This window comes from Rhodococcus sp. 1163, from assembly GCF_002091985.1.
In the GTDB taxonomy this organism is placed as follows: domain Bacteria; phylum Actinomycetota; class Actinomycetes; order Mycobacteriales; family Mycobacteriaceae; genus Rhodococcoides.
In genome coordinates this window covers 345,575-403,245 of the sequence record NZ_MKKX01000038.1, presented here as the reverse complement: position 1 = coordinate 403,245, position 57,671 = coordinate 345,575, and the positions used below count along the sequence as shown (strand labels likewise).

Genomic DNA, 57,671 nt, shown 5'->3' with positions numbered 1-57,671 from the left:
AAGCGCACAGGCCGAGTCGCCGGAGTGGATACCGGCTTCCTCTATGTGTTCCATCACCCCACCGAGGTACACCTCGGTGCCGTCGCACAGCGCATCGACATCGATTTCGACGGCATCTTCGAGGAAGCGATCGACGAGAACGGGCCTGTCGTGCGAGATCTCGGTCGCTCGGTCGATGTACCCGGCCAGTGACGGCTCGTCGTACACGATTTCCATCCCGCGCCCTCCGAGAACGTACGAGGGACGTACGAGCACGGGGTATCCGATGCGTGCCGCGATGTCGCGCGCGCCGTCGAAGGTCGTTGCAGTTCCGAATTTCGGTGCAGGCAACCCGGCTTCGTTCAGGACTCGGCCGAATTCACCGCGGTCCTCCGCGAGGTCGATCGCTTCGGGGCTGGTACCGACGATCGGAACGCCCGCTGCTTTCAGCCGTTTCGCCAGGCCGAGTGGAGTCTGGCCACCGAGCTGAACGATGACGCCCGCTACCGTGCCCGATTGTGCCTCGGCTCGGTAGACCTCGAGCACGTCCTCGAAGGTGAGCGGTTCGAAGTACAGGCGGTCGGCCGTGTCGTAGTCGGTGGAGACGGTTTCGGGGTTGCAGTTGATCATGACCGTCTCGTACCCGGCTTCGGACAATGTCTGCGCCGCGTGGACACACGAGTAGTCGAATTCGATGCCCTGGCCGATGCGGTTCGGTCCCGATCCGAGGATGAGGACTTTGTCGCGTTCGCGTTGCTCGGTGACCTCGGACTCGGCTTCGGGATCGAGTTCGTAGGTGCCGTAGTGATACGGCGTTTTCGCTTCGAATTCAGCGGCACAGGTGTCGACCGTCTTGTAGACCGGGTGGACTCCGAGTTCGCCTCGTAGAGCCCGGACACCGTCTTCGTCGCCGAGTTCGGGTCGGAGCGCGGCGATCTGACGATCGGAGAGTCCGTGGTACTTCGCCTGACGCAGAAGGGCTTCGTCGAACTCTGCCGCACCGCGGATGTCGTTGCCGAGCTCGTGGATCAGCTGGAATTGATCGAGGAACCACGGATCGATCTTGGTGGACTCGAACAATTGCTCGACCGTTGCGCCGAGAGCAAATGCCTTCTCGATGCCGTACATGCGGCCGTCCTGCGGAACGGCCAGATCAGCGAGCAGTCCCTCCAGATCCTCGGCAGGATCGCCTTCGGCATCGCTCGGCCAGGTCACTTCCGGGCCTGTCCAGTAACCCGCGCGCTTGGTTTCGAGCGAACGCATGACCTTGCCGAACGCCTCGGTGAAGTTGCGTCCGATCGACATCGCCTCACCGACGGACTTCATCGTGGTGGTGAGGGTGCCGTCCGCGCCCGGGAACTTCTCGAATGCGAACCTCGGCGCCTTGACCACGACGTAGTCGAGAGTGGGCTCGAAGCACGCAGGCGTTTCCCTGGTGATGTCGTTGACGATCTCGTCGAGCGTGTAACCGATGGCGAGCTTGGCAGCCATCTTGGCGATCGGATACCCCGTCGCCTTCGATGCGAGTGCCGAAGACCGCGACACCCGCGGATTCATTTCGATGACCACGAGCCGGCCATCGGCAGGGTCCATCGCGAACTGAATGTTGCAGCCGCCGGTATCGACGCCCACCTCACGCAGAATGTCGATCGAGAGGTCGCGCATGGCCTGGTATTCGCGGTCGGTGAGTGTCATCGCCGGGGCTACGGTCACCGAGTCACCGGTGTGCACACCGACTGGATCGACGTTCTCGATGGAGCAGACGATCACGACGTTGTCGCGACTGTCCCGCATGAGTTCGAGTTCGTACTCTTTCCAGCCGAGGATCGACTCCTCGATGAGGACGTTCGCGGTCGGCGAGGCGGACAGACCGCCACCGGCGATACGCGTCAAATCGGTGTCGTTGTATGCCATTCCGGAACCGAGCCCGCCCATGGTGAACGACGGGCGGACGACGACAGGAAAACCGAGTTCTTCGACGGCAGCTCGTGCCTCGTCCATCGTGTAGCAGACAGCCGACTTCGCGGACTCGCCGCCGACTTTGGCGACGATGTCCTTGAACTTCTGTCGATCTTCGCCGCGCTGGATGGCGTCGAAATCGGCGCCGATCAGCTCGACACCGTACTTGGTCAGAATTCCCTGCTCGTGCAACGCGACGGCCGCGTTGAGGGCGGTCTGACCGCCGAGAGTCGCGAGAACAGCTTCGATCGGGTGACCCTGTTCGGCCTCACGGGCGAAGATCTTTTCGATGAACTCGGCAGTGATCGGCTCGACGTAGGTCGCGTCGGCGAATTCCGGGTCGGTCATGATCGTCGCCGGGTTGGAGTTGACCAGGCTGACACGCAGGCCCTCTTCGCGCAGTACGCGACAAGCCTGGGTTCCCGAATAGTCGAACTCGCAGGCCTGACCGATCACGATCGGCCCCGATCCGATGACCAGTACATGGCTCAGGTCTGTGCGGCGTGGCATTACTTCTTCTCCTGAAGGACGCTGGTGAAACGATCGAAGAGGTATGCGGCGTCATGTGGACCGGCCGCGGCCTCGGGGTGGTACTGGACGGAGAACGCCCGCCCGCTCAACAGTTCGACGCCTTCGACGGTGCCGTCGTTGGCGCACGTGTGACTGACACGCGCTCGGCCGAAGTCGGTGTCGAATTCTTCGCCCGCCTCGCCTTCGAGTGCGAAACCGTGGTTCTGCGCAGTGATAGCGATCCGGCCCGTGGTGTGTTCGATAACCGGGATGTTCATTCCGCGATGGCCGAATTTCATCTTGTAGGTAGAGCGCCCGAGAGCACGTCCGAGGATCTGGTTGCCGAAGCAGATGCCGAAGAGTGGCAGATCCCGCTCGAGAACGCTAAGGGTGAGCGCAACACTGGAGTCCGCAGTCGCTGGGTCCCCGGGTCCGTTCGATAGAAAGACGCCGTCCGGATTCAATTCCAGAATCTGCTCGATGCTCGTCGTCGAGGGCACTACGTGCACTCGGACACCGCGCTCGGCAAACATGCGAGGAGTGTTCGTCTTGATCCCGAGATCGACTGCGACGACGGTGAATCGAGTCTCGCCTGCAGGCTCGATCGTGTAGTTCGAAGTCGTTGTCACTTCGCCGGCGAGGTCGGCTCCGAGCATCGACGGCTGACCGAGTACTTGCTCGAGCATCTCGTCTGTACTTCCGAGCGCATCTCCGGAGAACACGCCTGCGCGCATGGATCCGCGGGTGCGGAGGTGACGTACCAGCGCGCGGGTGTCGATGCCCGCTATGCCGACGACATTCTGTTTCTCGAGCTCGTCCTGAAGCGTGCCGGTCGAACGCCAGCTCGACGGACGGCGCGCTGGATCGCGAACGACGTAGCCTGCCACCCAGATTTTGTTGGGGTCGCTTGCGCTGGAGGCTTCACCGTCCTCTTGGTTCCAGCCCGTGTTGCCGATTTGGGGCGCGGTGGCCACCACGATCTGGCGGTGGTAACTGGGATCGGTGAGGGTTTCCTGATAGCCGGTCATTCCGGTGCAGAACACTGCCTCGCCGAGAGTTCTACCTTCGGCTCCGAAAGCTGTGCCGCGAAACGTCCGGCCGTCCTCCAGAACAAGAACTGCGCTGCTCACGCGGGTGTCTCCTTCGAATCATCTGTACCGGCACTCGAGCCGGAATCAGTATTTGTGTCTGCCTCGACCCACGCCGGGTAGACAAATTTGTCGTCGGCGCGAAATCCGGTGTCTATTTCGGTGCCCGTGGGCAATTCCCAACGGATCACCAGAAGCCCGTCCTTGCTCATGACCTTGCCTGCGAGTCCGCGCTCGGTTCGGATTGCGCGAATCGACTCCTCGGGAATCCAGATAGTGGATTCGCCGGTTCGTACCAACAAGATGCCGTGCTGGTGCCGGGAGAGTTCGGCGGTGGCCCGATGGCCGATGTCGCCGACCGCGATTCGGTCCTGCCAGCTCGGCGCTATGGTGCTGCCGACATAGAGACCCGTCGACGGCTCGAGCACCGTGCTACCGACATCCGACGGCACCTCCGGGAAAGTGCCGATTCGATCTGCCTGTCGTTTCTGCCGTCCGCGCCAGCCCCAGAAGATCAACGCGATCATCAGGACCCAGAACACGACGAACGCGACGACGATGAGAACTCTGTCCATGTCCCTTACGCTCCTGTCGGCGTTCGGATCACACCGTCGCGTGCGGTGATTCGCCCGCGTAGCAGCGTGGTGGTCACTTTTGCCGAGAACGTCATCGATTCGAACGGTGTGTTGTCGGCGACACTCGCCAAGTTCTTTCCCGTGACGGTCCAGCTTGCTTTCGGATCCACGACGGTGAGATTTGCGATCTCACCGACCTCGATAGGCCGGCCCTGATCCGGCAATCCCACGATCTCCGCCGGCCGCTCGCTCATGACTCGGGCAACTCCGCGCCAGTCGAGTAGTCCCGGCTCGACCATCGTCTGCACGACAATGGACAGTGCGGTCTCCAACCCGAGCATCCCAGGCTTTGCCTGCGCGAACTCGCAGCACTTGTCCTGTTCGGCGTGAGGCGCGTGGTCGGTCGCCACGCAGTCGATTGTGCCGTCGGCCAGACCGCGCCGTAGGGCCTCGACATCGGATGTCTCACGCAAAGGCGGATTCACCCGGTTGATCGCGTCGTACGTTTCGAGCCGAGAGTCGTCGAGAAGCAAGTGATGCGGGGTCACCTCGGCGGTGATGGAAATGCCCTGACTGCGTGCCCACGCGAGCAGGGCGACGGTTCCCGCAGTGGATGCGTGGCAAATGTGGACCCTCGCACCGGCGTCCCGCGCGAGAAGAGCGTCGCGGGCGACGATCGACTCTTCCGCTGCTCGCGGCCAGCCTGCCAGTCCCAGTCGCGCGGCCGTCGGGCCTTCGTGCGCGATGGACCCGACCGTCAGCCGCGGCTCCTCCGCGTGTTGTGCAATCAGCACTCCGAGCGAACTCGAATACTCGAGCGCGCGCCGCATGATCAAAGGATCGTCGACGCAATGCCCGTCGTCGGAGAACATGCGTACCTTGCCTACGCCCGCGGCCATGATCGCCATCTCGGCGAGTTGCTTTCCTTCGAGTCCGACGGTGACGGCACCTACCGGATGCACGTCCACGAGGCCGACCTCTTGACCGCGCCGCCACACGTAATCGGTCACCACCACCGAGTCGGCGACCGGGGACGTGTTCGCCATCGCGAACACAGCGGTGTAGCCGCCGAGCGCGGCAGCAGCCGAACCGGTTTCGATGGTCTCGGTGTCTTCGCGGCCGGGTTCACGCAGGTGCGTGTGCAGGTCGACGAAACCGGGCAGAACGATCTGTCCGCGCGCATCGACGACCTCGGCGTCACCGGCATCGAGATCTGTCCCGATCGCCACGATCTGACCGTCTTCGATCAGTATGTCTGTTTCCGGACCCTCGCCGTAGACGAGCACACCGGTGAGTACAACGCTCATTCCGCTCCTCCGTCCGAGCCGACGAGCAACCGAAACAGCACAGCCATGCGCACGTGAACTCCATTCGTAACCTGTTGCAGCACAGCAGTTCTCGGAGAATCAGCCACCGAGGACGCGATCTCCATGCCGCGAAGCATCGGACCTGGATGCAATACGATCGCGTGCTCGGGCAGCAGATCCATACGCTTCTGCGACAACCCGTACGTGATCGAGTATTCGCGAGCCGAGGGAAAGAACCCCCCGTTCATTCGTTCAGCCTGCACTCGAAGCATCAGTACGGCGTCGAGGCCTGGCAATTCGGCATCGATATTGTGCGATATCCGAACCGGCCAGCTCGAAGCTCCTACCGGCATGAGCGTCGGAGGTGCGATCAGCACCACTTCGGCTCCGAGCATCGACAGCAGGAGCGCGTTGGACCGTGCGACTCGGCTGTGCAGAATGTCACCGACGATGGCGACTCGTTTTCCTGCGATGGTCCCGAGACGCTGTCTCAGGGTCAACGCGTCGAGAAGCGCCTGGGTGGGATGCTCGTGCGTTCCATCTCCCGCGTTGATCACCGCCGGACCAGTGCCTTCACCCTGCCCCGCCGTCCACGACGCGATCTGGTGTGCGGCGCCCGATGCCGGGTGCCGCACTATCAGTGCGTCGGCTCCTGCGGCACGCAGCGTCATCGCCGTATCGCGGAGTGATTCACCTTTGGAAACCGATGAGCTGCTTGCACTGACGTTGATGACATCGGCGCTCATCCACTTTCCAGCGACCTCGAACGAGACGCGGGTCCTGGTCGAGTTCTCGAAGAACACCGTCATGATGGTGCGGCCGCGGAGGGTCGGAAGCTTCTTGACCTCACGGCCGAGCAACGCCTGCTCGAAACGATCGGCCTCGTCCAACAGCTGTGTTGCAGACTCGACGGTCAGGTCGGCCACGGAGAGAAGATGCTTCATGAGACCGCGCTCCCGTCGGACAAGCTGACCCCATCTCGACCATCACGTTCGGTGAACAGGACTTTCACGTCCTCCGATCGCGCCGTCGGGACGTTCTTTCCTACATAGTCGGCGCGCAGCGGCAACTCGCGGTGTCCGCGGTCGATCAGGACTGCGAGTTGGACGGCACGTGGGCGTCCGAGGTCGCGAAGAGCATCCAACGCCGATCGGACCGTGCGACCGGAGAACAGTACGTCGTCGACGAGGACCACCAGGGCACCGTCGACGCCGCCGGCGGGAACGGAGGTGCGTTCGAGTGGCCGGTGCGGCTTGTTTCGGAGATCGTCGCGATACAGGGTGATGTCGAGCGAACCCAGCGGCGGACGGACACCCGAGAACGCCTCGATACGTTCGGCGAGCCGATCCGCGAGGATGGTGCCCCGGGTCGGGATCCCGAGCAACACGACCCGCGGAGCATCGACGGAGTCGAGTGCTGTCTTCTCGATGATCTGATGTGCAATTCGCGCGATGGTCCGGCCGACATCGGCAGCGGACAACAGTTCTCGCGCGGACTCCGACTCTTCGGGCGGAGGTAACGGGCTTTCGGGCGCAGGCAAACTACGACCTCCTTCTCCGCCTCTCTGGACGGATCGTTAAAGGATGTCTGACAATTGGACAGCCTAGCAATGCATCATGCCCTCGAGCACTGCCGGGGCAGCCTGGCGTGACGGACATTACTCGTCGGAAGCGCGCTCTCGGTTTTCGACCGATGAGGTGTCTTCGCCAGTGCCATCCGGCTGAGAACTGGGTGTTGCAACACGCGAAGACACCGCCGCTGCTGCCGCGCGAACCTGCGGCGCGACGAGTACGATTTGGCCTAGCACACCGTTGACGAACGACGGTGAATCGTCGGTGGACAACTGCTTGGCGAGTTCGACCGCTTCGTCCACAGCGACGACGGGGGGAACGTCGACAGCGTGGAACAACTCCCATACCGCAACGCGCAGAATCGCACGATCCACCGCGGGCAGCCGCTTGAGTGTCCAGTCGTTGAGATGATCCGAGATCACACCATCGAGTCGATCCAAGTTCTCGGCCACACCGACCACCAAGGTCTCGGTGTACTCACTCACGGGGGCGATCGAATCGTCCGCGCGAGCAAGCTCGATGCGTTCTTTGGCGAGGTCCACCGGATCGGTGTCCCGTGCCTCTGCCTCGAACAGGAAATCTACAGCGCGCTTGCGGGCCTTGTGGCGCGCACCGAGCTTCTTCACAGGCTCGGTGCGCGCTGCTGCCTTCTTGGACGACACGTTAGGAATTCACACGCCCAAGGTAGTTTCCGTCGCGCGAATCGACCTTCAGCTTGTCACCGGTGTTGATGAACAGCGGAACCGAGATCTCGGCGCCGGTCTCCAAAGTGGCCGGCTTCGTGCCTCCGGTCGACCGGTCGCCCTGCAGGCCCGGATCGGTGTGCTTGACCTCGAGTTCGACCGTCACAGGTAGCTCCACGTAAAGCGGTGCCCCCTCGTGCATCGCGATCTGAACCCGAAGGTTCTCGAGCAGGAAACGAGCGCCGTCGCCGACCGTTGCCTCCGGGATGGCGAGCTGGTCGAAGGTGTCACCGTCCATGAAGACGTAATCGGTGCCGTCGTGGTACAGGTACGTCATGTCACGACGATCGACCGTGGCCGTCTCGACCTTGACGCCGGCATTGAAGGTCTTGTCGACAACTTTGCCGGACAGGACGTTCTTGAGTTTGGTGCGCACGAACGCGGGGCCCTTACCCGGCTTCACATGCTGAAATTCGGTGATCGTCCACAACTGGTTATCGATGCTGAGGACGAGACCATTCTTGAAATCGCTGGTGGAAGCCACTGGCTTTTATGTCTCCTCGTGTTCGCGTGTTCTTATCTCGCAGTGACCGTGATGTCACACGAGAGTGAGTTGCTTGCTGGTCATGGTGAGAAGCTCAGGACCGCCGGGGCGGACGATGAGTGTGTCTTCGATCCGAACGCCTCCGCGCCCTGAGAAGTACACACCCGGTTCTACAGTCACAGCAGCACCGCACTGCAGTGTACCGGTGCTCGTGCGTGCGATTCCCGGCGCTTCGTGGATCTCCAATCCGACGCCGTGGCCGAGTCCGTGCAGAAACAGTTCGCCATACCCGGCTTCTTCGATGACCGATCGCGCGGCAGCGTCCACAGATGCAGTGCTCACACCAGGGACGAGCGCATTCCTTCCAGCCGTCTGAGCGCGCAGAACCAAGTCGTACACATCTCGCTGCCAATCCGCTGGGCTCCCGATGGCCACCGTTCGGGTCATATCCGAGTGATATCCACCGACGAGCGCGCCGAAATCGAACTTCACGAAGTCGCCCGATTCCAGGATTGCTGCAGTGGGTCGGTGATGCGGCACCGCGGAATGCGCACCCGTCGCCACGATCGTCTCGAAGGAAATCCCGTCCGCGCCGTGTTCGACCATCAGCGACTCCAGTTCACGTGCCACGGCAAGTTCGGTACGGCCAGGCCGAATCGAACCACGCTCGACGAGCACGGCAAAAGCGTCGTCGGCCGCGCGGCAGGCCTCGCGTAGCAAGCCGATTTCGTACTCGTCCTTCACCATTCGAAGTTCTTCGACGAGACCGGGACTGCACACCAGATCGAGCGAGGCATTTCCCTCACTCCATCCTCGATGCTGATCGACGGTCACGACATGGCTCTCGAATCCGATGGCAGCGCCCCGCGGCGCATATTCGCTCGCCAGCAGATGTGCCGCCGAAGACCGGTCGATCACTGCACGAAGATCGGGGACTTGCTCGGCGACTTGACTGAGATATCGGCCGTCCGTGCAGATGACGGTTCTGGTTTCATTCGGTGAAGAATCACCGGTTCCGACGATCAACGCTGCGTTCGATCCAGTGAACCCGGTGAGATACCGAATGTTCAGCAGATCTGTGACCAGAAGAGAGTCGAGTTCCTTCGCGATCAAGGACTGTCGAAGAGCCGAGCGACGGGCAGCGAAATCTGCAGGCATTCCTACAACGTACCGCCGTCGCACGTTCGACCTTTGGGCGACGCGAAGACGCAGTTTGTGTGGGGCGCGCCACAGTGCCGCCCCGAAGCGGATACGCTGTCCCCCATGACAGGGTGGGTGGTACGCGGAATCGGAATGGGACTGATCAACGTCGGAGTGCGAATTCTGCTGGGTTTGGCAGTTGCGCAGTGGCCGTTGCATGGTTCGCAGCTTCGATGGTTGGGCTTGGCTGTGGTCTTGCTCGCAGTCATCGTGTGGGCTGGTATCGACGGTATTCGTGACCGTCGCGCAAACCCGGACCCGGATTACGGCGCCGATCTGACGATGCTGTGGCTCAAGGCAGCAATTGTCGGCGGTCTGCTCGCTGGACTGCTCGCATGGCTGATCGGGCTGATAGTGGACTTCAGTCTCGGCCAGAACTCACTGTTCTTCGAGATGACCTCGGGTGCAGCGTTCACCATTCTTCTGATCTTCATCCCGGCGACCATCTCGGTGTTCCTGGGCCGCCTGCTCGTCGGACGCGAGGCAAAGAAGAAGCTCGCGACATCCGATGCCGAACACGAACAGGAACGCCACGATCGTCATCTGGTCGGCGCAGGGACTACCGCCTCGAACCAGAGTTCGGCGGCAGACCAGAGTTCGGTAGCGGACCAGAATCGATGGGCCGACGACAACGCGGACACCGAGGTGTTCCAGGCTGTGCAGCCCGACGCCGAGGACCCGAAGGGCACTTCACACGGCGAGCATCCTTCCGAACACTGACTCTCGAACACAAGGAATCCCCCCTGTATTTTCGACCCATGGGCCGAAAATACAGGGGGGATTTTCCATTCGGATCGCGCCTCGATCAGAGCAAAATGCCCGAACTACCCGGTCCCGGGTCTTCCTTGGCGACTACCGAATATGCAGCGACGAGAAGAGCCGGATCAGGCCCTTCGAGCCTCCCCGGTTTCGCCAATCCGTCGAGCACGACAAATCTGAGCATCCCGGCGCGATTCTTCTTGTCGGTTTGCATTCCCTTGAGAAGATCACCGAATGCGTCGCCGTCGTATCCGACGGGAAGACCGACCGACTGGAGAATGCTGCGGTGGCGGTCGGCAGTGGCATCGTCGAGGCGGCCCGCAAGCCGTCCCAACTCTGCCGCGAACACCAGACCTACCGACACGGCTGCGCCGTGACGCCAGCGGTACCGCTCGCGTCGCTCGATGGCATGGGCGAGAGTGTGGCCGTAGTTGAGTATCTCCCGAAGGTCGGACTCACGTAGATCAGCAGCAACGACTCGGGCCTTGACTTCGACGGACCGGCGAATGAGCTCGGGTAGAACCGACCCAGTCGGGTCCATTGCTGCTTCGGGATCGGCTTCGATCAAGTCGAGAATGACCGGGTCCTCGATGAAACCGGTCTTGATGACCTCTGCCAGGCCGGAGACGATCTCGTACTTCGGGACCGTCTCCAACGTCGCGAGATCGATCAACACTGCCGAAGGCTCGTGGAACGAGCCCACAAGGTTCTTTCCCGCCTCGGTATTGATGCCAGTCTTGCCACCGACTGCCGCGTCGACCATCGCCAACAGCGTCGTCGGCACGTGGACCACTTTGACGCCACGCATCCACGTCGCGGCAACGAAGCCTGCGAGGTCGGTAGCCGCTCCCCCACCGATACTCACCACGGCATCGCTTCGGGTCAGTCCGATTCTGCCGAGAACCTCCCAGCAAAAACCGGCGACCGCGAGTTCTTTGCCGTCCTCTGCATCCGGGATCTCGATGCGGTGTGCATCGATTCCCTTCGCCGCCAACACCTCTCGGACGGCCTCGGCCGTCTCGGCAAGCGGCGGCTGATGGAAGATCGCAACAGTCTTCGTACCGAGGAGTTGATCGACCAGGTCGGTCAACAATCCTCTGCCGATGATCACCGGATACGGCGCTGCAGTATTGACCATTACGCGTACGGGGTCGGTCATCCGTTCACCTTCATCCACTCGACGTCTCGTTGTGCACTGTTGATGGCGTAGTGCCTTCCTGGGCATGATGTTGCTTCAGCTTCGCCACGACCTGTCCGACCACTCGGGCCGGGCTTCGCCCGTCCGTGCGAACGCGAATGGTGGCAACCGATCGATAGAGCGGACGCCGTGTGCGCATCAAAGCCTGGTATGTGGCGCGTGCATCCGGACCCGCCAGCAGCGGGCGGGATGTATTGGCCCCGGTTCGACGCAACCCCTCCGCCACACTGATTTCGAGGTAGACCACTGTCTGCGACGCCAGCGATGTGCGCGTGCGATCGGAGAGAATCGATCCGCCTCCGAGCGAGAGGATACCCTCATGGGTGGCAAGCGCGTCGGCAACGACCTGCTCCTCGATCACTCGAAACGCCTGCTCACCGTCCTGCGCGAAGATCTCTGGAATTGTACGACCGGTGCGGCGCTCGATCGCTGCGTCCGTGTCGAGCAACTCCAACTCGAGCGCCTGAGACACGCGCCTACCGATGGTGGACTTCCCTGCGCCGGGAGGCCCCACCAGCACCGCATAAGGAGTCATCGTGGTGGTCGGGCGGCGTTGCCCTTCAGGTAATGCGCTACGTTGCTCGTCGTCTCCGCCAACGAATCGCCACCGAACTTCTCGAGCACTGCCTGCGCCACGACGAGAGCTACCATCGTCTCGGCTACGACACCCGCAGCGGGTACCGCACATACATCGGAGCGTTGATGGATCGCGACCGCTTCTTCGCCGGTCGACATGTCTACCGTTGCGAGCGCGCGAGGAACAGTAGAGATCGGTTTCATCGCTGCCCGGACACGAAGAGGCTCCCCGTTGGTCATGCCACCTTCGATACCACCTGCACGGTTGGTCGATCGCAGGATCCCGTCCGGGCCCGGGGTGATCTCGTCGTGCGCGGCGCTGCCACGACGACGGGCCGTTTCGAAACCGTCACCTACCTCGACGCCCTTGATCGCCTGAATTCCCATGAGCGCTGCAGCAAGTCGCGCATCGAGCTTGCGATCTCCGCTGACGAACGATCCGAGCCCGACAGGAAGGCCATGTACAACGACCTCGACGACGCCGCCGAGGGTGTCGCCGTCTCGCTTCGCAGCCTCGATCTCGGCGATCATCGACTCACCGGAAGCTGCATCGAAGGCTCGCACCGGGCTCGCATCGATCGCGTCGAGATCGTTACCGGACGGCGGTGGACCGACGTAGGGGTCCGATGCGCCGATGGAAATGACGTGGGAGACGACATCGACGCCGAGTGCCTGTTTCAAGAAGCTGCGCGCAACAGTGCCGATCGCAACCCGCGCGGCAGTTTCACGGGCACTCGCCCGTTCGAGAACCGGCCTGGCGTCGCCGAACCCGTATTTCAACATTCCCGAGTAATCGGCATGCCCGGGACGGGGCCTGGTCAACGGAGCGTTCCGCGCCAACGCGTCGAGAACCGAAGGGTCCACCGGGTCCGCGGACATGACCTGTTCCCATTTGGGCCACTCGGTGTTGCCTACTTCGATGGCAATCGGGCCACCGATGGTCCGACCATGACGCACACCACCGGTGATCGTCACCTTGTCGGCCTCGAACTTCATCCGGGCACCGCGTCCGTAGCCCAGTCGGCGGCGAGCCAACTGATCGGCAATGTCGTCCGAGGTCACTTCGACACCCGCGACCATTCCTTCGAGGATGGACACGAGGGCAGGGCCGTGAGATTCTCCGGCAGTTATCCAGCGCAGCACGGCCTCATCTTTTCACGTCGGTGCAGCCGCGAGTGCCAGCAGGGTAGACACGCACATGGATGGGCCATGGGGAACGGTGCAATCTCTGCGGCCGAGTGCCGTCATCGTCACCCCCACCAGCCCGGTCAGCAGCGGCGGAAGAATCGCAACCAACGCCCACGTGTCGAGACCTGCCATCGCCGCAACACCGCCGAGTGGCCACGCCAGTTTGACGTCACCAGCACCGAACGCCATGGGCAGGCACACATGAACGAGGAGATAACTGCCGAACAGCGCCGCCGCACCGACAAGCATCGGCGCGATGTCACCGGAGAAAGCTCCGAGCAACAGGACAACGAACGCTCCAGCGCCTGTCAGCGGATTCGGTAATCGCCTGCACCCGACGTCGATGCACGCCAGCACCGAACACCACCAACTCAACAGCCCGAGCGTGATACCGCAACCGAGGAGCGATCCCGCCGACCACACCGCACCGAGCGCCAACGGAAGTCCGACGGCCTTCCACGACGGTGCCAGCTCTGTCACTGTTCGCTCGGTGACGAGTCCTACGCCCCATCCGATCGAACCGAACGCGAGTGCCCATCCCAGAGATGATGTGGTCATTGGGCAAGTGTGGAACTACTCCCGACCCACTCCGCGTCGGATTCCCAGGTGGACAACCGCCCTGTGTATCGGCGAGCCACCTGTGGATGAAACCGTCAGTAGGCTTCGATCACTGCCGTCATCGCCGCGCGCGGAGCGGATAGACCCGTGAATTGCTCGACCTGCCCGAAGGCTTGATTGAGCAACATCGACAGGCCCGAGACGATGATGCCACCGGCCGACTCCACCGCGGTCGCCAACGGCGTCGGCCATGGATCGTAAATCGCGTCGAGGACGATCGGCGCATGCGCAAGGGCCGCTGACACCGGTGAAGCGCCCTCTGCAGGCACGGTACTGACAACAACGGCCGCCGCGGCGGCTGCGCCGGGCAACGATCCGTCGGACATACCAAGGAACGCGGTCCTCAAGCCCGCCGCTTCGCCGCATGCGAGGGTCTCGCGGGCTCGATCTGCCGATCGTGCGACAACTGTCGCCGATCGTGCCCCCATTTCGGCGAGCGCGACGAGAGCCGGCCTCGATGTTCCGCCGGCTCCGACGACCATGACTGCCCGACCGGCGAGGTCGACGACACCGGCCTCGCGCAGCGCCCCCTTCACCCCATCGACATCTGTGCAGTCGGCTCGCCATCCGGTCTTGGTGCGCAGCAGGGTGTTCGCCGAGCCTGCGAGAACCGCGCGATCGGTTCTCGTGTCGGCGAACTCCAACGCCGCAACCTTGTTCGGCATCGTCACCGACAGGCCGACCCAGTCCGGACCCAGACAGCCCACGAGCCCGGGCAGTTGATCGGCAGAACACTCGATTCGTTCGTAGGTCCAATCGCTCAGGCCCAACGCACGGTAGGCAGCGAGATGCAACTGGGGCGATTTCGAATGGATGACCGGATTACCCAGAACGGCGGCGCGCATCGGTTTCTACCGTCCGCTGTCGAGGAATCCGTCCTCGACCTTTCCGATATTTGCGAGGTGCTCGTCGTAGTCGCGCGTGAACAACGTCTCACCAACCTGGTTGATGGTCACGAAGTACAACCAATCGCCATCTGCGGGTGCCTCGACCGCTTCCACTGCACCGATGCTCGGCGCCGCGATCGGGGTCGCCGGGAGTCCCTCCATGGCGTAGGTGTTCCACGGCGTCACTGTCGCTCGGTCCTCGTCGGTCGTGGCGACCTCGGTTGTGTCGAGGGAGTAATTCACCGTCGAGTCGAATTCGAGCTTCTGCGGTGCGGCCAGCCGATTGATGATGACGCGCGCTACCTTGCTGAAATCCGACGGAAGCGATTCACGCTCGACGAGAGACGCTGCCACCAACGTCTGATACGGGCTGAGCCCCGAGCTGGTGCCTGCGGTCAGTATCCCGGTGTTCTCGTAGGTTGCCGCACTTTCTTCCACGAGCTGTCGGAGAATCTCACCCGGTGCTGCGGTCGGATCGAAGTCCCACGTGCCGGCAGCAATGAGTCCTTCCAGCTGACGGTCTCGATCGGGGACCACACTCACCTCGGCCCGCGCCCATTCCGGAACACCCAACGCCATCGGCTCGGCGAGCCCACCTGCGGTGTTGAAGTCGGCGTAGGAAATACACGTCGGCGTGCCTGCACCTGTCGTGTCGATGCAGCTTGCTTCCGACAAGAGCGTGTAGATGCCCCTTTTGACAGCATCGGTATTGACGTCACGTGAATCGTGAAGTTGACGGCCCTCGGAAATCACGACGTTGCCGACTCGAGCGGACGGATCGACGAGTGCTGTCACTGCATCCTGAGCAGGTACGTGACTTTCGAGCAGGTAGTAGCCGGGCTGCACCGACGACATTGCCGGGTTGACGACGGCAGCTTCCATGAAGGCACCCGAACTCGCCACGATGCCTTTCTCGGTCGCCTCGACACCGATCTGATCTGCAGTGTCACCCGGCTGCACTCGCAGCACCACCGACGGCCCCGAACTACCAGCCGTGAAGTCCTCAGGGGCCACCGGGCCACCGACAAACCGGTCGTACACGAGGAAACCTCCCACTGCGATCACGATGACGAGGATCATCCCCAGCGCCAGCCCGACCTTGCGGCCGCGTCGCTTGCGCTTTCGGGCCGACCGGTCCTGCCGAACCTCCGCTCGTGAACGTCCCACCTCCTGCGGACCGCCACGAGTCACAGCGTGATGAAATTCGCTGCCTTCGTCGACCTGATACCCGATCGGATCCGTCAGCGCTTCGTCGTCGTACTCGTACTTCCCCCGGTCCGTGGACCTTTGGTTGTTCACTCGACCTCCGGCGTTGGATCGGTCTCTGCCGATTTCAGCCGCGCGGACCGCTCATCCAGCCACCCCTGCAGGATTGCGACCGCAGCAGCTTGATCGATGACCGAGCGCTGTGATTTCCCCCGCACACCACTGTCTCGAAGTGCACGCGTCGCAGTTACCGTAGTCAATCGCTCGTCCGACATCCGAATCGGCACGCCGGGCAGTCGCCGCGACAATACTCGTGCAAAACCCTCAGCTGCCTTAACCGCGGATCCACTCTCTCCTCGCAGAGTGCGTGGGAGTCCGATAACCACCTCGACCGCCTCGTACTCGGTGACGATCTCGACGACACGCGCGACGTCGGATGCGTCCGATCCTTTGGGCTTGGACCGCACGACAGTCTCCACCGGGGTCGCGAGTACGCACCGTGGGTCGCTGACTGCAACACCGACACGTACGCTTCCGACGTCGATTCCGATTCGACGTCCGAGGCCGGGATCGTCCGCTCCTGGACGGTCCGGAAGGCCGGGAGGTCGACGAGAGGGATCCGGCACGATCAAGCGCCGACGAGTTCTGCGATCCGGGCACGCACAGCGGCCAATCCATCGGCAATACCGCTTGGATTCGATCCGGATCCCTGTGCGGATTCGGCTTTACCGCCGCCGCGTCCACCGATGGCCGGGCCGAAGCTGGCCACCAGTTCCCCTGCTTTCACACCCGCTTCCTGTGCGCCGGCGTTTGCGGTCACCACGAAGGGGACCTTCCCATCGACATCACCGATAAGGACCACAACCGCAGGTTCGGACCCGAGACGTCCGCGGACGTCGGCAGCGAGACCGCGGAGATCGTTGCCGCCAACGCCGTCGGGGGCGCGCGCTATGACTGCTCGAATGGGTCCCAGTCGTTCGGCACCTGCAGCGAGGCCGCCTGCCGAAGCGAGCACGGAAGCTGCCTTCACAGCCTCCAGTTCCTTCTCCGCCACTCGCAGCTTCTCCACCAGTGTTTCGATCCGGCCTGGCACTTCCTCGGTCGGAACCTTCAGTGAGGACGCGATCCCGGCGAGCAGGGCGCGTTCTTTCGCCAGGTAACGGTACGAATCCAGGCCGACGAATGCTTCGACTCTGCGCACCCCGGAACCCACCGACGACTCGCCGAGCAACGTGACCGGCCCGATCTGCGAGGTGTGTTGTACGTGCGTTCCTCCGCACAGTTCCATGCTGAACGGACCACCGATGTCTACGACGCGAACCTCGTCCCCGTAGTTTTCCCCGAACAGCGCCATCGCGCCCATGGCCTTGGCGCTGTCGAGGTCGGTAACCAAGGTGTTGACAGCGAGGTCGGCACCGATCGCGTCGTTCGCGACAGCTTCGATGTCGTGTCGCTGAGCCTCGGACAGTGCGCCCTGCCAGGAGAAGTCGAATCTGAGGTACCCGGGCTTGTTCAGCGATCCAGCCTGCGTCGCATTGGGGCCGAGGACCTGCCGCAGTGCCGCGTGCACCATGTGGGTTCCAGAGTGCCCCTGCGTTGCGCCCTTACGCCACGATGGGTCCACGTCGACGCGCACGACGTCGCCTTCGGTGATCTGACCCGATTGGACCGTGACCTTGTGCGTCCACACCTTCTTCGCGATCTTTTGGACGTCTTCCACGTCAGCGCTGAAACCCGGGCCACTGATCGTTCCGATATCGGCGATCTGTCCGCCCGATTCCGCATACAGCGGGCTGCGATCGAGAATGACCTCGACGGACTCCCCCGCTGTAGCCGTCGGGACGCGAACTCCGCCCGAGATCAGGGCAAGCACATTCGCCTCCGAGGACAACTCCTCGAAGCCGGTGAACTCCGTTGCCCCGAGGTCGACGAAGTCCTTGTAGACGGACAGGTCGGCGTGAGCATGCTTACGTGAACGTGCATCTTCCTTCGCGCGCTGACGCTGTTCGGCCATCAGCGACCGGAAGCCGTCCTCGTCTACGTTCAAACCTGCCTCCGACGCCATTTCGAGCGTCAGATCGATCGGGAATCCGTAAGTGTCGTGCAACGCGAACGCCTCGGCGCCGCCGATTGTCTTCTTTCCTGTCGACTTCACCGACTCCGCCGCTGTGTCGAACAGCTTGGAACCGGAAGTGAGGGTCTTGAGAAAGGCAGACTCCTCGCCGACCGAGACAGTGAGGATGCGATCGAAGCCGGTGACGAGCTCCGGGTACGACTGAGCCATTGTGTCGCGGACGACGGTGATGAACTGGCCCATGGTCCGGTCCGGCGCACCGAGCAGACGAGCCGAGCGCACAATTCTGCGCAACAGACGACGCAGCACGTATCCGCGCCCATCGTTGCCCGGGTTGACGCCGTCGGAGATGAGCAGCGCGGCGGTGCGCGCATGGTCTGCGATGACACGGAACCGGATGTCGTCCTCGTGGTTCTTGCCGTACGCCCGGCCGCTCAGTTCCTCGGCTTTGGCAATGACCGGACGAACCAGGTCGGTCTCGTAGACGTTGTCGACGCCCTGAAGCAGGAAAGCCACGCGCTCGACGCCCATGCCGGTATCGATATTCTGCTTCGGCAGCGGCCCGAGGATCTCGAAATCGTCCTTGCTGATTCCCTGACCGCGCTCGTTCTGCATGAAGACGAGATTCCAGATCTCGATATAACGATCCTCGTCGGCCTCCGGCCCACCGTCGACACCGTATTCGGGCCCGCGGTCGTAATAGATCTCCGAGCACGGTCCACAAGGACCGGGAATTCCCATCGACCAGTAATTGTCGGCCATCCCTCGACGTTGAATCCGCTCGTCAGGTATCCCGGCAAGTTCTTTCCACAGCGAAATTGCCTCGTCGTCATCCAGATAGACCGTCACCCAGATCCGCTCAGGATCGAATCCGTATCCGCCGTCGGCCACACTGCCGGTCAGGAGCGTCCAGGCATAGTGGATCGCTTCGCGTTTGAAATAGTCACCGAAGGAGAAGTTGCCGGCCATCTGAAAGAACGTGTTGTGCCGCGTGGTGATGCCGACGTTCTCGATATCGAGTGTGCGGACACACTTCTGAACACTCGTCGCCGTAGCGAACGGAGGTGTCTGCTGGCCCAGGAAGTAAGGAACGAACTGCACCATTCCTGCATTGACGAATAACAGGTTGGGATCGTCGAGCACCAACGAGGCACTGGCCACCTCGGTGTGGCCTGCCTTTACGAAGTGGTCGAGGAAACGCCTGCGAATGTCGTGGGTTTGCACCGGTACAGGTTAACGCGCCGCCGGTGCACCCCGTGTCATCACCACCATTTGCACGTCAACGCGTGCATGTCAGCGGCCACGCACGATGCGGCGTAGCTTGCCTACGCGAGTCGCGATCTCACGCTCCACACCATGATCAGTGGGCGCGTAGTAGTCCACACCCACCAATTCGTCCGGTGGGTACTGTTGCCGGAGAACTCCGCCTGAGTTGCTGTGCGGATACTTGTAACCCACCGCACTCCCGAGCGCTTCCGCCCCTTTGTAGTGCCCGTCCCGCAGGTGGGCGGGTACCTGTCCGGACTTGCCTGCTGCGACATCGGCCATCGCCGCACCGAGCGCAGCGATGACCGCACCGGACTTCGGTGCGGTAGCAAGGTGAATTGTGGCCTGCGCCAACGCCAATCGCGCCTCCGGCATGCCGATGAGCTGCACCGCCGTGGCAGCAGCCATCGCCGTCTGCAACGCAGTGGGATCCGCCATTCCGACGTCCTCGCTCGCATGCACGACAAGTCTGCGTGCGATGAATCGCGGATCCTCTCCGGCTGTGATCATCCGCGCCAGGTAGTGCAGTGCGGCATCGACATCGGATCCCCTGATCGACTTGATGAACGCACTGATGACGTCGTAATGCTGGTCGCCGTCGCGGTCGTACCGCACTGCCGCCTTGTCGACACTCGCTTCGACGGTGGCGAGGTCGAGTGTCGGTCCGGTAGCTGCCCCTGCCGCCGCCTCGAGCGCAGTCAACGCACGACGTGCATCGCCTGCTGCCAACCGGACCAGATGAGCCATCGCGTCGGCGTCGATCGAGACGGTTCCGTCCAGTCCCCGCGGATCGTCAGCGGCGCGAGTGAGCAGCAGTTCGATGTCTGCAGAACTCAACGGGTGCAGTTGGAGCACGAGGGAGCGGGACAGCAACGGTGAGACCACAGAGAAAGACGGATTTTCCGTGGTCGCGGCCACAAGAAGTACGATCCGGTTTTCCACGGCGGCCAGCAGAGCATCCTGCTGGGTTTTGGAGAACCGATGAACCTCGTCGATGAACAGGACGGTTTGCTCACCTGCCGTCAACCGGCGACGAGCCAGGTCGATGACTACTCGAACCTCTTTGACGCCTGCCGACAACGCTGACAATGCCTCGAACCTGCGACCCGTTGCTCCGGAGATGAGCGAGGCCAGCGTGGTCTTGCCGGTGCCGGGTGGGCCGTACAACATCACCGAAGATGCGCCTGAACCTTCGACGAGGCGTCGCAACGGGGCGCCCGGCGCGAGGAGATGCCCCTGTCCGACGACCTCGTCCAAATTCTTGGGGCGCATCCGCACAGCCAACGGAGCGTCCGGTCGGGCGTAGGACCGGCTCGGACGCGGCTCTTCGGCTGCGTCGATGTTCGCCGGACCTCGCTCACCGGGGTCAGGTTCAGCGGAGTCGAAGGTCTCGAACAGACCGCTTTCTTCTCCCTCGTCGAATCCAGCTCCGAAACTCATGCTCACCAGTCGAACGCTACCGAACTACGGGCGGAGTTCAGCGGTCCCACTTCGACCTCAGAGACGCCAGAACTTTCTCGGCGAAATCGGTCACTTCATGGTCGCCGGTACGTTGCGCCTGTTCGAAAAGGATTCGCCAACGCGATATGAGTGCCTCGGACCGTGGAACGGAGAGGTGATGCCGGCGCGCGGCGGCGATCCGCGTGTGGTCGTCGGGCAGAAACCAGTAAGTCGACATCCAGACCCAGATGAGCTGAGCATCGAGGATTTTCGATGCAAGGACCCGGTCGTCGGACAGCTGAGGCCAAATTCCGACAACCTCGGCTCGCCATGCGTCGACCATGGCTTGTGCACGCTCTGCCGAGAGGTCGAAATGGCACAGGCATCCGGGAGAGGACGCCAACGCGTACGTGATGTCGAGGGTGGCGTCTCGAAAGCCACCCCACTCGTAGTCGAGGAAGCGCACACCCTCCCCGTTGACGATTATGTTGTCCGGGCACAGGTCGGACGGGCTGAAGGCACGAAGCGCACCGTGCGCGAACAACCGCCCGCTTCGCTCCACCCGGTCCAGGACCCGTTGCGGAGTGTCCGTCATGCCGAGTTCTTCGGCGAGCATCTTGGGCACGGCAACAAGCGCTTTCGGTATCTGCTCCGAAATGCCATCAGCCGAATGCGGCAGCCCAACACGCCTGAGCAGCGCTGCGAAGTCGTCCTCTCGCCCAGCGGTGGCGGCGTGCATACGTCCGAGTGCTTGCGCCATGGCCATCAGCGAGTTGGTGACCGATGCCGAGTCTGAATGTTTGAGCAATGCAGTGATCGAACTGGCATCGCCTAGATCACTGAGAACGAGCAATCTTGCCCCCAGGTCGTAGGCCAGCAGGGCCGGCCCTGGCCGACTGTCGGTCGCGAGAGCCGTGGTGAATTGATACGACGCCGCCTCACGGAGAAAGGCCGACCTACCGCCGACCGTCTCGGCTTCACTGTGGAGTTCGGTGTCGGTTGCGGTATCTCGAACCTGCTTGATCACCAGGGTTCGAGGCAACTGAAAAGGATTCTCGGAAACTCGAACGCGAAGGACGATTGCCTGTCCACTGCCTCCGAGGTCGACGGGATCGACCAGGGTGACATGTGCACCGGTACGTCGGGTAAGCAGCTGCTCTGCAGCTGCTACCACCTCTGAGACAGGATCTGCCAATGTTGCGGTCATCGCGTACCAAGGTACCCGGTCTGTATGACAAACTATGGCGGCTCCGAGACGTCGAATCAGCTTGTTTCGGACTGACCTGGGGAATCGCCCGATACCAATTTCATCACGACAGGCATCGAACCGGACAGACCGGAAACAAGGGTATCGACACAGGTGGAACTTCCGGCGGTAGTACCTGGATCTTCGGAAAGAGCGATTCGCTTCGACACGTGCACTGCTCGACGCCACGTCAGGCTTGACACATCACAGCCGGTGGGGTTCGCTCACCCTGAAATTGCGTCAGTACGCGACGGCGCGTTCATGGATGAACAACGACTCGAAGGGGATATTTCGTGACCAACCCGCCCAATGATCCGCAGTACGGCGGCGTAGACCCGAATCAGCCGCAGTATCCGCAGAATCCGGGCAACAACTACCCACCGCCCGGCAACTACCCACCGCCCGGCAACTACCCGCCATCGGGGAACTACCCGCCACCCGGCAGTTACCCACCGCCGCCCGCCTCGGGTAATGCCGGGTACGGCCTCGGTTCTCAGTTGCCAGGAGGCGGCCGGCCAGGGGGCTTGGGAGCGCGGTTCGCCGCTCGCTTCATCGACGGCATCATCGTGGCCGTAGTGGCGCTCATCGTCTATGCAATCTCGCCGGACGGGTTCGTCGGGCAGTTCATTCTCGGCCTCGTCACCGCGGTTCTGGGATTCGCTTACTTCACGCTTCTCGAGTCGAGCCGCGGGCAAACGCTGGGCAAGCAACTGCTGGGTCTTCGCACCCTCGGCGCTGCAGGCGGCAACCCCACGCAAGCCGAAGCTGCGAAGCGCAATGCGTTTCTGCTGCTGAACATCGTTCCGGTTCTTGGTGGCTTGCTCGTTTTCGTCGCGTACATCGTCATTGCTGTGACGATCAACTCGAGCCCCATCAAGCAGGGCAAGCACGACGAGCTCGCCGGCGGCACTCAGGTGATCACGCTCAACTGAGCCGAGCCTGGATACAGAGGGAGCTGGCAAGGCGGATCCATCGGGAGAGTCCAGATGGATCCGCTTTTCAGTTTCACCGACCGACGGATACGGGTGTTCAGCCGACTCGAACGGCGCACAATGACCTGAAGTCCCTGAACAAGGAGAAATACCGTGAGCGAGAACCCACCGAACGGCCCGCAGTACGGCAGCACTCCCGACCCCGACCGACCAGACCTGGGGAAGTCTTCACAGCCAGGAGGCGGCAGCGACACCCCACCCGGCAGCACCCCACCCGGCAGCACCCCGCCTGGCAATTACCCACCTCAGGGTAACTATCCACCCCCCGGTAACTACCCACCTCCCGGTAACTATCCACCCCCCGGTGGGTACCCGCCTGGGGGCTATCCGCCACCGTCCGGTAACTACCCACCCCCAGCGGGTAACTACCCACCCGGGAACTATCCCCCGCCTCCCGGCAACTACCCCCCGCCACCCGGAAACTACGGGTCGCACGGGTCCGGATTCGGCGGTGGACTGCCCCCGACGCTCGACATCGGCGGGGCGATTTCCTTCGGCTGGAACAAGTTCAAGGACAACGCAGGCGTGTGGGTCGGTATCGTCCTCATCGCGGCAGTCCTTCAGCTGGTTATCAATCTGATCTTCGGCGGATTCGACACGTCCGGGGACTTCTCGTCGAGTTTCGATGTTCTGGGAATCATCGGCACGCTCGTCGGTGCGGTCGTGACATACCTGATCCAGGCTGCGATGGTTCGCGGTGCATTGCACGAGGTCGACGGAACCAAGCCCACGATCGGATCGTTCTTCCAGTTCGCCAATGTGGCAGCGATCATCATCGCCAGCGTGCTGATCGGGGTCATGACGACGATCGGTTTCGTGCTTTTGATCATCCCGGGCATCATCGTGGTGTTTCTGACCTGGTGGACTCTTCAGTTCGTGGTCGACCGCAACGAAGATGCGATCACAGCCATCAAGTCGAGTTTCAGGGCCATTTCGTCGAACGCGGGCCAGTTGTTCTTGCTTGCACTCGCACTCGTCGGAATCAACATTCTCGGCGCGATCCCATGCGGGCTAGGACTACTGGTGACCATTCCGATCACCATCATTGCCTCGACGTACGCCTACCGCATCGTGACGAGCGGACAATCGATCGCCTGAGCTTTCGGTAGAACAAGTAGAAGGACCCCGATTCTCTCGAGAGAATCGGGGCCCTTCTACTTGTGAATTCGACTATCGAGCAGCCGAAGGCTCATCCTTTTCGACCTGCGCGGATTCTTTCTTCTCCGGCTTGGCATCTATGCCGGATTCCTTACGCTGTTGCGGCGTGATCGGCGCCGGTGCGTCGGTCAACGGGTCGACGCCGCCGCCGGACTTGGGGAATGCGATGACCTCGCGGATCGAGTCGACTCCGGCCAGTAGTGCAGTGATCCGGTCCCAACCGAAGGCGATTCCACCGTGCGGTGGCGCTCCGTAGCTGAAAGCGTCGAGCAGGAATCCGAACTTCTCCTGTGCCTCGGCTTCTCCGATTCCCATCACCGCGAACACGCGTTCCTGAATGTCCTTGCGGTGGATACGAATACTGCCGCCACCGATTTCGTTGCCGTTGCAGACGATGTCGTATGCGTAGGCGAGCGCCGAACCTGGGTCGGTGTCGAAGGTCGCCATCGAGTCCGGCTTCGGCGAAGTGAAGGCATGGTGCACGGCCGTCCACGCCCCGGAGCCGACGGCAACGTCACCGCTGGCCGTCGCGTCGGACGTCGGCTCGAACAGTGGCGCATCGACGACCCAGACGAAGGCCCAAGCCTTCGGGTCGATCAAGTCGAGTTTGCGCGCGATCTCACCACGGACTGCACCGAGTAGTCCGCGCGAGCCTTTGATCGGTCCCGCGGAGAAGAAGATTGCATCACCGGGCTTGGCACCGACGTGAGCTGCGAGGCCGTCGCGCTCGGTATCGGTGAGATTCTTCGCTACCGGTCCACCGAGGCTTCCGTCCTCGCCGACGAGTACGTAGGCAAGTCCCTTGTGCCCGCGCTGCTTGGCGAATTCCTGCCATTTGTCGAGCTGCTTGCGCGGCTGTGATGCGCCACCCGGCATCACTACCGCTCCGACGTACGGCGCCTGGAATACCCGGAAAGTCGTGTCGGCGAAGAAGTCGGTGCATTCGACGAGTTCGATCTCGAACCGAAGGTCCGGCTTGTCGGATCCGTAACGCCTCATCGACTCGGCGTACGTGATCCGAGGAATCTTGTCGACGATCTCGTAGCCGACCAGTTTCCACAAGGCCGCGAGGATCTCTTCGGCCAGCAGAATGACGTCTTCCTGGGTGACAAAGCTCATTTCGACGTCGAGCTGGGTGAACTCGGGCTGACGATCGGCTCGGAAATCTTCGTCTCGGTAGCAGCGCGCGATCTGGTAGTACCGCTCGATTCCACCGACCATCAGCAGCTGCTTGAACAGCTGAGGACTCTGAGGGAGCGCGTAGAAGCTACCGGGCTGCAAACGTGCAGGCACGAGGAAATCCCGTGCACCTTCCGGCGTGGACCGCGTCAAAGTGGGTGTCTCGACCTCGACGAACTCATGGTGCGCAAGCACACTGCGCGCTGCAGCATTGACATGCGATCGCAGACGGATGGCGCTTCCCGGGCCCTGGCGACGCAGATCGAGGTACCGGTACTTCAGACGAGCTTCCTCGCCCGGCTGCTCATCGAGCTGGAACGGGAGCGGCGCACTCTCGGCGAGAACTTCGATCGCGGATGCGTCGACCTCGACGGCGCCGGTCGGAATCTCGAAATTCTGGTTACCGTCCGGCCTGGTCTCGACCTTGCCGGTCACCTTCACCACGTACTCCGCCCGTAGACGGTGGGCCTGTTCGGCAACGGCGCCTTCACGGAAGACGACCTGAGCGACGCCGGACGCGTCACGAAGGTCGATGAAAATGACACCGCCGTGATCGCGTCGCCGAGCAACCCAACCCGTCAGGGTGACTGTTCGGTCGACGTGCTCGGGTCGAAGTGAGCCGGCGAGGTGGGTGCGCAGCACGGGTTTCCTTTCACAAAATTTCACAAAGCGTGTTCGTCGGTAACCAATCCTACGGAGACACCTACGCCGACCGGAAACGCGATCCCACCACGGCGTGCGAAGCTAGTGCCCGACCACGACCGACAGCCCACAGAATTGACCCCGAAGAGAGGATTTCGGCGATGACCTTCAACGAGGGCGCTCGTATGCAACCTGGCCGGGTGTCGACCGGCGGGGGCGGTGGCGGGCGAGGCGGCAAGCTCGCTCTGGGCGGCGGCGCAGGAGGCCTGGTCATTCTGGTCTTGGCCCTGCTGTTCGGAGGAGATCCGGGGTCCGTTCTCGGTCAACTCAGCGGCTCTACCGACAATGCAGGTCAGTCGCAGGCAGGCGGCACAGTGGAGAACTGCGAGACGGGCGCCGACGCGAATGCCGCTATCGACTGCCGCGTGAGTTTTACCGTTGGCAGTCTCGACACGGTATGGGAATCCGAACTCCAGTCGCAGACCGGGGTTGCGTATGTTCAGCCGGCCGTTGAGCTGTTCACCGGTTCGATCAGCACGGGCTGCGGCAACGCCACCAGTGCCGTCGGCCCGTTCTATTGCCCGGCCGACTCGACGGCCTATTTCGACTCGAGCTTCTTTCAGGTTCTCGTCGATCAGTTCGGATCCAGCGGGGGGCCTCTGGCAGAGGAATACGTGGTGGCGCACGAGGTCGGTCACCATATTCAGAATCAGCTCGGCGACATCGGTCGCGCGCAGGCGGATCCACAGGGCCCGCAGTCAGGTGCTGTCCGGGTCGAGCTGCAAGCCGATTGCTACGCAGGGGTCTGGGCGAATCATGCTGCGACGATTCCCGCGCAGGACACCGGTGTTCCCTTCCTTGCTCCGTTGACCGACACCGATATTCGCGACGCCTTGTCCGCAGCGTCCTCGGTCGGCGACGATCGGATACAGCAGGCGTCGAGTGGGCGGGTCAATCCGGAGGGTTGGACCCATGGGTCGTCCGAGCAACGACAGAAATGGTTCCTCGCGGGTTATCGGACGGGCGAGGTCGCGGCCTGCGATACGTTTTCGGCGCGAGATCTGCTCAACCCTCCCGCGCTCACCCGGTGACGATCAGAACAACGTGAGGGCAGCGACCGGTACGGATAGTTTCGATACTGTCCCTGCCGGAGTGTTCTCCGGCAGGGACCGAGTGTCCTCGGGTGCAAATCCGTGTCGGACGAGCAGCGGGTCGATTCGTTCGCGAAACCATCTCGTGTACTCGGGTGTGACGTACGCACCGCGACCGTATAGCTGCCGATACCGCCGGACCAAGGCAGGGTGTTGCTCGGCCAGCCAGGACATGAACCAATCCTTGGTCGTGGACCGCAAGTGCATCGGCATCGCGGTCACCGAAGTGGCGCCTGCCTCTGCCAACGCCTCGAGCAGTCCGTCGAGCTGCTTGGCTCCGTCGGTCAGGAACGGGATGACCGGTGCCACCATTACGGCACACGGCAAACCTGCCTCCCGAATCGAACGGATCAGATCCAGCCGGGCCCGCGGACTCGGAGTCCCTGGTTCCAATTGCTTCTGCAGATCCGGGTCGTGGATAGCGAGGCTGATACTGATGCGCACGTCCACCTCGCGAGCCGCGAGCGTCAGCAGTGGTAAGTCACGCCTCAGCAACGTGCCTTTGGTCAGAATCGAGAACGGTGTACCGGACTCCGTCAGCGCTCGGATGATGCCCGGCATCAGCCGGTAGCGGCCCTCTGCGCGCTGATAGGGATCGGTATTGGTTCCCAGCGCAACCGGTTCACACTTCCACGATCTGCGTGAGAGTTCCTTGCGGAGCACCGCAGCAATGTTGGTCTTGACGACGATCTGCGAATCGAAATCGTTGCCGGAGTCCAGTCCGAGATATTCGTGTGTGGGGCGGGCGAAGCAGTAGCGGCACGCATGCGAACAACCGCGGGCAGGGTTGATCGTCCAGGTGAACGGTAGCGAGGCATCACCGGAAATCTTGTTCAATGCGCTCTTGCACAGCACCTCGTGGAAGGTGATGCCGTCGAACTCCGGCGTTTGCACACTGCGCACCAGGCCTGCACGTTCCAAACCCGGTAGCGCGTCCGCGTCGGCAGCGTCGAGTGTCTGTCCTGCCCATCGCATGCACATAGTCGAACATTTGTTCTAGAACATGTCAAGATGCAACGAGGCGAATGACTTTCACGCTGCGGCACAGCGCATACGCACAAGCGCCGAAGGATAGCGTGTACCCACTGCCCGAATCAGAAGGAGCGTTCCTCGACGTGACTGCACCGAATATCCCGACCCTCGAACCGATCCTGCGACTCGGTGTGACTCTCGGAGTTCCGATCGACATCGGTGGTGTACCCACGGGAGAACGAGTCGTCATCCCCGTTCTCGGCGGCGCGGCGCCCGGACCGGACATCGAAGGCACACTGGCAGGCACTTCGTCCGTCTTCGGGTTGACACGATCGGATGGCTGCACCGAGTTCAGCGCCGAGCTCACACTCGAACTGACGATGGGAGGATATCTTTCGCTGTCGTACCGTGGGCTTCAGTTCGGCCCGGCCGACGTCATCGAGGCCTTGGGAGGGACCGAGGAAGTCGATCCGGCCACGTACTACTTCCGCGGAACTCTGAGCATCGCGACCTCGGTGCCGCAGTTCACCTATCTCAACCGTGCACTGGTGGTGACATCCGGCTCACGATCGGCCGAAGCTGTTGTGCTCGACGCATTCCTGGTGACCTGACCCGTCAGCTCGGCAGTTCGGCGACTTCGCGATCGGTCAAAGTGGCTAGCGGAGTTCTTCCCGTCGAGCGGACCAGCTCGATGGCTCGAAACAGGGGCCGCTCGTGCAGGCCCGCGTCGCGCGCTTCTGCCTTGAGCTGATCGACCAGAACCGATGCGATCGCCGCCGCCGGTACCAACTCGGTTGTCCAGAGCGCGTCGGCGAGCTTGCGCAAGGACAGGATCGGCAGCTCTCGGCCACCGCCCTGGGTGTAGAGCGCGAGCGCGATCGTGACGCGAGAGTTGCCGTCGTACAACCGGAGAGAGACGTTGTCGATCCGAGCGGTCCGCACCTGAATCTCGGCTGTGACGACCTTCGGCACCGACAGCTGCTTCGTCCCGAATCCGCCGCGGACATGAATAGTATTGCCGCTCAACCATATTCTACGCCGCAGCACTATCCACGTCGACACCACCGTCGGCACCACGACAATGGCTCCGAGTACGACTGCCACAACCACGGGCAGGAAGAAGCTCGCGATGATCGCGAGCAGGATCGCGACTACTACTGCGCCGGCCATGATTTTCATCAGCCGTGGTCTGATGAATTCGACTGGGACCAAATCGAGATCGACGTGATCCGAGCCGTCAGTCGGCAAGACGGGCCTCGAGATGATCGACGACGCCGTCCAGCGAAACCTGCTGCTGTTCACCGGTGGCAAGTTCTTTGACAACGATGGACGTCTCGGCAAGTTCTTTGTCGCCGAGTACCAAAGCGAAGCGCGCTCCCGACCGATCCGCTGCCTTCATTGCTCCCTTCACGCCACGATTTCCGTAGGCCAGGTCGACGCTGATTCCCTTTTTCCGCAACTCCCCCGCGATGGCTACGATCTTCGCTTTCGCTTCCAGACCGAGCGGAACTCCGAAGACTGCGCATCGGGCGGAAGCACCTGCCGATTTGCCCTCGGCTGCGAGCGCGAGCATCGTACGGTCGACGCCGAGCCCGAATCCGATACCTGAAAGCTCCTGGCCACCCAGCTGCACCATGAGGCCGTCGTAGCGGCCCCCGCCGCCGATTCCGGACTGGGCACCGAGGCCGTCGTGCACGAATTCGAATGTGGTCTTCGTGTAGTAGTCGAGCCCTCGCACCATGCGCGGATTGACCACGTACGTAACTTTCATCGCGTCGAGGTGGGCGAGCACCTCATCGAAGTGCGCCTTGGCGGAATCGGAAAGATGATCGAGCATCAGCGGCGCGTCGGCGGTCATCTCGCGGACTTCCGGCCGCTTGTCGTCCAGCACACGTAGCGGGTTGATCTCCGCGCGGCGTCTAGTGTCCTCGTCGAGCGGCAGGGCGAACAAGAACTGCTGCAGCAGCTCTCGGTATTGCGGGCGACAGGTGTCGTCACCGAGAGAGGTGATCTCGAGCCTGAAGTCGGTCAGCCCGACACTACGAAACCCGGTGTCGGCGACGGCGATCACTTCGGCGTCCAGAGCTGGATCGTCGACGCCGATCGCCTCGACTCCCACTTGTTGCAGTTGACGGTAGCGACCGGCCTGCGGCCGCTCGTAGCGGAAGAAGGGTCCGGCATATGCCAGCTTCACCGGAAGTGCCCCTCGATCGAGGCCGTGTTCGATGACCGCGCGCATCACCCCGGCAGTGCCTTCCGGCCGCAGGGTGACCGATCGGTCCCCTCGATCGGCGAAGGTGTACATCTCCTTGCTGACCACATCGGTCGACTCGCCGACGCCGCGGGCGAAGAGGCCGGTGTCCTCGAATATCGGCAGTTCGATGTGCCCGTACCCCGCATTTCGCGCTGCGGTCAGTAGCCCCTCTCGAACAGCGACGAACTCGGCGGAGTTCGGCGGAAAGTAGTCGGGAACACCCTTGGGTGCAGAGAAGGTCGTCGGCTTGCTCACGAGTGCATATTTCCTTGTTCGGGACCGGACAGTCCAACGAGAAACGGATTGGACGCGCGTTCTTGGCCGATGGAGCTCTGGCCGCCATGTCCGGGAAGGATCACGGTGTCGTCGGCCAGCGGTAGCAGAGACCGGCCTATCGAGCGGAGTAGCTGATCATGATCACCACCGGGGAGGTCGCTGCGGCCGATCGAACCGGCGAAGAGAGTGTCCCCGGTCAAAGCAATGGACACATCCCCGTCCGGCGCATCGATCGTTGTCGTGAATACCACCGAACCCTGAGTGTGGCCCGGCGTCCGCAGTACGCCGAACGTGATTCCTGCGAGTTCGAGAGTCATTCCGTCCTCGAGATCGAGCACCTCGTCCGGCTCGTGGAACTCGGCGTCACCCAACATTGCAGCCAACGCCGGCCCGGTCCCTCGAATCGGATCCGAGAGCATGTAGCGGTCCTCTGCCTGGATGTATGCGGGGATCCCGAACTTTCTGCAGACGGGTTCCACGGACCATGTGTGATCGAGGTGTCCATGAGTGAGGAGCACGGCGACCGGCGTCGTATTCGAGGAGTTCAGAAACTCGAACAGGGGCTCTGCCGCATCCTGACCGGGATCGACGACGACGCATTCTTTTGCCCCGTCCTGGGCGAGGATGTAGCAGTTGGTCTGAAACATTCCCGCCGGGAATCCGGTGACGAGCACAGCTGTAGCTCCTAGATCGGTCTGGCACGGTCTTTTCTCCAGCCTAGTTGCACGGCGTCCACACTGGCATCGCCAGTGCCTGGCGCTGCGCGCCTGCGGTGCCCGTCAGAGTGTTCTCAGGATGTAATGGCACACTCACTGACGGCCGGTTTCGGCTCCGAACAGCCGGATCGAGCGCCGGTAATCGATCGAGGACAAGCGGGAGGACAGGCGAATTGCCCAGCAACGAGCAACGGCGTGAGGCAGCGAAAAGAAAGCTCGAGCGACAACTCGAACACCGAGCAGAGCGAGCCAAGAAGCGTAAACAGCTGACGATCGCCGGGTCGGTTCTGGGTGTGGCCGTCGTAGTCGGCGCGGTCGCAGTCGTTTTCGCGATCACCCGAGGTGGCGACGAACCCGAGACGACTGCATCGGACACTCCTTCGGCAGACACGCTCATCACCGACGGCCGCTCCGAGCCGCTTCCGGAGACCGTGAACTGCGCGTATCCGGCGGCACAGGCACCGGCGGCGAAGCCGAACACGCCACCACGCACCGACGCGATTCCGACGAGCGACGAGCCCCTGAGCTACAGCATGGAAACCTCGCAGGGCAACATTGGACTCACGCTGAACAACCCGCAGGCACCGTGCACTGTCAACAGCTTCGTTTCACTGGCAAACCAGGGATACTTCGACGGAACCTCCTGCCACCGTCTCACGACGTCTGCAGGGTTGCAGGTGCTCCAGTGCGGCGATCCTGCGGGCACGGGTCAAGGCGGACCCGGTTACGAGTTCGCGGACGAGTTCCCGGTCGACCAATACAACGTCGGTGACCCTGCAGCCGGCCAGCCGATCTCCTATCCTCGCGGCACCCTTGCGATGGCAAACGCCGGGCCCGGAACCAATGGAAGCCAGTTCTTCCTCGTCTTCGGTGATTCGAAGCTGCCTCCCGCGTACACGGCGTTCGGAACCATCGACGAGACGGGTCTGCAGACTCTGGACAAGGTCGCAGCAGGCGGGGTCGAAGGCGGCGCCCAGGATGGAAAACCGGCCCTTCCCGTCGACATCACGAACGTGGTGAGCGACCTGTGATCACACGCTCGGCTCTGTTCGTGGCTGCCGGCGCGGTAGCCATGCTCGTGGCCGGGTGCTCTTCGGACACATCGGGCACCGCGACATCCACGACGACGGCAGCATCGACGCCGAAGGCGACCAGCGCCGCACCCGAGCCGGAGTTGGACCTGAGCCAATTCGGGGTGCTGCCTGCGGTCCCTACGCCCCAAGCGCCGACAACCACCTGTGACTATCCCGCGGCGACGCCTGCCGTCCGAGACAACACCCCTCCGCCGACGGCCGATGTGCCCACACAAGGGACGGTCGAGGTAGCGATGACGACGAGCCAGGGGCCGATCGGATTGACCTTGGACCGGGCCGAAGCACCCTGCACTGTCAACAGCTTCACCAACTTGGCCGCTCAGGGGTATTTCGACGACACCCCGTGCCATCGTCTGACCACCTCCCCTGGTTTGAAGGTTCTCCAGTGTGGTGATCCTTCGGGCAAGGGAAGCAGGGGTCCGGGTTACGAATATCCGAACGAATACCCGACCACGGCGTTCCCCGCCGATGATCCCGCCGCGTCGACGCCGGTTGTGTACCCACGCGGAACGGTCGCGATGGCGAATGCCGGACCCGACACGAACGGCAGCCAGTTCTTCCTCGTCTACGAGGACTCGGTGCTGCCTCCGCAGTACACCGTCTTCGGGACGATTTCTGCCGAGGGACTCGCCACGCTCGACAAGGTCGCTGCAGCAGGGGTCGCAACTCCTGGTGGCGACGGCGCCCCGAACGCAGCTGTGACGATACAAACCGTCACCTAGAACCTCCACCGGCTCGGTCGAGCGCGCGTACACGCCGCTCGACCGCGCCCGTGGAGCCTCAGGCCGCCGAGGTCAGGCGGTAGACGTCGTAGACGCCTTCGACGTTGCGGACGACGTTGAGAACGTGTCCCAAATGCTTCGGGTCGCCCATCTCGAAAGTGAACTTGCTGATGGCGACTCGATCCCCTGAGGTCGCCACCGATGCCGACAGAATGTTGACTTTCTCGTCAGCCAGAGCCTTCGTGACATCGGAAAGCAGTCGGTGCCGATCAAGGGCCTCGATCTGGATGGCAACCAGGAAGACGGACGACGCCGAAGGCGCCCACTGCACATCGACGAACCGTTCGGACTGCTCCTCCAGCGACTTGGCGTTGGTGCAGTCGGTTCGGTGCACGCTGACCGATCCTCCGCGGGTGACGAATCCGAGGATCTCGTCACCCGGAACCGGAGTACAGCATTTCGCCAACTTCGCCACGATGCCTTCCGAGCCCGAGACGAGCACGCCGGCGTCACCGACCGGCCGGGCCCGAGTGGGAATTGTCGACGGTGTCGAACGTTCGGCAAGCTCTTCCTCGACGTCGCCCACCCCGCCCAGGTGAGCAACCAGGCGTTGTACGACGTGCTGGGCAGATACGTGGCTTTCACCGACCGCCGTGTACAGCGCGGAGACATCCACATAACGCAATTCGTGCGCGATGGTGGACATCGATTCCGCGTTCATCAGACGCTGAAGCGGTAGACCTCCGCGACGGACTTCCTTGGCGATCGAGTCCTTACCCGCTTCCAGTGCCTCCTCTCGGCGTTCCTTGGCGAACCACTGTCGGATCTTCGATTTGGCACGCGGAGAGACTACGAAACCTTGCCAATCACGGCTGGGACCCGCGGTGGCGGCCTTGGAGGTGAAAACCTCGACCACCTCGCCGTTGTCCAAGGTGCGTTCCAGTGCGACGAGCCTGCCGTTGACGCGTGCTCCTATGCAACGGTGCCCGACTTCGGTGTGGACCGCGTATGCGAAGTCGACCGGGCACGAACCCGCAGGCAGGGTTACAACGTCACCCTTCGGGGTAAACACGAAGATCTCTTTGACTGCGAGGTCGTACCGCAAAGATTCGAGGAACTCCCCCGGATCCGCTGCCTCACGCTGCCAGTCGAGCAGTTGACGCATCCAGGCCATGTCGTCGACCTCGGCGTTGTCGTTGCCGTGCTTGCCTCGGGTCTCCTTGTATCGCCAGTGCGCGGCAATACCGAACTCCGCTGTCCTGTGCATCTCCCGGGTGCGGATCTGCACCTCGAGCGGTTTTCCTTCGGGCCCGACCACAGTCGTGTGAAGCGATTGGTAGACGCCGTATCGGGGCTGGGCGATGTAGTCCTTGAATCGCCCGGCCATCGGCTGCCACAACGAGTGCACGACGCCGACAGCCGCGTAGCAATCACGAATCTCGTCGCACAGAATACGAACGCCGACGAGGTCGTGAATATCGTCGAAGTCGCGGCCTTTGACGATCATCTTCTGATAGATCGACCAGTAGTGTTTCGGGCGCCCCTCCACCACGGCGCTGATGCGCGACGCCGACAACGATGCGTTGATCTCCGCTCGAACCTTCTCGAGGTACGTGTCACGGGACGGCGCTCGGTCCGCGACCAGTCGGACGATCTCGTCGTACTTCTTCGGGTGCAGGATTGCGAACGCCAAGTCTTCGAGCTCCCACTTGACCGTCGCCATCCCCAAACGATGAGCAAGCGGCGCAATAACTTCCAAGGTCTCCTTGGCCTTACGCGCCTGCTTTTCCGGCGGGAGAAACCTCATCGTCCGCATATTGTGGAGTCGGTCGGCGACCTTGATCACCAACACGCGGGGATCGCGTGCCATGGCAATGATCATCTTGCGAATGGTCTCGCCTTCGGCCGCGCTGCCGAGCGCTACTTTGTCGAGTTTGGTGACCCCATCGACGAGATGCGCGACCTCCTCACCGAACTCCTCGGTGAGTTGCGCGAGCGAGTATCCCGTGTCCTCGACAGTGTCGTGCAGCAGAGCAGCGACGAGCGTGGTCGTATCCATCCCGAGCTCCGCGAGAATGTTCGCCACTGCAAGCGGATGCGTGATGTAGGGGTCGCCCGACTTGCGCATCTGCGTGGCGTGCCGCTCGTCAGCGACATCGTAGGCACGTTGCAGCAACGCGAGATCGGCCTTCGGGTACAGGTCCCGATGCAGACTGACAAGAGGCTCGAGAACCGGTTTGACGGCAGCCGAGCGACCAGCGGTGATCCGGCGGGCCAGACGAGCGCGAACCCTTCTCGATGCCGACGTAGGAACAGCCGGCACAGACCCGCGTCCGGCTGTCGGCGGGACGGCTGGAACGGCCGTATTCGATTCGGGCGTCGCGGAATCCGAAGCGGGCCGTTCGGGCGAGGGTTGGTCGAGGTAACTGGTCACGCTGATCGCCTCCTGCCGCGTTTGAGTTCATGGCCTGGTCTTGCACCGGGCACACACGCTCCGTGGTCCGACTTTAGTCCTCACACATTTTTCAAGGAGGTGAGCGGGTACCCATCGCACCTGGAGCGGCCTTGAAGCTCCGCTATCTCCAGTACGACGGCAGCTCCTACGACCTGTGCCCCACGTGCGCGCAACAATGTCGCCGTCGCGGCGATCGTGCCCCCGGTCGCCAGCACATCGTCGACGACGAGTACACGCCTACCTACCAAGTCGATGGATTCGGGGATCTCCAGTTGGGCGGATCCATATTCGAGCTCGTACCGCTGCGATACGACGGGCGGAGGAAGTTTGCCGGCTTTGCGCACCGCGAGTACACCGGATCCGAGCGCAAGCGCTACGCCGGCACCGAGCAGAAACCCGCGAGCGTCGATACCTGCCACGAGATCCGCGCCCGTTCCAGCCACTGCCAGCGCTTCGATGACCGCCGAGAGTCCGTCCGCATCGGCGAACACCGGTGTCAGATCGGCGAAACGTACGCCCTGGACCGGGAAGTCGTCCGCCCAGCGGACCAATCGGTCGATGTTTGCCGAGGCGGTCTCGGCCAACGCGTTCACGTTGAAAGTTGTCTCACTGTGTTTGCTCACCGGAGGAGTATCCACCGATCCATATTCCAGCCCGCACCCGCCGCGGTCGGATTGGCGACGACGTTCTTCATCCCGTCCGATACGAGGAGCGTCCTCGGCTGGTTGAACAGCGGCAACGACGGCATATCGTTCCACAGGATGCTCTCGCCCTCCGTCGCTACCGCGAGAGAACTTGCGTCGGATGCATCGACGGCAAGCTGATCCACGATCGCATTCACCCGACTGTTGTCGTAGCCGCCCACGTTGCTACCGACGCCACCACGCAGGCTGTACCGGGCAGCCGCGTCGGACACGGCGCCAGCCGCTCCCGACGCCGACGCGGTCGATCCGAGTACCACGTCGACTTCGCCACGCTGGAGGGCGGAGGGCGAGAACTGAGCGGACGATGCGTCGACAACGTTGATTCCTGCTGGACCGCACGAGGCAGCGATAGTGGACACAATGTCCCCGCGACGTGCATCCGGAGCGAGGTAACCGATCCGGATTGTCGGGTTAGTCACACCGGCGGCCCGAAGTTCGGACGACGATGCGGTCGTGTCCGGCTGGCGATAACGCCCGGCCGCAGTAGCCGACACCGGCGGGTAGAGCAGGGTATCGGACTGCACAAGTCTGGCGTCGACGACGCCGGATCCGATCCCGACACTCTTGTCGTATCCGGAATGCCCTACCTCGTCGAACAGCTGCTGACGAGGAATGCACGAGGCAAGCGCTCGCCGCACCGCCGGCGAAGAAAGGGTTCCTCCGGTAGCCAACGTCAACTGTTCGACACCCTTGGAGGGAAAGTCGGTGCGGTCGAAGCCGTCGGTGGGTTCCTCTCCCCCGGCACCGGAGTCGACGACCTCGAGATCGCCTGCTTCGCTGCGCGCCGGGATGTCGGTTCCCTTGGGCCAGATGATGATTCGTTCCGTCTCGGGTGGGACGCCCCACCACTTGTCATTGGCTACCAAAACCAGCCCACCGTCGGCGGTATAGGAATCGACACGGTACGGGCCGTTGGACGGCATCAGGGATGTATCGATCGCGTCGGGAGCGAAGTTCCAGCCGGTGTTCCAGAAATCGGAGATCCGGCCCACCGCGTCCAAATCCCCACTGTCGATCGGGTCGACGATGTTGGGGACGTTCGCTGCACGTGCGACGACGTGTGCCGGGAGCAGCGATGTCGCACCGAACAAGCTGCGCCAGTCCAGGTAGGACCGCCCCGGCGCAAAGGTCACGGTGGCTTCCTTCGTACCGGTCACACAGTCGACTTTGTCGATGTCGGAGTACCCCGCAGTCGACGCAGCGTCGAACAGCGAAGAATTGCCCTCACCGGAGGTGAAACGGCCGCTCTGGGCAGCCCAGGCCAACACGAGGTCGTCGCAGGTCATCGGGACACCGTCGGAGTAGACAGCCTGTGGAGCGATCACGTAGCGAACGGTCAGCGCGGCGGCGGGCACCACCGACGCGCTTCCGATGTCGTTGTCGGACAGCGCCTCTCCCTCGGGTCCGAGATAGGTGAATCCGGTCTGGACGCGCGGGAACGCCTGGCGTGCCCCGGACGCGGCGCCGTCCACAGTTCGAGCGTTGTACGTGGACACGACGTTGTCGACGGCGTACCCGATGGACGGAACTGGATCCTCGGACGCCGAGCACCCCGCGGCCGTAGCCACGGTGACGGTGGCAGCCAGTCCAGCCGCCACCGCCTTTGCGACAGTTGTTCGACAGACTCGCACGTGATCAACGCCTCTTCTTGTTGCGCTTTCCTGTAGGCCTCGAGCCTGGCTGCGGTGTGGCCGGCGCGGGCACGGTAGCGGCCGAGGACTCGACCATGCCGACGACGCCTACGCGCTGTGCAACCTCAGCTCGTTTGGCCATCACCTTCTTGGTATGACCGGCGACCGGTCCCCACTTTTCCTTGATGGTCACGAGCAGCGGTGTTGCGAAGAAGATAGACGAGTACGCGCCCACGATCATGCCCACCAACTGTACGAGTGCGAGGTCCTTCAGCGTTCCGACTCCGAGCAGCCATACGGCGACGACCATCAAAGCCAGCACCGGCAGTACGCCGATCACCGTCGTGTTGATCGAGCGCATGAGCGTCTGGTTGACAGCCAGGTTCGCCTGTTCCGCATAGGTCTTGCGCCTGAGATTGAGAATCCCCCTCGTGTTTTCTTCGACCTTGTCGAACACCACCACGGAGTCGTAGAGCGAGAAGCCGAGGATGGTCAACAAACCGATCACTGTCGCGGGTGTGACCTCGAACCCGACCAGCGAATAGACACCGGCCGTGACGAACAGATCGAACACCAGTGCCGCGAGGGCAGCAATCGCCATGTCCCGCTCGTACCTGATGGAGATATAGATACTGACGATGACGAGGAACACCAGCAGCGCGATCAGTGCTTTCTGGGTGATCTGTCCGCCCCAGGTTTCGCTCACATCGGAGATGCTGATCGCATTCGGGGACGCAACTCCGTTCCCGTCGACCGGTTCGAAAGAATCGAACAGAGCGGTCTTGACCGAATTCACTTCGGCAGCATCGAGCGCCTCGGAACGAACCTGCACGGTGGCAGCGGCACCGGAACCGACGGTCTGTACCGACACCGGATCGAATCCGAGGGTGTCGGCGAATACTTTCTCGACCTGCTCGGTACTGACGTTGTCGGCGGCCGGGATCTGAATCCGGGTACCGCCTTCGAAATCGATTCCGAGGGTGAATCCACGGACGGCGATGCTCAACAGGCAGATCAAGACGATCGTTCCGGTCAAGATGTAATAGAAGCGACGTCGACCGACAATCTCGAAGGCTCCGGTGCCCGTGTACAGACGATTCATCCAACTGTGCTGCGGCTGATCCATCTGCTCGGCACCGGAATCTGTCAGCAGTGTCGAGGTCGGTTCTGAAGTGTTCTTCTCCGGTGAATCGGACATATCACGCCCCCTTGGTCGACGCGTCGGCCGAGACCGTACTCGATGTCGTTCGGGCAGCCGCCCGCTTGCGTTCCTGCGCGACCTCTGCCACTGCACCGAGGCCGTTGACACCTGGTTTCGACCAGAATTTCGACTTCGTGCACAGGTAGACCAGCGGCCAGGTCACCAGGAAGACGACCACTACGTCGAGGATCGTCGTCAGGCCGAGAGTGAAAGCGAAACCTCGAACCTGCCCGACGGCAAGTGCATAGAGCACGGCAGCGGCGATGAAGCTGACCGCGTTTCCGGACAGGACTGTCTTTCGCGCACGTGCCCAGCCTCGCGGCACCGCAGATCTGAAGCTTCGACCCTCACGAATCTCGTCCTTGATTCGTTCGAAGAACACGACGAACGAGTCCGCTGTCATGCCGATACCGATGATCAACCCGGCAATGCCTGCCAAGTCGAGGGTGAAGTTGATCCACCGCCCGAGCAAAACCAGAATTCCGTAGACCATCAGGCCTGCCAGCACCAGCGACAGTGCCGTCAACAGGCCCAACGCGCGGTAGTAGACGAGGCAGTAGAGCAGGACCAACACCAGACCGATGGCGCCGGCGATCAAACCTGCCTCCAACGACGCAAGCCCAAGCGTCGCGGACACTGTTTCTGCTTCCGACGAGGCAAAGGACAGCGGCAGTGAACCGTATTTCAGGGTGTTCGCCAACTCCGAGGCGCTCTGCGCGGTGAACTGGCCGGTAATCGAGGTGGCGCTCCCGGCAGGTGTCGCACCCTGGATCTGCGGTGCACTGACGACCTTCGAGTCGAGTGTGAATGCCGCCTGCTTGCCGATGTTGGCGCCGGTGAACTTCGCCCAGGTGTTACTACCTTCCGAGTCGAAACTCAGACTGACCTCGTGGCGTGACTGTTGGCTGTTGAAACCCGACGTAGCATCGTCGATCTGCTGACCGTCGATGATGCTCGGCCCGAGTACATACACGGAGGTGCCGTCGGTCGAGCACGCGACGAGGGGCAATGCGGGATCGTCGTTGCCTTGCAGTGGATCGGGTGCATTGCAATCGATCGTTGCGAGGGCGGCCTGCTGAACCTGAGGGTCCTCGCTCTGCCGTAGCGCCTTCGCCTCGGTGATCTGATTGGCTGCCTGATCGGCTTCGGAGACCTCTGTGGGTGTCACTGCCGCCGGAGCGTCGGGGCTGCCTTGATCGCCGGTGGCAGGGGCCACCGGGACCGGATCGACCGCGCTCGGGTCCTGTGCCGGGAACGGACGGCCCTGAGGTACCGATTCGCCGACCGGAGCCTGCTCGCCCGCCGCGGGCGCAGGTGTTCCGTTCGCAGGGGCTTGCTCTCCTGGCGCCGGCTGTCCTGCCGCCGGTTGCGCTGCGGTCAACACTGGACGAATGAAGAGCCGTGCGGTCTGGCCGAGCGAACGTGCCTGCGAACTGTCGTCACCGGGAACGGTGATTACGAGATTGTCGCCGTCGATCACCACTTCGGACCCGGACACACCGAGCCCGTTCACGCGAGTCTCGATGATCTGCTGCGCCTGCTTCAGAGAGTCCTGACTCGGCTGACTGCCGTCAGGTGTCCTGGCGGTAAGCGTGACACGCGTGCCACCCTGCAGGTCGATTCCCAACTTGGGAGTTGGCGACTTGTCTCCGGTGAAAAAGACCAGCGCATACACAGCGGCCATCAATACCGCGAAGACGGCGAGATAGCGGGCTGGATGCACCGATCCGCTGGAAGGTGCCACGGTGTGTGATTCTCCTCTTGGCGTGGGACAACATGCGGTCGATCAGGGGACGCAAGCGGTCTGATGTCGGGTGATACGCGTCGGAACAGGTGATTCCAGACGAACTGTGCAGCATGTGCGCGGCAAGCGAAACCGCTGCCGGAGTTTCTCCGGCAGCGGTTTCGTTCACAGGTCGATCACTCTTTTTCGAGACGACGTGCGCTCTGCTCCACGGTCTCTTCCGAAGACGACGGGGATACGTCCTTCTCGAGTGTCGTGCTTTTCTCGAGCGACGGAGTCGCAACGTCGGACTCGATGACGTCCGCGGTACCGGCGACGTCGGAATCGAGATCGTCGACATCAGGGGGCAAGACCTCTTTCACGACGGCGCGCGACCATGTCGTCACGATGCCGTCGGCGATCTCGAGGTCCACTGTGTCGTCTTCGACCAGCACCACCCGGGCGTACAGACCGGCTGTGGTGACCACTTCGTCACCGATCTTCAGCGAATCCTGCAGAGTCTGAGTCTGGGCAAGAGCCTTCTTCTGGCGCCGGACGTTCAGGAACATCGGCACGAGCAGAGCCACGATGAGAAGGGGGAATAGCAGTTCCATCTTTTACGTCAGTCCTCGAAGTTTCGGTTGTCTATCGGTTTCGGCTTTCATGCCCACGGTGTCTTCATGGTGGTTTCTTACGTTCGCGTACAGCCGAAGTAGGCGACAATTCGGTCACCACGGCTGTACTGAAGAACCACGCAAAGGACCAGTGTGCCATTACCGGACCCACGATCCGGTCAGCTCCCACCGATTATCAGCAGATTATTCGGATAACTCCTGCTGAGCCTCGTTGGTTCGAACGGAAATTCCGCCGATGGCCAGATCGGGCGGCGGTACGAGTCCAAGGTGTAGCCATGCCGCAGCAGTGGCGACTCGACCACGGGGTGTGCGGGCGACCATCCCTGCGCGAACCAGAAAGGGCTCGCATACTTCCTCGACGGTTGCCGGTTCTTCCCCGACGGCCACAGCAAGAGTGGACACTCCCACCGGTCCGCCGCCGAAACTACGAATCAGCGCGCTGAGCACCGCTCTGTCCAACCGGTCGAGACCGAGTTGGTCGACGTCGTAGACGACGAGAGCCGCGCGGGCTGTGGCCTTGGTGATGGTGCCGTCACCGCGTACTTCCGCGTAGTCACGAACTCGGCGCAGAAGCCGGTTGGCGATGCGCGGTGTGCCTCGCGAGCGGCCAGCGATCTCGGTGCACGCAGCCTTGTCTATCGGAACACCGAGTATGCCCGCCGATCGCTGGAGAATCAGTTCCAATTCCGCAGGTTCGTAGAAGTCCATGTGCGCGACGAACCCGAAACGATCACGTAGCGGTCCGGTCAGCGCTCCCGATCGAGTAGTTGCCCCTACCAGGGTGAACGGTGCTACTTCGAGGGGAATCGACGTTGCTCCCGGACCCTTTCCCACCACGACGTCGACCCGAAAGTCCTCCATGGCCAGGTAGAGCATTTCCTCTGCCGGTCGCGCAATCCGATGTATTTCGTCGATGAAGAGGACATCACCCTCGACGAGATTGCTGAGCATCGCCGCTAGATCGCCTGCTCGCTCGAGCGCCGGTCCCGACGTGAGACGCAACGAGGTGTTCAACTCTTGCGCGATGATCATGGCCATCGAGGTCTTACCCAGGCCCGGCGGACCGGACATCAAAATGTGATCGGGGGTACTGCCGCGCAGCTTGGCGCCTGTCAACACCAACTGCAGTTGCTCACGCACGCGTGGTTGGCCGATGAAATCGGTGAGGGTCTTGGGCCTCAGGCTCGTCTCGACATCTGCGTCGTCCGCGATCAATCCGGCCGCGAGCTGAGAGTCTGCGAATTCCTCTTCCGGATCTCCGGTCATCTGCTCTTACCCAGATAGGCCAGCGCGGATCTTAGAGCCGCCGACGTGGATGCATCCGGACTCTCGACCAAAACCGAATCCGTCGCGTCCTCGGCCTGCTTGGCCGGGAAGCCGAGTCCGGTGAGCGCCTCGACGATCTGGTCACGAACGGAGTTGACCGTTCCGGGTCCGGACTGCACGATCGTGGTGTTCCCTGCTGCCACGATCGCATCGACCTTGTCACGCAATTCCACGATCATGCGCTCGGCGCCTCGTTTGCCGATTCCCGGAACTCTGGTCAGCGCGGCCACGTTGCTGTCTGCCAGTGCGGTCCGCAACGACTGAGGATCGAGTACCGCCAATGTCGCCATGGCAATGCGGGGGCCTACGCCGGAGACCGACAACAAGAGCGAGAACAGCTCACGCGATTCACTGTCCGAAAAGCCGTAGAGGGTCATCGAGTCCTCGCGGACGATCATCGTCGTCAGCAATCTCGACGCCGATCCTCGGCTCAACGTGCCGAGTGTGTCGGGCGTCGCATTGATTCGGTATCCGACACCCGACGCCTCGATGACCACGTGATCGAGGGCGATGTCGAGGACCTCGCCGCTGATCGAGGAGATCATCGTGTCCCTACCTCTCCTGCGGCACGAGCCTGTCCTGCGGCACGAACCTGTCCTGCGGCACGAACCGGAGCGGCGGTGGATGCAAGCCTGGCGCGTTCGACCTTCCGCGCTGCCTGTGCCCGCGATTTACGTTCCTCGGCGAGCCGATTCTCGTACTTCCTCTTCTGCTGCGCGGCCATTGCTTCGGCCTGCGCCATTCTGGCCATCATCGGCGCCCGCCAACAATGGCAAATACCCAGTGCCAGCGCATCCGCGGCATCGGCAGGCGTAGGGGCGGTCTGCATACCGAGAATTCTCATGACCATCGCGGTGACCTGCGCTTTGTCGGCGCTACCGTTGCCGGTAACTGCAGCCTTGACCTCGCTCGGAGTGTGAAAACAGACGTCGATACCGCGACGAGCTGCCGCAAGCGCGATGACTCCCCCAGCCTGGGCGGTACCCATGGCCGTACGCACGTTGTGCTGCGAAAAAACGCGCTCGATCGCGACCACCGTCGGCTTGTGCGTATCCAACCAGTACTCCGCGGCCTCGGATATCAGGAGTAGACGCTGTGCCAGATCCATATCGGGCGGCGTTCGCACCACGTCTACATCGAGTGCCACGACACTGCGACCGGCCCCGCCTTCGATCAAGCTCAGACCGCACCTGGTCAAACCTGGATCGACGCCCATCACTCGCACACTGACACCTTCCGCTTACGAACTGTTGTTCGATAGCGTATCGGAGCGGTGCGACCTATCGGGTGCGCGACACCCGTAAGCGAGGTCCGTCTTCCCGCCCCGACCGGTTTCACTCCTCGTCGAGTGCAGCCATCACTTCATCGGACAGTTCGACGTTCGAGTACACGTTCTGCACGTCGTCGCTCTCTTCCAGTGCGTCGATGAGCTTGAACACCTTGCGGGCGCCGTCTACGTCCACGGGAACGGACACCGACGCCTGGAAGGTGGCCTCCGCCGAGTCGTACTCGATGCCTGCTTCCTGCAGTGCAGTGCGGACCGCAACGAGGTCGGTTGGTTCACTGACAATTTCGAAGGTATCTCCGTTGTCGGTGATCTCCTCTGCACCTGCATCGAGGACGGCCATCAGCACGTCGTCCTCGCTTTGCCCGTTCTTCTCCAACGTGACAAGTCCCTTGCGGGTGAACAGGTAGGACACCGAGCCCGGATCGGCCATGTTGCCGCCGTTGCGCGTCATGGCGACGCGAACTTCTCCGGCAGCCCGATTGCGGTTGTCGGTCAGGCACTCGATGAGCATCGCCACCCCGCTGGGGCCGTATCCCTCGTACATGATCGTCTGCCAGTCGGCGCCACCGGCTTCTTCACCTGCGCCGCGCTTGCGAGCACGCTCGATGTTGTCGTTGGGAACCGACGTGCGCTTCGCCTTTTGAATGGCATCGAACAGGGTGGGGTTACCCACTGGATCGCCACCACCGGTGCGGGCCGCCACCTCGATATTCTTGACGAGTTTGGCGAAGGACTTACCTCGACGCGCGTCGATTACCGCCTTCTTGTGCTTGGTGGTGGCCCATTTGGAGTGGCCGCTCATGCGATGGAGCCCCTTTCCTGCTTCAGCTAAGTGTTGTGTACTTTACGCATGTGCTCGGGTGAGAGGGATCCACTATCTCGGTTCGACCATCCGGCAACTGCCCTGCATGTACTACTGGGCCCTGCGTTCCACTAGGTCTTGCGTACCAAGTCTACGAACAGTTCGTGGACTCGGCGGTCACCGGTGACTTCCGGATGGAAGCTCGTCGCCATCACGGCGCCCTGCCGGACTGCAACGATCCGACCAGCGGCCGGGCCATCGGGAACTTCGGCCAGCACCTCGACGTCGTTCCCGACCCGTTCCACCCACGGCGCACGAATGAACACCGCGCGCACTTTCTCACCTTCGATTCCCGCGAACGTCAGGTCCGTTTCGAACGAGTCGACCTGCCTGCCGAACGCATTGCGCCGCACAGTGATGTCCAGTGCGTCGAGATGCTGGGCGTCGGGACGAGTATCGAGAATCTCCGACGCAAGCAAGATCATCCCCGCGCAGGACCCGTAGGCGGGTAACCCGTCCTTCAGCTTCGCTTTGAGGGTTTCGAGCAGGTCGAAGACGGACAGCAAAGTACTCATCGTCGTCGATTCCCCACCGGGAATCACCAATCCATCTACCTCGTCCAGTTCGCGCGGCCTGCGAACCGGCGTTGCGGTGGCACCACAAGAATTCAGGGCGGCGAGGTGCTCGCGGACGTCCCCCTGCAGCGCAAGGACACCGATCCTGGGACCACTCACTGGGGCCTGGCCAAGTCTTTGTTCACCCGGTCGGGGTTGCGATCGAAACGCATGAGCCCCTCCTGAACAACGGCAGCGACCATCCGCCCCTGCCGGTCGAAGATTCGTCCCTGCGTCAGCGCCCGACCGAAATCCGCGGACGGCGAAGTCTGGTCGTACAGCAACCACTCGTCGGCCCGGAACGGCCGCAGGAACCACAGGGCGTGGTCGAGCGAGGCGGTCTGTGTCGACACGTCGGGATGCGGCACCAATGCCGACCCGAGAAGCGTCATATCGCTCATGTAGGCGAGGGTGCAGACGTGGAACACCTGATTGTCCGGCAGCTTGTCTCGGTACCGAAACCACACGCGCTGTTGGGCGGCAAAATCCGGATGCTTCTCGGTCTGCTCACCCGGAACCAGCCTGACGTCCCATTCTTTCCATTCGCGAAAGAACGGACTTCCCCCATCCGGGAGATCACGCGAGTCGGGCAGAGACTCGGGGTCGACGACCTTGGGCATCGTGTCCTGATGTGAAATTCCCTCGTCGTCGACGTGAAAGGACGCGGACATGGTGAAGATCGGCTTACCAGCCTGAATACCCGTGACCCGACGCGTACTGAACGACCTCCCGTCGCGGAGGCGGTCCACCAGATAGATCGTCGGCTCGGTCGGGTTGCCCGGCCGAATGAAGTATCCGTGCAACGAGTGGACGCGATACTGCTCGCCAACCGTTCGGACGGCAGAAACCAGCGCCTGTCCGGCAACCTGTCCCCCGAATGTCCGCTGCAGCAGACTGGGAAATGTTCGACCGCGAAAGATGTCGTCCTCGATGCGCTCGAGCTCGAGAATGTCTTCGATACTCGCCATGATCCACCTTTCTGTACCAGCTGCCTGAAGGCTAACAAGGAGACGAACGCGATCTGCGGCCACCGCGACCTGAGCCCGTGCAGGGCAGGATGCTCTGTATGCCCCAACTCGAACCGATCTCGCCGGCCCGACTAGTCGAGACGTTCAGCGCGTTGCTTCCGTCGGGCCGTCGCTGCGTCGCGGTTGTCGACGGGCCGGACGGCGCTGACCCTGTCGACTTCGCCTATCGGACAAGCGCTTTCGTTTCCAGTACCGGTCGCCCGTGCGACGTGGTGGACCTTCACGACTTCGTTCGCCCTGCCTCGCTTCGATTCGAGTACTCCAGAACAGACGAAATAACTTATCGCACAAGCTGGTTCGACTTCGACGCGATCGAACGCGAAGTGATCGCCCCACTGCGTCCCGGCGGTCGAGGACAGTTCCTACCCCGCTTGTGGGACGAGAAGAGCGATCGCTCGGCACGCGCTACGTTGCGCGAGGCAGCACAGACGCACGTAGTGATCCTTGCCGGACCGATGCTGCTCGGCCGAGGGCTAGACGTCGACGCGACGATCCGACTCGACCTCTCGGCAGGAGCATTGCGTCGTCGGACACGGCCCGAGGACCAGTGGACAATAGAGCCACTACTCACCTACTACCGTGAGATGGACCTACGCCAGGGCACTGCGTCCGCGGGACCGGCGCTCTGGGTTCGCTGGGACCATCCCGATCGGCCTGCGGTCCGGCTTCGGTGACGAACCCGGTGGATCCGTCACCGAAGAAAGTTCACCAGCCGCGCTCGGACAACCTGTGCCCAACCGGGAGATCGTCCACGTTGATTCCGACCATTGCTTCGCCGAGACCGCGCGACACCTTGGCCAGCACGTCTGGGTCGTCGAAGAAGGTGGTCGCCTTCACGATCGCCTCTGCGCGCTGTTGGGGGTTGCCCGACTTGAAGATTCCCGAACCGACGAACACGCCCTCCGCACCGAGTTGCATCATCATCGCCGCGTCGGCGGGCGTTGCAATGCCGCCTGCGGTGAAGAGCGTGACCGGGAGTTTCCCCGCGCGTGCAACTTCCACGACGAGATCGTAAGGTGCCTGCAATTCCTTTGCCGCGACGTACAACTCGTCCTCGGGAAGTGAGGTGAGGCGACGAATTTCGTCGCGAATCTTACGCATGTGCGTTGTTGCGTTCGATACGTCCCCGGTGCCTGCCTCGCCCTTGGAGCGAATCATTGCAGCACCCTCGGTGATCCGACGCAGGGCTTCGCCCAAGTTGGTCGCGCCACACACGAACGGGGCGGTGAAGTTCCACTTGTCGATGTGGTTCGCGTAGTCGGCCGGAGTAAGGACCTCGGACTCGTCGATGTAGTCGACGCCGAGACTTTGCAGGATCTGAGCCTCTACGAAGTGGCCGATCCGTGCCTTGGCCATCACCGGAATGCTCACGGTGGCCATGATGCTGTCGATCATGTCGGGATCGCTCATTCGAGACACGCCGCCCTGCGCACGAATGTCTGCCGGGACGCGCTCGAGTGCCATCACTGCGACCGCGCCTGCGTCTTCGGCGATCTTGGCCTGCTCAGCGGTGACGACGTCCATGATCACGCCGCCCTTGAGCATTTCGGCCATGCCGCGCTTGACACGGGAGGTTCCGATTCCGGGCTTCGAAACCTTCTCCTCGGAGCCGCTGGTGTCGGTCTCGGTGGGGGTACTCACGGTAAACTCCTGTGTTTGATCGAATGCGTTCTCGATGTCGAATCGTCCTTCAACGGCAGCGGGCGCATGTGCCCGCGGATCCGAAAGGACGTATTTGTTCGAGGTCGATTCTAGGCTGGCCTTCGATCACCACCTATAACCACTCGGCGATTGCTGGACTGGTAGCCCTCGATCACCGAGCAGGCGATCTTCTCGCCCGAAGGAGTCAGCGAATGGCTCGGACGTCCGGTTCGACTCGGCGGGCGAGCACGATGTTGACTTCGTCGAGTAGCTCGGCGAGTTCGAGGGGGTAGACGGTTTCGCCTGTCGCACCCAAAGCTCGGATGTCGTCCTCCTCACACCAACGGTGACCGGTGACGGTTCGTCGTTCGAAATCGGTGAAGCCACCGTGCTGAGGTTCGAACTCCTGAGTGCGGTACGCAAAGAACAGCTCTTCCGACCGAATCAGCGTTCCATTGAAAGGGAACGTGGCTACCCGCCGCCACATCGGGCCCTTGAGATCGGCCGCATCGACTTCGAGTCCGGTTTCCTCGTAGACCTCACGCACCGCTGCATCACGCAGACTCTCACCGGATTCGACCGCGCCGCCGATCGTGAACCAGAAGAAGACTTCGGGAACGATCGGGTCATGTCCTCGCAACAACAGAACCCGCCCGCGTTCGTCGACGAGAACCACTCTCGCCGAGGTCCGCTGCACGGCTCGTTCCTTGTGACCGAAGGTCTCCGACGCCGATCTTTCGGCAATTTCGAAGTACGTCGGCAAGGGCGCGGTACCGCCCAGATGCAAGATCCGCACCGGAGTGGTCGTTCGCAGCGCCAAGGTGTCCCGCACCGCGTCGTTGTGGAAACGCCTCGCGATCAATACGCGCGCTTCGGAATCTGCCAATTCGGCGACAAGTTGCGGCGGAAGATCAGCCGGATCGAGAGCCGCGAGTGCCCCGGACACAGCATTCTCGGCGTCCTCACGTCGCGATCTCTCTGCCCTTTCGGCGGTGTCGGCCAACGCTGCGAGCCGTTTGCTGTCTTCGAGCTGATCGCGAGTCGCTGCCGATACTGCACGGGCCACCACGGCACGTCTGGCCAATGCCGAATCCAGTGATTGCCATGCGAGGTCCGACCGGACATGAAGGCGATCCAAACGATTGGCCGTGGCGTAGGCCCACAGGCCGATGATCAGTATCACCACCGAGACCAAGCCCACTACGAGAATCGTCAATGCAGACAACGTCATCAGCTCGCGGCCCGCACCTTCTGGCCTCCGACGGTGACGGTCTCGTAGACGCGCATGATCTGTTCGGCGACTACCGGCCAGTCGTAGTCGACGACGGCTCTACCTGCGGCTTCGACCAATCCGACCCGTAGTCTCTCCGAGGACAACAAGGAGTCGACAGCGGTCGCCAGCGCCTCGGAGTCGCCGATCGGAACGAGAAGCCCGGCGGCACCGTCGCGAAGCACTCGACGAAACGCATCGAGCTCACTGGCAACGACCGCTGTTCCCGACGCCATCGCTTCGACGAGCACGATTCCGAAACTCTCACCACCGAGGTTCGGCGCGCAGTAGACGTCTGCACTTCGCATCGCAGAGGCCTTTTCCGCGTCGTCGACCTGTCCGAGGAATCTCAGATGATGGCCTAGCGCCCCTGCTTCGTTCCGCAGCTTGTCCTCGTCACCGCGACCGACGACGAGAATCTCGATATCGGGATGCCGCGCTACGAGCGACGGGAGGGCACCGAGGAGCACCCCCATCCCTTTACGCGGTTCGTCGAAACGCCCGAGAAACAGCACGGTTTTCCCCGCTCGCGGATAACCGAGCAGAAGCGGGGCGTGCGCGAACGCGGCGACGTCGACGCCATTGGGGATCTCGACGGCATCGCCACCGAGGGCTTCGACCTGCCACCGTCGAGCAAGCTCGGATACCGCAATTCTGCCGCTGATCTTCTCGTGGTAGGGCCGAAGCACCCCTTGGAAAGTGCTCAGTATCAACGACTTCGTGGTCGAGGTATGAAAAGTGGCGACGATCGGCCCCTCGGCGGCTTTGAGGGCGAGCATCGACAGACTCGGCGCATTGGGCTCATGAATGTGCAGAACATCGAAATCGTTCTCGCCGATCCATCGACGGATTCTCGAATATGTCACGGGTCCGAAACGCAGGCGGGCAACAGAGCCGTTGTACGGAATCGCCAATGCCTCACCGGCCGAGACGACGAAGTCCGGGAGCAAAGTCTCCTCCGATGCCGGTGCCAACACGCTGACCCGGTGTCCACGCTCGATGAACACTTCGGCAAGTTGTTGTACGTGCGCTTGCACTCCACCCGGAACGTCGAAGGAGTACGGGCAGACCATCCCGATCTTCACGACTCCTCGATTCGTGCTCTTCGCTTCTCCGAAAGGTCGGACATCCACAGGGGTTGCAACATGTGCCAGTCCGCTGGGTGCTCGGCGATCTGCGAGGCGAACGAATCGGCGAGCGCCTGAGTGGCAGCGGAGACACCCTCGCTGACGTCGATGCGAGGTGAGATGGTGAAACCCCAGCCGTCACCGTCGAAGTAACCGTGTACCGGTAGCAGGTGTGCCCCGGTATCGACGGCGAGCTTCGCAGGCCCGGCTGCCATCCGGGTCTGTTCTCCGAAGAACGAGACCGGCACACCATGTTTCGCCAGGTCTCGTTCACTGAGCAAGCAGACGACCCCGTTGGCTCGAAGCCGCTCCGACAATGCAGCGAAGGGTGGGGTTTCTCCCCCGCTGAGCGGAAATATCTCGAATCCGAGGCCTTCGCGGTAGTCGACGAACCGCTGATACAGCGATTCTGGCTTCAGTCGTTCCGCGACAGTGGCGAAACGACCATAGGTGCGGACCAACCACATCCCTGCCATGTCCCAATTCCCACTGTGCGGCAGAGCGAGCACCGCCCCGGAACCCGCACTCAGTGCGGCATCGAGATGCTCGCGCCCGTAAACACACTTGTCGATGACCGCGGCCTGGGAGTTCAAATCCATCGACGGCAGCCGAAACGCTTCACGCCAGTAACGGGCATACGATCGGACGCTGTCACGAATCAACTCGTCCGGCACCAGGTTCGGGTGCACACCGAGCACTCGGCCCAGGTTTTTTCGCAGTTGCTCCGGGCCACCGCCGCGACGTGCAGCGACATCGGCACCCTTGTCGAACAGCTTCCGAGCCAACGGGTCCGGAAGCGCTCGAACTACTCGCCACCCTGCGGCATACCCGGCATCGGTGGCGCGCTCGACGAGCGTCATCTCTATTCGGCCTTCCCATCGGATCCGGCTTCGGGCGGCGTGGTCGGCGGGAAGATGATCTCGCGTGCGCCCTCGGAACGCCGTACGGCGAGTACTCGCTGAAAGACTGTCACCACACTCGCCACTGCGAGAATCCACATCGCTGGATAGATAAGGCTCTGTAGCCAAGGAATGTCGAAATGGCGACCGACACCGGTCAATCCGGCGCCGACGAGCACGATCACCAGACGGTCCGGGCGTTCTATCCAACCACCGTCGGCAGACAGACCTGATGCTTCGGCGCGCGCCTTGGCGTAGGAGATGACCTGCGAAGTCACGAGGCAGATCAGCGTTGCGATCAGCAATGGCTTGTCGTTCTCGGTGAACACCGCCCACCACGCAAGTCCACCGAAAATGGCACCATCGGCGACCCGGTCGCAGGTGGCGTCGAGAACCGCACCGTACTTGGTGCCACCGCCTCTGGCCCGAGCCATTGCACCGTCGAGCATGTCGAACAAGACGAACAACGTGATGACGACTGATCCCCACCACAGGTAGCCGCCCGGGAAGAGCGTCACCGCGGCCGTCACTGTCGCGACCGTTCCGATCAGCGTCACGGAGTTGGGTGTCAGCCCGGTGCTGTTCAGCGCCTTACCCAGCGGGGCGGTCAGCTTCGATACCGACGCCCGTCCGAAGACACTCAGCATGACGACGTCCCGTCGCCGCGCCGACTCATTCGTTCCATGCCGATGCCAGCAGAGCACGAGTCTCGCGTAGCAACTGAGGCATCACCTTGGTGCCGCCGATCACGGTGATGAAGTTCGCATCGCCTCCCCATCGGGGAACGATGTGCTGATGCAGATGCTCGGACAACGAACCGCCGGCAGCAGCACCCAGGTTGAGACCCACGTTGAAGCCGTGTGGCCGCGACACCCTTTTGATCACGCGAATGGTGTGCTGAGTGAACTCCATCAATTCGGCGCTCTCGGCGGAGGTGAGATCCTCGAGTGCGGCCACACGCCGGTACGGCACGACCATCGTGTGCCCGGGGTTGTACGGATAGAGATTGAGCACGGCATAGACCTGCTCACCCCGCGCCACGACAAGACCATCCTCGTCACTCATCTGCGGAATGTCGGAGAACGGTTCGCTCGACTGATTTTTCGCCCCGGGCGCCTCGGCTATGTACGACATCCGATGCGGCGTCCACAACCGTTGCAGACGATCGGGATGACCGAGACCGGTGTCGACGATCGCCGCATCGTGTTCGGGCATTGTCAGCTCACTCCTGAAGTGTCGGGAAGAAAGAGCGCGGCAGTAGGAGATGTGTTGGTGCGTGCGGTGATCCAGTCGGCAATCAGCGTTACCGCATCAGCTGTCGGGACACCGTTGACCTGGGTGCCGTCACGGAATCGGAAACTGACAGCGCCTGCCTCGACGTCGCGCTCCCCTGCCAGAAGCATGAAAGGAACCTTCTGTGCGGTCTGGTTGAAGATCTTCTTCTGCATCCGGTCGTCGCTAGCGTCGACCTCCGCACGAATCCCGAGCTTCTTCAAGTCGGCAACCACGGAGAACAAATGGTCTTGATGGACTTCGGCGACGGGGATGCCGACGACCTGTACCGGTGACAGCCACGCTGGGAACGCGCCAGCGTAATGCTCTGTCAGAAGGCCGAAGAATCGCTCGATAGAGCCGAACAGAGCCCGGTGAATCATGACCGGACGCTCTTTGGCGCCACCGGACGCGGTGTACTCGAGCTCGAACCTCTCGGGCAAGTTGAAATCGAGTTGGATGGTCGACATCTGCCAGGTTCGACCGAGAGCGTCCCTGGCCTGCACCGAGATCTTCGGGCCGTAGAACGCGGCACCGCCGGGATCCGGCACCAAGTCCAGGCCCGATGCGGCCGCGACCTCGGCGAGAGTATTAGTTGCCTCCTCCCACACCTCGTCGCTTCCCACGGACTTCTCCGGGTTACGGGTCGACAGTTCGAGATAGAACTCGTCGAGCCCGTAATCCTTCAGGAGGCCGAGCACGAATTCAAGTGCCCGAGTAAGCTCTTCGTGCATCTGATCCCGTGTGCAGAAGATGTGAGCATCATCCTGGGTCATTCCGCGCACTCGAGTGAGTCCGTGAATCACACCGGACTTCTCGTAGCGATACACCGACCCGAATTCGAACATGCGCAGTGGCAATTCCCGATACGACCGACCACGCGAGCGGAAGATCAAGTTGTGCATCGGGCAATTCATCGGCTTGAGGTAGTAATCCTGGCCGGGCTTGCGCACCTCGCCGTCCTCATCGAGTTCGGCGTCGAGATGCATCGCGGGGAACATGCCGTCGCGGTACCAATCCAAATGGCCGGAAACCTCGTACAGATGTCCCTTGGTGATGTGCGGAGTGTTGACGAACTCGTAGCCCTCTTCTATATGACGCTGTCGTGAGTAGTTCTCGAGCTCGTTTCGGATCACGCCACCCTTCGGGTGGAAAACCGGAAGACCGGAGCCCAGCTCGTCCGGGAAGCTGAACAAGTCGAGCTCCGAACCCAACTTGCGGTGGTCTCGGCGCTCGGCTTCCGCCAGCAGCTCGAGGTGCTTGTCCAGCGCCTCGGTCGACTCCCAGGCAGTGCCGTAGATCCGCTGCAGGTCCGCGTTGTCCTGGTTTCCGCGCCAGTATGCGGCGGAGCTACGAGTCAATTTGAACGCCGGCACGTATTTGGTCGTCGGGATATGCGGCCCGCGGCACAAATCCCCCCAGATGCGTTCTCCGGTTCGGGGATTCAAGTTGTCGTACGCGGTGAGTTCACCGCCGCCGATTTCCATGATCTCGGGATCGTCGATGCCGGACTTGTCGTTCACGAGCTCGAGCTTGTACGGCTCGTCTGCGAGTTCTTCGCGTGCCTGCTCGATCGACTCGTACAACCGCCGCGAGAATCGCTGGCCGGCCTTGACGATCTGCTTCATCTTCTTCTCGAGAGCAGTCAGATCTTCGGGAGTGAAAGGAGTCTTCACGTCGAAGTCGTAGTAGAAGCCGTCCTTGATGAACGGACCGATTCCGAGTTTGGCGTCCGGAAAGAGCTCTTGGACGGCCTGCGCGAGGACGTGTGCGGCCGAATGACGAATGACGCTTCGACCGTCTTCGGTGTTCGCGGCCACCGGCTCGACCTCGGCATCACCCTCAGGAGCCCACGACAGATCACGAAGGCGACCTTCGGCATCTCGGACCACCACGATGGCGTCGGGCCCCTTGTTGGGGAGACCTGTGTCCCGTAACGCCGTTCCAGCGGTCGTTCCAGCCGGCACCATGATGCGGGCGGGTGAGACGTCTGTTACGGGCATGGTCACGGTGATGTACTCCTCGATAGGTCATATCGGTCTGGTGAGACCGAAGGACAGCCTATCGGGAACTCACTTCGGACTCTTAACTCACTCCGGCCTGCATGGTCAGAGTGGGCTCGCCAGCCATTGCCAGTCCGGCCCGACCCAACCGGCGACCAGATACAGACCACCGATCAACCACAGCGTCGCAAGGACCACACCTGCGGTGAACAGCACCCCAGCTGCCCTGGTTGCGATCGGCTGTCGCGAGAACCAATCCATGAACGCGTCGTACTTCCCGCGGGCGAACTGTAGGAGCCGATGCGCCCAGGTGAATTCGGATGCGAGGATCCCCAACCCGGCGAAGACGATCAGCCAGCCCGGGCCCGGATACGGGATCGCAATGATGCCGAGAACCAGGACTGCAAGCCCGACGACACCGACCACGATGCGATAGGTCAGGTCGAGCGCCGCATTCGACCCGATCTTGTCGCGAAGTCGCTGCCTCCGTTGGGAAAGTCGGTCGAGAACACTGCCCTCGTTATCGATCTCCGCCTGATCGGTGCGAACGTCGTCGGCTGCCACCGTCCCAGATTAGACGAATCCGGAACTCGCGCTCGGAACATACGACTCCGGAACATGAAACGACCCGAACATGCAACAAGCCCCCAACCCGTAAGGGCAGGGGGCTTGTTGCAATCTTGTGGTCCCGGCTGGGATCGAACCAGCGACCTTCCGCGTGTGAAGCGGACGCTCTCCCACTGAGCCACGGGACCGTGTTTCGACTCTCGCCGAACGAGGCAGAACATTAACAGAAGCCCCCAATGAATCCCGAATCGCCCTGACTTCATCCGGAGGACGTCGTCCACTGAGCCCTTCATGACCGTTCCACGCAGCTCGACCCACTCAAACCGGCCTCTGACCACGTGATTTGTGAGTTCGTCTGCCGTTGGTCTAATGTTTTGACCGCACCGCAGAGAGAGCAACTGCCTCTGAGGAGCATGCGGATGTGGCGCAGTGGTAGCGCATCACCTTGCCAAGGTGAGGGTCGCGGGTTCGAATCCCGTCATCCGCTCGAGGGACTAGGGCCCGTTGGTGGAGTGGCCGAGTGGTGAGGCAACGGCCTGCAAAGCCGTGCACACGGGTTCGATTCCCGTCTCCACCTCGTAACGAAGCGAAGGTTCCCGACCTTCAACTTCTGATCTTGCGCGATTAGCTCAGCGGGAGAGCGCTTCCCTGACACGGAAGAGGTCACTGGTTCAATCCCAGTATCGCGCACCATACGAATAGACCCCGGCCGATGCGGCCGGGGTCTTTTTTGTGTCTTCAGGTCTGCCGAGATGTTTACCGCCGATCGCGAGTGGTGATGCACGTCATAGACGTGCACTCTGGATTTCCAGCCCGCGATCGAAAGGACGCCTGCGATGGCCGACGACAACCAACCGAGCACCGAGGGTAGCGAACCTCAGATCAGTTCCGACGCGCACAAGCGTGCGGAAGAGGAGGTGGCCGGCATCGATGCCAAGTACGACCCGGGTTCAAGACCGACGATTGTTCTTCCTGGCACCAACGGAATGGTGTCGGGTACGGCCTTCGCTGACATGGTCGATGACGAGGGAAACTTGAAAGAAGACCATTCCGAGGACACCGCCGACAGCACGTCGACGGCCGACGACCGGAACGAATGACCGAAGAATCCGACGATGTCGACGTGCCCGAGTTCGTCGATGAAGCCGAGGTGCGCGGCTTCCTGCACACGCCGTCGGGACGCTCGGTGGGTTCTCTCGCACTCACTCACGGCGCAGGTGGAAACTTCGATGCTCCGCTCCTTGCTGCTTCAGCCGATGCGTGGTCGGCGCGAGGATTCACTGTTCTACGCTTCGATCTGGCGTTCCGACGGCGAAAGCCGTCCGGTCCCCCGCATCCGTCGAAGGCCGATGCGGACCGCGCGTCGATCGAAACAGCTGTGACGTACCTCCGCAGGCTGCGCCGCGGCCCCATTCTGCTCGGTGGCCATTCGTACGGGGGTCGGCAGGCATCGATGCTCGTCGCCGAACAGCCAGAACTGGTCGATGGGCTGATTCTGATGTCGTATCCGTTGCACCCGCCCGGAAAACCGGAGAAGGCACGCACTGCGCATCTCCCCCAGCTGCGCACTCGAACGATGTTCGTACACGGCACAAAGGACCCGTTCGGTTCACCCGCCGAGCTATCCGATGCAATCGCGTTGATGCCTGCTCATACCGCCACGATCGAGATTTCCGGTGCAGGCCACGATCTGTCGGCCAAAAAGTACGGAGTCGCCGGCCTGGTTCTCGAGAACGCACTCGAATTCTTCGACGCGGGGTCCTGGAGTTAGGGCGCATGGCCGCCCGGGCGCGCTCGCGCTCGTCGTTATGCAATCGTCATGCCGCCTACTGTCGACTTTCAGATGAGGTGTTCTACTTAGAACCATGCCCACCTGGGGATGGTTCATCGTCGCATTGGTCCTCATCGATGCCGCAGTGCTCGCGGTGTGGCTCCTCGCGCGCAAGAGTCCAGCCAAGAACGCCGCTGCCACAACACAATTGATGCTCGCCGGTTTGGACCACTCGGCGCGCGAAGACATATATCGCCTCGTGGGGGAAAAGAAGAAGATCCACGCGATCAAGTTGTTCCGCGAAAGAACCGGCGCAGGACTCCAAGAAGCCAAGGATGTAGTCGAGTCCGTCGGGCGAGGAAACCCTATCCCCACGCTCGGCGCCACGACTGATGCATCAGGAGTGGATAGCTCTGCTTGGGCGGACATCATCCCCAGGCTGCGCACTCTCAAGGCCGAAGGCAACACAATTTCCGCCATCAAGCTTTTGCGCGCTCGATCCGAGCTTTCGTTGCGTGAGGCGAAGGCAGCGGTCGATCGCCTGTGACTGTCACCGTAACCACCGCAGGCCTGTGGGACGCCGAACAGCTAGCCGATGTCGCGGCCGTCACCTTTCCGCTGGCATGCCCGCCTGGTTCGTCCAGAGCAGCAATAGCGGCGTTCATAGACGGCGTTCTCTCGCAT

At 62.2% G+C, this 57,671-nt stretch carries 56 protein-coding genes and 4 tRNA genes (2 of these 60 running past the window's edge); 15 read left to right on the top strand and 45 right to left on the bottom strand.

Annotated features, from left to right (window positions below; all coding sequences use genetic code 11):
* The 9 genes from carB to BJD99_RS19575 form a co-directional block, all read right to left on the bottom strand.
* Positions 1 to 2,448, bottom strand: partial view of a carbamoyl-phosphate synthase large subunit gene (carB, locus tag BJD99_RS19615; protein WP_084348814.1) — the 5' portion only. 918 nt of this gene lie to the left of the window's left edge; the window shows 2,448 of its 3,366 coding nt (coding positions 1-2,448); its start codon is at positions 2,446 to 2,448; the stop codon falls past the left edge of the window.
* A complete protein-coding gene (gene carA, locus BJD99_RS19610; RefSeq protein WP_084348813.1) occupies positions 2,448 to 3,578 on the bottom strand; it encodes a glutamine-hydrolyzing carbamoyl-phosphate synthase small subunit in 1,131 nt (376 codons plus the stop codon). Before carA ends, carB begins: the two co-directional genes overlap by 1 nt.
* The gene (locus tag BJD99_RS19605) at positions 3,575 to 4,111 is read right to left on the bottom strand and encodes a transporter (protein ID WP_084348812.1); all 537 of its coding nucleotides are present in this window, start codon (positions 4,109 to 4,111) and stop codon (positions 3,575 to 3,577) included. The genes carA and BJD99_RS19605 overlap by 4 nt, the downstream gene beginning before the upstream one ends.
* Before the next feature lie 5 nt (positions 4,112 to 4,116).
* Positions 4,117 to 5,418 (bottom strand): dihydroorotase, encoded by a 1,302-nt coding sequence (locus BJD99_RS19600; RefSeq protein WP_084348811.1) that lies wholly within the window; start codon positions 5,416 to 5,418, stop codon positions 4,117 to 4,119.
* On the bottom strand, positions 5,415 to 6,362 hold the full coding sequence (locus BJD99_RS19595) for an aspartate carbamoyltransferase catalytic subunit (RefSeq protein WP_084348810.1): 948 nt from the start codon (positions 6,360 to 6,362) through the stop codon (positions 5,415 to 5,417). The genes BJD99_RS19600 and BJD99_RS19595 overlap by 4 nt, the downstream gene beginning before the upstream one ends.
* Positions 6,359 to 6,958, bottom strand: a complete 600-nt coding sequence (pyrR, locus tag BJD99_RS19590) for a bifunctional pyr operon transcriptional regulator/uracil phosphoribosyltransferase PyrR (RefSeq protein ID WP_084348809.1) — start codon at positions 6,956 to 6,958, stop codon at positions 6,359 to 6,361. Before pyrR ends, BJD99_RS19595 begins: the two co-directional genes overlap by 4 nt.
* Positions 6,959 to 7,075: 117 nt before the next feature.
* Positions 7,076 to 7,651, bottom strand: coding sequence for a transcription antitermination factor NusB (gene nusB, locus BJD99_RS19585; protein ID WP_084348808.1), 576 nt, complete (start codon positions 7,649 to 7,651; stop codon positions 7,076 to 7,078).
* A gap of 1 nt (position 7,652) precedes the next feature.
* Complete coding sequence (gene efp, locus BJD99_RS19580; RefSeq protein WP_084348807.1) at positions 7,653 to 8,216, bottom strand: elongation factor P; 564 nt, start codon at positions 8,214 to 8,216, stop codon at positions 7,653 to 7,655.
* A gap of 54 nt (positions 8,217 to 8,270) precedes the next feature.
* On the bottom strand, positions 8,271 to 9,374 hold the full coding sequence (locus tag BJD99_RS19575) for a Xaa-Pro peptidase family protein (protein ID WP_084348806.1): 1,104 nt from the start codon (positions 9,372 to 9,374) through the stop codon (positions 8,271 to 8,273).
* Positions 9,375 to 9,479: 105 nt separating this feature from the next.
* Here BJD99_RS19575 and BJD99_RS19570 point away from each other — a divergent pair, with 105 nt between their 5' ends.
* Positions 9,480 to 10,136 (top strand): B-4DMT family transporter, encoded by a 657-nt coding sequence (locus BJD99_RS19570; RefSeq protein WP_084348805.1) that lies wholly within the window; start codon positions 9,480 to 9,482, stop codon positions 10,134 to 10,136.
* Positions 10,137 to 10,221: 85 nt separating this feature from the next.
* Here BJD99_RS19570 and aroB read toward each other — a convergent pair whose 3' ends face one another.
* The 10 genes from aroB to BJD99_RS19520 all read right to left on the bottom strand — a co-directional run bounded on the left by aroB (position 10,222) and on the right by BJD99_RS19520 (position 21,835).
* A complete protein-coding gene (gene aroB / locus BJD99_RS19565; protein ID WP_084348804.1) occupies positions 10,222 to 11,334 on the bottom strand; it encodes a 3-dehydroquinate synthase in 1,113 nt (370 codons plus the stop codon).
* A gap of 10 nt (positions 11,335 to 11,344) precedes the next feature.
* Positions 11,345 to 11,908, bottom strand: a complete 564-nt coding sequence (locus tag BJD99_RS19560) for a shikimate kinase (protein WP_084348803.1) — start codon at positions 11,906 to 11,908, stop codon at positions 11,345 to 11,347.
* Positions 11,905 to 13,092 carry a chorismate synthase gene (gene aroC, locus BJD99_RS19555; protein WP_084348802.1) on the bottom strand — a complete coding sequence of 396 codons (1,188 nt, stop codon included), beginning with the start codon at positions 13,090 to 13,092 and terminating at the stop codon, positions 11,905 to 11,907. The genes BJD99_RS19560 and aroC overlap by 4 nt, the downstream gene beginning before the upstream one ends.
* Before the next feature lie 12 nt (positions 13,093 to 13,104).
* Positions 13,105 to 13,695, bottom strand: a complete 591-nt coding sequence (locus tag BJD99_RS19550; protein ID WP_084348801.1) for an A24 family peptidase — start codon at positions 13,693 to 13,695, stop codon at positions 13,105 to 13,107.
* Positions 13,696 to 13,790: 95 nt separating this feature from the next.
* Positions 13,791 to 14,600 (bottom strand): shikimate dehydrogenase, encoded by an 810-nt coding sequence (locus BJD99_RS19545; protein ID WP_084348800.1) that lies wholly within the window; start codon positions 14,598 to 14,600, stop codon positions 13,791 to 13,793.
* Between the two features lie 6 nt (positions 14,601 to 14,606).
* A complete protein-coding gene (mltG, locus tag BJD99_RS19540; protein ID WP_084348799.1) occupies positions 14,607 to 15,941 on the bottom strand; it encodes an endolytic transglycosylase MltG in 1,335 nt (444 codons plus the stop codon).
* The gene (ruvX, locus tag BJD99_RS19535; protein WP_179142423.1) at positions 15,938 to 16,474 is read right to left on the bottom strand and encodes a Holliday junction resolvase RuvX; all 537 of its coding nucleotides are present in this window, start codon (positions 16,472 to 16,474) and stop codon (positions 15,938 to 15,940) included. The genes mltG and ruvX overlap by 4 nt, the downstream gene beginning before the upstream one ends.
* A gap of 2 nt (positions 16,475 to 16,476) precedes the next feature.
* Complete coding sequence (alaS, locus tag BJD99_RS19530; RefSeq protein WP_084348797.1) at positions 16,477 to 19,146, bottom strand: alanine--tRNA ligase; 2,670 nt, start codon at positions 19,144 to 19,146, stop codon at positions 16,477 to 16,479.
* A gap of 69 nt (positions 19,147 to 19,215) precedes the next feature.
* Positions 19,216 to 20,634 (bottom strand): replication-associated recombination protein A, encoded by a 1,419-nt coding sequence (locus BJD99_RS19525; RefSeq protein ID WP_084348796.1) that lies wholly within the window; start codon positions 20,632 to 20,634, stop codon positions 19,216 to 19,218.
* 31 nt (positions 20,635 to 20,665) lie between these two features.
* Positions 20,666 to 21,835 (bottom strand): kinase, encoded by a 1,170-nt coding sequence (locus BJD99_RS19520; protein WP_084348795.1) that lies wholly within the window; start codon positions 21,833 to 21,835, stop codon positions 20,666 to 20,668.
* Between the two features lie 332 nt (positions 21,836 to 22,167).
* Between BJD99_RS19520 and BJD99_RS19515 the strand changes: the two genes are divergently transcribed.
* Positions 22,168 to 22,806 (top strand): RDD family protein, encoded by a 639-nt coding sequence (locus BJD99_RS19515; RefSeq protein WP_256895927.1) that lies wholly within the window; start codon positions 22,168 to 22,170, stop codon positions 22,804 to 22,806.
* Positions 22,807 to 22,959: 153 nt separating this feature from the next.
* Entirely contained in the window at positions 22,960 to 23,964 is a 1,005-nt protein-coding gene (locus BJD99_RS19510) for a hypothetical protein (protein WP_084348794.1), read from the top strand.
* 72 nt (positions 23,965 to 24,036) lie between these two features.
* Here BJD99_RS19510 and aspS read toward each other — a convergent pair whose 3' ends face one another.
* Positions 24,037 to 25,845: an aspartate--tRNA ligase gene (gene aspS / locus BJD99_RS19505; RefSeq protein ID WP_084348793.1), complete on the bottom strand. Its 1,809-nt coding sequence runs from the start codon at positions 25,843 to 25,845 to the stop codon at positions 24,037 to 24,039.
* Positions 25,846 to 26,006: 161 nt separating this feature from the next.
* Between aspS and BJD99_RS19500 the strand changes: the two genes are divergently transcribed.
* The gene (locus BJD99_RS19500; RefSeq protein ID WP_084348792.1) at positions 26,007 to 26,936 is read left to right on the top strand and encodes a neutral zinc metallopeptidase; all 930 of its coding nucleotides are present in this window, start codon (positions 26,007 to 26,009) and stop codon (positions 26,934 to 26,936) included.
* Between the two features lie 3 nt (positions 26,937 to 26,939).
* Here BJD99_RS19500 and BJD99_RS19495 read toward each other — a convergent pair whose 3' ends face one another.
* Positions 26,940 to 27,971, bottom strand: a complete 1,032-nt coding sequence (locus tag BJD99_RS19495) for an Rv2578c family radical SAM protein (protein ID WP_084348791.1) — start codon at positions 27,969 to 27,971, stop codon at positions 26,940 to 26,942.
* 140 nt (positions 27,972 to 28,111) lie between these two features.
* Between BJD99_RS19495 and BJD99_RS19490 the strand changes: the two genes are divergently transcribed.
* On the top strand, positions 28,112 to 28,579 hold the full coding sequence (locus tag BJD99_RS19490) for a DUF3237 family protein (protein WP_084348988.1): 468 nt from the start codon (positions 28,112 to 28,114) through the stop codon (positions 28,577 to 28,579).
* 4 nt (positions 28,580 to 28,583) lie between these two features.
* Here BJD99_RS19490 and BJD99_RS19485 read toward each other — a convergent pair whose 3' ends face one another.
* The 3 genes from BJD99_RS19485 to BJD99_RS19475 are packed head-to-tail and all read right to left on the bottom strand — an operon-like array spanning position 28,584 to position 31,172.
* Positions 28,584 to 29,147 carry a hypothetical protein gene (locus BJD99_RS19485; RefSeq protein WP_256895925.1) on the bottom strand — a complete coding sequence of 188 codons (564 nt, stop codon included), beginning with the start codon at positions 29,145 to 29,147 and terminating at the stop codon, positions 28,584 to 28,586.
* Between the two features lie 58 nt (positions 29,148 to 29,205).
* The gene (gene hisS, locus BJD99_RS19480) at positions 29,206 to 30,477 is read right to left on the bottom strand and encodes a histidine--tRNA ligase (RefSeq protein WP_084348789.1); all 1,272 of its coding nucleotides are present in this window, start codon (positions 30,475 to 30,477) and stop codon (positions 29,206 to 29,208) included.
* Positions 30,474 to 31,172 carry an MBL fold metallo-hydrolase gene (locus BJD99_RS19475; RefSeq protein WP_084348788.1) on the bottom strand — a complete coding sequence of 233 codons (699 nt, stop codon included), beginning with the start codon at positions 31,170 to 31,172 and terminating at the stop codon, positions 30,474 to 30,476. Before BJD99_RS19475 ends, hisS begins: the two co-directional genes overlap by 4 nt.
* Positions 31,173 to 31,387: 215 nt before the next feature.
* On the opposite strand from BJD99_RS19475, the gene BJD99_RS19470 reads away from it, so the two are divergent.
* Both BJD99_RS19470 and BJD99_RS19465 read left to right on the top strand, forming a co-directional pair.
* The gene (locus BJD99_RS19470) at positions 31,388 to 32,245 is read left to right on the top strand and encodes a peptidylprolyl isomerase (RefSeq protein WP_084348787.1); all 858 of its coding nucleotides are present in this window, start codon (positions 31,388 to 31,390) and stop codon (positions 32,243 to 32,245) included.
* Positions 32,245 to 33,030 (top strand): peptidylprolyl isomerase, encoded by a 786-nt coding sequence (locus BJD99_RS19465; protein ID WP_256895959.1) that lies wholly within the window; start codon positions 32,245 to 32,247, stop codon positions 33,028 to 33,030. The genes BJD99_RS19470 and BJD99_RS19465 overlap by 1 nt, the downstream gene beginning before the upstream one ends.
* Before the next feature lie 58 nt (positions 33,031 to 33,088).
* On the opposite strand, the gene BJD99_RS19460 is transcribed toward BJD99_RS19465, so the two are convergent.
* From BJD99_RS19460 to BJD99_RS19405, 12 genes are all read right to left on the bottom strand, one after another.
* Positions 33,089 to 35,464 (bottom strand): bifunctional (p)ppGpp synthetase/guanosine-3',5'-bis(diphosphate) 3'-pyrophosphohydrolase, encoded by a 2,376-nt coding sequence (locus BJD99_RS19460; RefSeq protein ID WP_084348786.1) that lies wholly within the window; start codon positions 35,462 to 35,464, stop codon positions 33,089 to 33,091.
* Between the two features lie 80 nt (positions 35,465 to 35,544).
* Positions 35,545 to 36,108, bottom strand: a complete 564-nt coding sequence (locus BJD99_RS19455; RefSeq protein WP_373270564.1) for an adenine phosphoribosyltransferase — start codon at positions 36,106 to 36,108, stop codon at positions 35,545 to 35,547.
* On the bottom strand, positions 36,105 to 37,787 hold the full coding sequence (locus BJD99_RS19450; RefSeq protein ID WP_256895923.1) for an ABC transporter substrate-binding protein: 1,683 nt from the start codon (positions 37,785 to 37,787) through the stop codon (positions 36,105 to 36,107). The genes BJD99_RS19455 and BJD99_RS19450 overlap by 4 nt, the downstream gene beginning before the upstream one ends.
* Positions 37,788 to 37,824: 37 nt before the next feature.
* A complete protein-coding gene (gene secF, locus BJD99_RS19445; protein ID WP_084348784.1) occupies positions 37,825 to 39,018 on the bottom strand; it encodes a protein translocase subunit SecF in 1,194 nt (397 codons plus the stop codon).
* A 1-nt stretch (position 39,019) separates the two neighbouring features.
* Positions 39,020 to 40,765, bottom strand: a complete 1,746-nt coding sequence (gene secD, locus BJD99_RS19440) for a protein translocase subunit SecD (protein WP_179142422.1) — start codon at positions 40,763 to 40,765, stop codon at positions 39,020 to 39,022.
* 176 nt (positions 40,766 to 40,941) lie between these two features.
* Positions 40,942 to 41,358 (bottom strand): preprotein translocase subunit YajC, encoded by a 417-nt coding sequence (yajC, locus tag BJD99_RS19435; protein WP_084348783.1) that lies wholly within the window; start codon positions 41,356 to 41,358, stop codon positions 40,942 to 40,944.
* Between the two features lie 204 nt (positions 41,359 to 41,562).
* Positions 41,563 to 42,645 (bottom strand): Holliday junction branch migration DNA helicase RuvB, encoded by a 1,083-nt coding sequence (gene ruvB, locus BJD99_RS19430; protein ID WP_084348782.1) that lies wholly within the window; start codon positions 42,643 to 42,645, stop codon positions 41,563 to 41,565.
* Positions 42,642 to 43,250 carry a Holliday junction branch migration protein RuvA gene (gene ruvA, locus BJD99_RS19425; protein ID WP_084348781.1) on the bottom strand — a complete coding sequence of 203 codons (609 nt, stop codon included), beginning with the start codon at positions 43,248 to 43,250 and terminating at the stop codon, positions 42,642 to 42,644. The genes ruvB and ruvA overlap by 4 nt, the downstream gene beginning before the upstream one ends.
* The gene (gene ruvC, locus BJD99_RS19420) at positions 43,247 to 43,930 is read right to left on the bottom strand and encodes a crossover junction endodeoxyribonuclease RuvC (RefSeq protein ID WP_084348780.1); all 684 of its coding nucleotides are present in this window, start codon (positions 43,928 to 43,930) and stop codon (positions 43,247 to 43,249) included. The genes ruvA and ruvC overlap by 4 nt, the downstream gene beginning before the upstream one ends.
* A 109-nt stretch (positions 43,931 to 44,039) precedes the next feature.
* Positions 44,040 to 44,795 carry a YebC/PmpR family DNA-binding transcriptional regulator gene (locus tag BJD99_RS19415; protein WP_084348779.1) on the bottom strand — a complete coding sequence of 252 codons (756 nt, stop codon included), beginning with the start codon at positions 44,793 to 44,795 and terminating at the stop codon, positions 44,040 to 44,042.
* 131 nt (positions 44,796 to 44,926) lie between these two features.
* The gene (pdxT, locus tag BJD99_RS19410) at positions 44,927 to 45,529 is read right to left on the bottom strand and encodes a pyridoxal 5'-phosphate synthase glutaminase subunit PdxT (RefSeq protein ID WP_084348778.1); all 603 of its coding nucleotides are present in this window, start codon (positions 45,527 to 45,529) and stop codon (positions 44,927 to 44,929) included.
* Positions 45,526 to 46,377 (bottom strand): acyl-CoA thioesterase II, encoded by an 852-nt coding sequence (locus BJD99_RS19405; protein WP_084348777.1) that lies wholly within the window; start codon positions 46,375 to 46,377, stop codon positions 45,526 to 45,528. The genes pdxT and BJD99_RS19405 overlap by 4 nt, the downstream gene beginning before the upstream one ends.
* Before the next feature lie 98 nt (positions 46,378 to 46,475).
* Here BJD99_RS19405 and BJD99_RS19400 point away from each other — a divergent pair, with 98 nt between their 5' ends.
* Positions 46,476 to 47,111 (top strand): hypothetical protein, encoded by a 636-nt coding sequence (locus BJD99_RS19400; RefSeq protein WP_084348776.1) that lies wholly within the window; start codon positions 46,476 to 46,478, stop codon positions 47,109 to 47,111.
* 31 nt (positions 47,112 to 47,142) lie between these two features.
* On the opposite strand, the gene pdxS is transcribed toward BJD99_RS19400, so the two are convergent.
* The 9 genes from pdxS to BJD99_RS19355 all read right to left on the bottom strand — a co-directional run bounded on the left by pdxS (position 47,143) and on the right by BJD99_RS19355 (position 55,404).
* Positions 47,143 to 48,078 (bottom strand): pyridoxal 5'-phosphate synthase lyase subunit PdxS, encoded by a 936-nt coding sequence (gene pdxS / locus BJD99_RS19395; RefSeq protein WP_084348775.1) that lies wholly within the window; start codon positions 48,076 to 48,078, stop codon positions 47,143 to 47,145.
* Positions 48,079 to 48,283: 205 nt separating this feature from the next.
* Positions 48,284 to 49,309, bottom strand: a complete 1,026-nt coding sequence (locus tag BJD99_RS19390) for an NUDIX domain-containing protein (protein ID WP_084348774.1) — start codon at positions 49,307 to 49,309, stop codon at positions 48,284 to 48,286.
* On the bottom strand, positions 49,309 to 50,433 hold the full coding sequence (locus tag BJD99_RS19385) for a glycosyltransferase family 4 protein (RefSeq protein ID WP_084348773.1): 1,125 nt from the start codon (positions 50,431 to 50,433) through the stop codon (positions 49,309 to 49,311). Before BJD99_RS19385 ends, BJD99_RS19390 begins: the two co-directional genes overlap by 1 nt.
* A complete protein-coding gene (locus BJD99_RS19380) occupies positions 50,430 to 51,335 on the bottom strand; it encodes a phosphatidylinositol mannoside acyltransferase (protein ID WP_084348772.1) in 906 nt (301 codons plus the stop codon). Before BJD99_RS19380 ends, BJD99_RS19385 begins: the two co-directional genes overlap by 4 nt.
* 2 nt (positions 51,336 to 51,337) lie before the next feature.
* Positions 51,338 to 52,021, bottom strand: coding sequence for a phosphatidylinositol phosphate synthase (gene pgsA / locus BJD99_RS19375; protein WP_084348771.1), 684 nt, complete (start codon positions 52,019 to 52,021; stop codon positions 51,338 to 51,340).
* 25 nt (positions 52,022 to 52,046) lie between these two features.
* Entirely contained in the window at positions 52,047 to 52,589 is a 543-nt protein-coding gene (locus BJD99_RS19370; RefSeq protein ID WP_084348770.1) for an HIT domain-containing protein, read from the bottom strand.
* 2 nt (positions 52,590 to 52,591) lie between these two features.
* Positions 52,592 to 54,649, bottom strand: a complete 2,058-nt coding sequence (gene thrS / locus BJD99_RS19365; RefSeq protein WP_143542246.1) for a threonine--tRNA ligase — start codon at positions 54,647 to 54,649, stop codon at positions 52,592 to 52,594.
* Between the two features lie 105 nt (positions 54,650 to 54,754).
* Entirely contained in the window at positions 54,755 to 55,213 is a 459-nt protein-coding gene (locus BJD99_RS19360; protein ID WP_084348768.1) for a TIGR02611 family protein, read from the bottom strand.
* Between the two features lie 119 nt (positions 55,214 to 55,332).
* Positions 55,333 to 55,404, bottom strand: a tRNA-Val gene (locus BJD99_RS19355).
* Positions 55,405 to 55,631: 227 nt separating this feature from the next.
* On the opposite strand from BJD99_RS19355, the gene BJD99_RS19350 reads away from it, so the two are divergent.
* The 7 genes from BJD99_RS19350 to BJD99_RS19320 form a co-directional block, all read left to right on the top strand.
* Positions 55,632 to 55,703, top strand: a tRNA-Gly gene (locus BJD99_RS19350).
* Between the two features lie 19 nt (positions 55,704 to 55,722).
* Positions 55,723 to 55,793 (top strand) — tRNA-Cys (locus BJD99_RS19345).
* Between the two features lie 41 nt (positions 55,794 to 55,834).
* Positions 55,835 to 55,909 (top strand) — tRNA-Val (locus tag BJD99_RS19340).
* Between the two features lie 143 nt (positions 55,910 to 56,052).
* The gene (locus BJD99_RS19335; protein ID WP_084348767.1) at positions 56,053 to 56,316 is read left to right on the top strand and encodes a hypothetical protein; all 264 of its coding nucleotides are present in this window, start codon (positions 56,053 to 56,055) and stop codon (positions 56,314 to 56,316) included.
* Entirely contained in the window at positions 56,313 to 56,987 is a 675-nt protein-coding gene (locus BJD99_RS19330; protein ID WP_084348766.1) for an alpha/beta fold hydrolase, read from the top strand. Before BJD99_RS19335 ends, BJD99_RS19330 begins: the two co-directional genes overlap by 4 nt.
* A 94-nt stretch (positions 56,988 to 57,081) precedes the next feature.
* Positions 57,082 to 57,534, top strand: a complete 453-nt coding sequence (locus tag BJD99_RS21360) for a ribosomal protein L7/L12 (protein WP_256895922.1) — start codon at positions 57,082 to 57,084, stop codon at positions 57,532 to 57,534.
* Positions 57,531 to 57,671: the beginning of a GNAT family N-acetyltransferase gene (locus BJD99_RS19320; RefSeq protein WP_084348765.1), read on the top strand. The gene runs 396 nt beyond the window's last position; 141 of the gene's 537 nt are visible here — the first part of the coding sequence; the start codon lies at positions 57,531 to 57,533; its stop codon lies off the right edge, out of view. Before BJD99_RS21360 ends, BJD99_RS19320 begins: the two co-directional genes overlap by 4 nt.

Excerpts from the sequence above, each read along its gene's own strand:
- BJD99_RS19605 (WP_084348812.1), bottom strand. The coding sequence starts at position 4,111 with ATGGACAGAGTTCTCATCGTCGTCGCGTTCGTCGTGTTCTGGGTCCTG.
- BJD99_RS19600 (WP_084348811.1), bottom strand. The coding sequence starts at position 5,418 with ATGAGCGTTGTACTCACCGGTGTGCTCGTCTACGGCGAGGGTCCGGAA.
- BJD99_RS19595 (WP_084348810.1), bottom strand. The coding sequence starts at position 6,362 with ATGAAGCATCTTCTCTCCGTGGCCGACCTGACCGTCGAGTCTGCAACA.
- BJD99_RS19575 (WP_084348806.1), bottom strand. The coding sequence starts at position 9,374 with ATGCCTGCAGATTTCGCTGCCCGTCGCTCGGCTCTTCGACAGTCCTTG.
- BJD99_RS19570 (WP_084348805.1), top strand. The coding sequence starts at position 9,480 with ATGACAGGGTGGGTGGTACGCGGAATCGGAATGGGACTGATCAACGTC.
- aroB (WP_084348804.1), bottom strand. The coding sequence starts at position 11,334 with ATGACCGACCCCGTACGCGTAATGGTCAATACTGCAGCGCCGTATCCG.
- BJD99_RS19560 (WP_084348803.1), bottom strand. The coding sequence starts at position 11,908 with ATGACTCCTTATGCGGTGCTGGTGGGGCCTCCCGGCGCAGGGAAGTCC.
- BJD99_RS19550 (WP_084348801.1), bottom strand. The coding sequence starts at position 13,695 with ATGACCACATCATCTCTGGGATGGGCACTCGCGTTCGGTTCGATCGGA.
- BJD99_RS19545 (WP_084348800.1), bottom strand. The coding sequence starts at position 14,600 with ATGCGCGCCGCCGTTCTGGGTAATCCGGTCATCCATTCGAAATCGCCC.
- BJD99_RS19520 (WP_084348795.1), bottom strand. The coding sequence starts at position 21,835 with ATGACCGCAACATTGGCAGATCCTGTCTCAGAGGTGGTAGCAGCTGCA.
- BJD99_RS19500 (WP_084348792.1), top strand. The coding sequence starts at position 26,007 with ATGACCTTCAACGAGGGCGCTCGTATGCAACCTGGCCGGGTGTCGACC.
- BJD99_RS19495 (WP_084348791.1), bottom strand. The coding sequence starts at position 27,971 with ATGCGATGGGCAGGACAGACACTCGACGCTGCCGACGCGGACGCGCTA.
- BJD99_RS19485 (WP_256895925.1), bottom strand. The coding sequence starts at position 29,147 with ATGAAAATCATGGCCGGCGCAGTAGTAGTCGCGATCCTGCTCGCGATC.
- secF (WP_084348784.1), bottom strand. The coding sequence starts at position 39,018 with ATGTCCGATTCACCGGAGAAGAACACTTCAGAACCGACCTCGACACTG.
- yajC (WP_084348783.1), bottom strand. The coding sequence starts at position 41,358 with ATGGAACTGCTATTCCCCCTTCTCATCGTGGCTCTGCTCGTGCCGATG.
- ruvB (WP_084348782.1), bottom strand. The coding sequence starts at position 42,645 with ATGACCGGAGATCCGGAAGAGGAATTCGCAGACTCTCAGCTCGCGGCC.
- ruvA (WP_084348781.1), bottom strand. The coding sequence starts at position 43,250 with ATGATCTCCTCGATCAGCGGCGAGGTCCTCGACATCGCCCTCGATCAC.
- BJD99_RS19415 (WP_084348779.1), bottom strand. The coding sequence starts at position 44,795 with ATGAGCGGCCACTCCAAATGGGCCACCACCAAGCACAAGAAGGCGGTA.
- BJD99_RS19405 (WP_084348777.1), bottom strand. The coding sequence starts at position 46,377 with ATGGCGAGTATCGAAGACATTCTCGAGCTCGAGCGCATCGAGGACGAC.
- BJD99_RS19400 (WP_084348776.1), top strand. The coding sequence starts at position 46,476 with ATGCCCCAACTCGAACCGATCTCGCCGGCCCGACTAGTCGAGACGTTC.
- BJD99_RS19390 (WP_084348774.1), bottom strand. The coding sequence starts at position 49,309 with ATGACGTTGTCTGCATTGACGATTCTCGTAGTGGGCTTGGTCTCGGTG.
- BJD99_RS19380 (WP_084348772.1), bottom strand. The coding sequence starts at position 51,335 with ATGACGCTCGTCGAGCGCGCCACCGATGCCGGGTATGCCGCAGGGTGG.
- pgsA (WP_084348771.1), bottom strand. The coding sequence starts at position 52,021 with ATGCTGAGTGTCTTCGGACGGGCGTCGGTATCGAAGCTGACCGCCCCG.
- BJD99_RS19370 (WP_084348770.1), bottom strand. The coding sequence starts at position 52,589 with ATGCCCGAACACGATGCGGCGATCGTCGACACCGGTCTCGGTCATCCC.
- thrS (WP_143542246.1), bottom strand. The coding sequence starts at position 54,649 with ATGCCCGTAACAGACGTCTCACCCGCCCGCATCATGGTGCCGGCTGGA.
- BJD99_RS19335 (WP_084348767.1), top strand. The coding sequence starts at position 56,053 with ATGGCCGACGACAACCAACCGAGCACCGAGGGTAGCGAACCTCAGATC.
- BJD99_RS19330 (WP_084348766.1), top strand. The coding sequence starts at position 56,313 with ATGACCGAAGAATCCGACGATGTCGACGTGCCCGAGTTCGTCGATGAA.
- BJD99_RS21360 (WP_256895922.1), top strand. The coding sequence starts at position 57,082 with ATGCCCACCTGGGGATGGTTCATCGTCGCATTGGTCCTCATCGATGCC.